The organism is Thiomonas sp. FB-6, assembly GCF_000377645.1.
Taxonomy (GTDB): domain Bacteria; phylum Pseudomonadota; class Gammaproteobacteria; order Burkholderiales; family Burkholderiaceae_C; genus Thiomonas_A.
This window is the reverse complement of sequence record NZ_KB898492.1, coordinates 1-49493: the sequence shown is the minus strand read 5'-3', so window position 1 is coordinate 49493 and position 49493 is coordinate 1. Positions and strand designations below refer to the sequence as shown.

At 71.6% G+C, this 49493-nt stretch carries 47 protein-coding genes and 1 pseudogene; 20 read left to right on the top strand and 28 right to left on the bottom strand.

What is annotated here, in order from left to right; all coding sequences use genetic code 11:
* The first annotated feature begins 374 nt into the window (after nt 1-374).
* The 3 genes from D466_RS24055 (at nt 375) to hflX (ending at nt 2987) form a co-directional block, all read left to right on the top strand.
* Entirely contained in the window at nt 375-647 is a 273-nt protein-coding gene (locus D466_RS24055; protein ID WP_156004334.1) for a hypothetical protein, read from the top strand.
* Nucleotides 648-1122: 475 nt separating this feature from the next.
* Nucleotides 1123-1536, top strand: a complete 414-nt coding sequence (locus D466_RS0114515) for a 4a-hydroxytetrahydrobiopterin dehydratase (protein WP_018914435.1) — start codon at nt 1123-1125, stop codon at nt 1534-1536.
* Between the two features lie 80 nt (nt 1537-1616).
* Nucleotides 1617-2987 carry a GTPase HflX gene (gene hflX, locus D466_RS0114510; protein WP_026285307.1) on the top strand — a complete coding sequence of 457 codons (1371 nt, stop codon included), beginning with the start codon at nt 1617-1619 and terminating at the stop codon, nt 2985-2987.
* Between the two features lie 40 nt (nt 2988-3027).
* Here hflX and D466_RS21880 read toward each other — a convergent pair whose 3' ends face one another.
* Nucleotides 3028-3909: a D-hexose-6-phosphate mutarotase gene (locus D466_RS21880; RefSeq protein WP_018914433.1), complete on the bottom strand. Its 882-nt coding sequence runs from the start codon at nt 3907-3909 to the stop codon at nt 3028-3030.
* 327 nt (nt 3910-4236) lie between these two features.
* Between D466_RS21880 and D466_RS0114500 the strand changes: the two genes are divergently transcribed.
* The 5 genes from D466_RS0114500 to D466_RS0114480 all read left to right on the top strand — a co-directional run bounded on the left by D466_RS0114500 (nt 4237) and on the right by D466_RS0114480 (nt 8508).
* Nucleotides 4237-5241 carry a peptidase U32 family protein gene (locus D466_RS0114500; protein WP_026285306.1) on the top strand — a complete coding sequence of 335 codons (1005 nt, stop codon included), beginning with the start codon at nt 4237-4239 and terminating at the stop codon, nt 5239-5241.
* 31 nt (nt 5242-5272) lie between these two features.
* A complete protein-coding gene (locus D466_RS0114495; protein WP_018914431.1) occupies nt 5273-6238 on the top strand; it encodes a U32 family peptidase in 966 nt (321 codons plus the stop codon).
* Between the two features lie 18 nt (nt 6239-6256).
* Nucleotides 6257-6751, top strand: a complete 495-nt coding sequence (locus D466_RS0114490; RefSeq protein ID WP_156004332.1) for an SCP2 domain-containing protein — start codon at nt 6257-6259, stop codon at nt 6749-6751.
* The gene (gene thiM, locus D466_RS0114485; RefSeq protein ID WP_018914429.1) at nt 6748-7590 is read left to right on the top strand and encodes a hydroxyethylthiazole kinase; all 843 of its coding nucleotides are present in this window, start codon (nt 6748-6750) and stop codon (nt 7588-7590) included. The genes D466_RS0114490 and thiM overlap by 4 nt, the downstream gene beginning before the upstream one ends.
* 129 nt (nt 7591-7719) lie before the next feature.
* On the top strand, nt 7720-8508 hold the full coding sequence (locus tag D466_RS0114480; protein ID WP_018914428.1) for an NAD(P)-dependent oxidoreductase: 789 nt from the start codon (nt 7720-7722) through the stop codon (nt 8506-8508).
* 10 nt (nt 8509-8518) lie between these two features.
* On the opposite strand, the gene D466_RS22910 is transcribed toward D466_RS0114480, so the two are convergent.
* Both D466_RS22910 and D466_RS0114470 read right to left on the bottom strand, forming a co-directional pair.
* On the bottom strand, nt 8519-9127 hold the full coding sequence (locus tag D466_RS22910) for a hypothetical protein (protein WP_196803489.1): 609 nt from the start codon (nt 9125-9127) through the stop codon (nt 8519-8521).
* A gap of 67 nt (nt 9128-9194) precedes the next feature.
* Nucleotides 9195-10097 (bottom strand): LysR family transcriptional regulator, encoded by a 903-nt coding sequence (locus D466_RS0114470; protein ID WP_018914426.1) that lies wholly within the window; start codon nt 10095-10097, stop codon nt 9195-9197.
* A 97-nt stretch (nt 10098-10194) separates the two neighbouring features.
* Here D466_RS0114470 and D466_RS0114465 point away from each other — a divergent pair, with 97 nt between their 5' ends.
* Complete coding sequence (locus D466_RS0114465) at nt 10195-11079, top strand: aldo/keto reductase family oxidoreductase (protein WP_018914425.1); 885 nt, start codon at nt 10195-10197, stop codon at nt 11077-11079.
* 9 nt (nt 11080-11088) lie between these two features.
* On the opposite strand, the gene D466_RS0114460 is transcribed toward D466_RS0114465, so the two are convergent.
* The 10 genes from D466_RS0114460 to D466_RS0114415 form a co-directional block, all read right to left on the bottom strand.
* On the bottom strand, nt 11089-11865 hold the full coding sequence (locus tag D466_RS0114460; protein ID WP_018914424.1) for an OmpW family protein: 777 nt from the start codon (nt 11863-11865) through the stop codon (nt 11089-11091).
* A gap of 48 nt (nt 11866-11913) precedes the next feature.
* Nucleotides 11914-13146 (bottom strand): SGNH/GDSL hydrolase family protein, encoded by a 1233-nt coding sequence (locus D466_RS0114455; RefSeq protein WP_018914423.1) that lies wholly within the window; start codon nt 13144-13146, stop codon nt 11914-11916.
* A 281-nt stretch (nt 13147-13427) separates the two neighbouring features.
* Nucleotides 13428-13718, bottom strand: coding sequence for a DUF1330 domain-containing protein (locus D466_RS0114450; protein WP_018914422.1), 291 nt, complete (start codon nt 13716-13718; stop codon nt 13428-13430).
* 83 nt (nt 13719-13801) lie between these two features.
* Entirely contained in the window at nt 13802-14563 is a 762-nt protein-coding gene (locus D466_RS0114445) for an SDR family oxidoreductase (RefSeq protein WP_018914421.1), read from the bottom strand.
* Nucleotides 14564-14588: 25 nt separating this feature from the next.
* Complete coding sequence (locus D466_RS0114440; RefSeq protein WP_018914420.1) at nt 14589-15149, bottom strand: DUF3833 domain-containing protein; 561 nt, start codon at nt 15147-15149, stop codon at nt 14589-14591.
* Nucleotides 15146-16498, bottom strand: a complete 1353-nt coding sequence (locus D466_RS0114435; protein ID WP_018914419.1) for an MFS transporter — start codon at nt 16496-16498, stop codon at nt 15146-15148. Before D466_RS0114435 ends, D466_RS0114440 begins: the two co-directional genes overlap by 4 nt.
* The gene (locus tag D466_RS0114430; RefSeq protein WP_018914418.1) at nt 16495-17064 is read right to left on the bottom strand and encodes a chalcone isomerase family protein; all 570 of its coding nucleotides are present in this window, start codon (nt 17062-17064) and stop codon (nt 16495-16497) included. The genes D466_RS0114435 and D466_RS0114430 overlap by 4 nt, the downstream gene beginning before the upstream one ends.
* 16 nt (nt 17065-17080) lie before the next feature.
* Nucleotides 17081-18274 carry a class I SAM-dependent methyltransferase gene (locus tag D466_RS0114425; RefSeq protein WP_018914417.1) on the bottom strand — a complete coding sequence of 398 codons (1194 nt, stop codon included), beginning with the start codon at nt 18272-18274 and terminating at the stop codon, nt 17081-17083.
* 77 nt (nt 18275-18351) lie between these two features.
* The gene (locus tag D466_RS0114420; protein WP_018914416.1) at nt 18352-19125 is read right to left on the bottom strand and encodes a DUF1365 domain-containing protein; all 774 of its coding nucleotides are present in this window, start codon (nt 19123-19125) and stop codon (nt 18352-18354) included.
* A 34-nt stretch (nt 19126-19159) separates the two neighbouring features.
* Nucleotides 19160-20536 carry an NAD(P)/FAD-dependent oxidoreductase gene (locus D466_RS0114415; protein WP_018914415.1) on the bottom strand — a complete coding sequence of 459 codons (1377 nt, stop codon included), beginning with the start codon at nt 20534-20536 and terminating at the stop codon, nt 19160-19162.
* 253 nt (nt 20537-20789) lie between these two features.
* On the opposite strand from D466_RS0114415, the gene D466_RS21870 reads away from it, so the two are divergent.
* Together D466_RS21870 and D466_RS21865 are read left to right on the top strand one after the other, a co-directional pair.
* Nucleotides 20790-21590, top strand: coding sequence for a hypothetical protein (locus D466_RS21870; RefSeq protein WP_018914414.1), 801 nt, complete (start codon nt 20790-20792; stop codon nt 21588-21590).
* 56 nt (nt 21591-21646) lie between these two features.
* Nucleotides 21647-23743 (top strand): bifunctional diguanylate cyclase/phosphodiesterase, encoded by a 2097-nt coding sequence (locus tag D466_RS21865; protein ID WP_018914413.1) that lies wholly within the window; start codon nt 21647-21649, stop codon nt 23741-23743.
* On the opposite strand, the gene D466_RS0114400 is transcribed toward D466_RS21865, so the two are convergent.
* Entirely contained in the window at nt 23740-24147 is a 408-nt protein-coding gene (locus D466_RS0114400; RefSeq protein WP_051083764.1) for a winged helix-turn-helix domain-containing protein, read from the bottom strand. The two genes, D466_RS21865 and D466_RS0114400, sit on opposite strands and share 4 nt — an antisense overlap.
* Nucleotides 24148-24284: 137 nt before the next feature.
* Between D466_RS0114400 and D466_RS0114395 the strand changes: the two genes are divergently transcribed.
* Nucleotides 24285-24560, top strand: coding sequence for a hypothetical protein (locus D466_RS0114395; RefSeq protein WP_018914411.1), 276 nt, complete (start codon nt 24285-24287; stop codon nt 24558-24560).
* Here the strand turns inward: D466_RS0114395 and guaD are convergent.
* Nucleotides 24542-25906, bottom strand: coding sequence for a guanine deaminase (gene guaD / locus D466_RS0114390; RefSeq protein ID WP_231385740.1), 1365 nt, complete (start codon nt 25904-25906; stop codon nt 24542-24544). The genes D466_RS0114395 and guaD overlap by 19 nt on opposite strands.
* Entirely contained in the window at nt 25903-27201 is a 1299-nt protein-coding gene (locus tag D466_RS0114385) for an NCS2 family permease (RefSeq protein WP_018914409.1), read from the bottom strand. Before D466_RS0114385 ends, guaD begins: the two co-directional genes overlap by 4 nt.
* Nucleotides 27202-27376: 175 nt before the next feature.
* On the opposite strand from D466_RS0114385, the gene D466_RS0114380 reads away from it, so the two are divergent.
* Nucleotides 27377-28057, top strand: a complete 681-nt coding sequence (locus D466_RS0114380) for a CoxG family protein (RefSeq protein ID WP_018914408.1) — start codon at nt 27377-27379, stop codon at nt 28055-28057.
* A 25-nt stretch (nt 28058-28082) separates the two neighbouring features.
* Nucleotides 28083-29084, top strand: a complete 1002-nt coding sequence (locus tag D466_RS0114375) for an XdhC family protein (RefSeq protein WP_018914407.1) — start codon at nt 28083-28085, stop codon at nt 29082-29084.
* Nucleotides 29085-29125: 41 nt separating this feature from the next.
* Here the strand turns inward: D466_RS0114375 and cobA are convergent, their stop codons facing one another.
* From cobA to ovoA, 9 genes are all read right to left on the bottom strand, one after another.
* Nucleotides 29126-29869, bottom strand: a complete 744-nt coding sequence (gene cobA / locus D466_RS0114370; protein ID WP_018914406.1) for a uroporphyrinogen-III C-methyltransferase — start codon at nt 29867-29869, stop codon at nt 29126-29128.
* Nucleotides 29869-31191: a GTP-binding protein gene (locus tag D466_RS0114365; RefSeq protein WP_018914405.1), complete on the bottom strand. Its 1323-nt coding sequence runs from the start codon at nt 31189-31191 to the stop codon at nt 29869-29871. The genes cobA and D466_RS0114365 overlap by 1 nt, the downstream gene beginning before the upstream one ends.
* Nucleotides 31191-32162 carry a sulfate adenylyltransferase subunit CysD gene (gene cysD, locus D466_RS0114360; RefSeq protein ID WP_369759430.1) on the bottom strand — a complete coding sequence of 324 codons (972 nt, stop codon included), beginning with the start codon at nt 32160-32162 and terminating at the stop codon, nt 31191-31193. Before cysD ends, D466_RS0114365 begins: the two co-directional genes overlap by 1 nt.
* Nucleotides 32163-32170: 8 nt before the next feature.
* Nucleotides 32171-32911 (bottom strand): phosphoadenylyl-sulfate reductase, encoded by a 741-nt coding sequence (locus D466_RS0114355; protein WP_051083765.1) that lies wholly within the window; start codon nt 32909-32911, stop codon nt 32171-32173.
* A 121-nt stretch (nt 32912-33032) separates the two neighbouring features.
* Nucleotides 33033-33548, bottom strand: coding sequence for a DUF934 domain-containing protein (locus D466_RS0114350; protein WP_018914402.1), 516 nt, complete (start codon nt 33546-33548; stop codon nt 33033-33035).
* On the bottom strand, nt 33545-35263 hold the full coding sequence (locus D466_RS0114345) for a nitrite/sulfite reductase (RefSeq protein WP_018914401.1): 1719 nt from the start codon (nt 35261-35263) through the stop codon (nt 33545-33547). The genes D466_RS0114350 and D466_RS0114345 overlap by 4 nt, the downstream gene beginning before the upstream one ends.
* A 116-nt stretch (nt 35264-35379) precedes the next feature.
* Entirely contained in the window at nt 35380-38589 is a 3210-nt protein-coding gene (locus D466_RS0114340; protein WP_018914400.1) for an EAL domain-containing protein, read from the bottom strand.
* Nucleotides 38590-38837: 248 nt separating this feature from the next.
* Nucleotides 38838-39575 carry a flagellar brake protein gene (locus D466_RS0114335; protein WP_018914399.1) on the bottom strand — a complete coding sequence of 246 codons (738 nt, stop codon included), beginning with the start codon at nt 39573-39575 and terminating at the stop codon, nt 38838-38840.
* 84 nt (nt 39576-39659) lie between these two features.
* Nucleotides 39660-41771: a 5-histidylcysteine sulfoxide synthase gene (gene ovoA / locus D466_RS0114330; protein WP_038166359.1), complete on the bottom strand. Its 2112-nt coding sequence runs from the start codon at nt 41769-41771 to the stop codon at nt 39660-39662.
* A gap of 164 nt (nt 41772-41935) precedes the next feature.
* Here ovoA and D466_RS0114325 point away from each other — a divergent pair, with 164 nt between their 5' ends.
* From D466_RS0114325 to D466_RS21860, 4 genes are all read left to right on the top strand, one after another.
* Nucleotides 41936-42640: a pirin family protein gene (locus D466_RS0114325; RefSeq protein WP_026285298.1), complete on the top strand. Its 705-nt coding sequence runs from the start codon at nt 41936-41938 to the stop codon at nt 42638-42640.
* Nucleotides 42641-42870: 230 nt separating this feature from the next.
* Nucleotides 42871-43449 (top strand): ferritin-like domain-containing protein, encoded by a 579-nt coding sequence (locus D466_RS0114320; protein ID WP_018914396.1) that lies wholly within the window; start codon nt 42871-42873, stop codon nt 43447-43449.
* A gap of 110 nt (nt 43450-43559) precedes the next feature.
* Nucleotides 43560-44114, top strand: coding sequence for a sigma-70 family RNA polymerase sigma factor (locus tag D466_RS0114315; protein WP_038166364.1), 555 nt, complete (start codon nt 43560-43562; stop codon nt 44112-44114).
* Entirely contained in the window at nt 44114-44854 is a 741-nt protein-coding gene (locus tag D466_RS21860) for an anti-sigma factor domain-containing protein (protein WP_196803488.1), read from the top strand. Before D466_RS0114315 ends, D466_RS21860 begins: the two co-directional genes overlap by 1 nt.
* 18 nt (nt 44855-44872) lie before the next feature.
* Here the strand turns inward: D466_RS21860 and D466_RS0114305 are convergent, their stop codons facing one another.
* Nucleotides 44873-45727, bottom strand: a complete 855-nt coding sequence (locus D466_RS0114305) for an EamA family transporter (protein WP_018914393.1) — start codon at nt 45725-45727, stop codon at nt 44873-44875.
* An 80-nt stretch (nt 45728-45807) separates the two neighbouring features.
* Nucleotides 45808-47979 (bottom strand): catalase/peroxidase HPI, encoded by a 2172-nt coding sequence (gene katG, locus D466_RS0114300; RefSeq protein WP_026285297.1) that lies wholly within the window; start codon nt 47977-47979, stop codon nt 45808-45810.
* Nucleotides 47980-48240: 261 nt separating this feature from the next.
* On the opposite strand from katG, the gene msrB reads away from it, so the two are divergent.
* Both msrB and msrA read left to right on the top strand, forming a co-directional pair.
* Nucleotides 48241-48687: a peptide-methionine (R)-S-oxide reductase MsrB gene (gene msrB, locus D466_RS0114295; RefSeq protein ID WP_018914391.1), complete on the top strand. Its 447-nt coding sequence runs from the start codon at nt 48241-48243 to the stop codon at nt 48685-48687.
* A complete protein-coding gene (gene msrA / locus D466_RS0114290) occupies nt 48687-49199 on the top strand; it encodes a peptide-methionine (S)-S-oxide reductase MsrA (RefSeq protein ID WP_018914390.1) in 513 nt (170 codons plus the stop codon). Before msrB ends, msrA begins: the two co-directional genes overlap by 1 nt.
* 81 nt (nt 49200-49280) lie before the next feature.
* Here msrA and D466_RS24490 read toward each other — a convergent pair.
* Nucleotides 49281-49493: pseudogene (locus D466_RS24490) on the bottom strand (group II intron reverse transcriptase/maturase); the annotation flags it as partial.

Below are 49493 nucleotides of genomic sequence, written 5' to 3'. Positions count from 1 at the left end.
CCCTCCACGTCGATCTCCATGAGGCGCTGGGCCATGAACTGCACCATCTGGCGCAGCACGTCGACATCGGCCCCCTTCTCAGCGAGCTCGGTCAATGCGATAGTGGCGTTGGTCATCGTGGTTTCCTTCAGACAAGGATTGGTGGGTCGCACCTCAACCTTATCCGGACTTCACGATGGCCACCCCCATCTCCAGGGACGACCGGCGCGCGGTGAGCTGCTCCGGGCTACGCCCTTCGCAGCTCACCGCACCAAAGACTTACACCACTCGGCGGGACATTACCAAAACAGCACGCCCCTGGCAATCGGACCGATCGCGAAAAGACCCGGAAGAGGTCGTGATCCGACCATGCACCGCATGCCCACCGGATCCACATGAATGCCGCCGCAGGGATGAATCTCGATCAATCGGCGGCTGCGAAGCGCCCGCAACACAGCGATGGAGTCTGTGCATGCACCCCAACCGGTGGCGTCCACAAGAATAGAGCCGTGAACTGTGCGATCCTGTTCCGTGCGCATCTGAAATTGACCATCCCGATGCACCGGGGGCTGATCCATCCGATGGAAATGAACGATGCCCTCACGCACTGCATCGTGGAGTTGCTCATAGAGTCCGATCGGGACTGGGTGGCGCCAAACGCTCCATAGCGTGCACCATACTCGGACGAAGCGCAGTTGATCATCCGCTGGCAACACCCGCCACAGCCGGTGCATGTACGGGCGCGTTGACAGGAGGAGGTCCTGCAGGGGAAGGTCCCCCGCCCGCCCGCGCTGCTACAGATAGCTCAGGAATGCCGCCCTTGCCTCATCTCTCAGGGATAACAACAGGCTGACAGCGGTTGCGCCCGCTCCGATGACTGCGATATCGTGAACCATGCGATGAATCCAATTCGACGAATTGCCGTTCGACTCTTGGCGGTTGAGTAAGTTCGCCGTCTCCAGGCCCTGTCGCTTCCCTTTCACATCCAACAAATGCTTGATTCGGGTCGGCGATCACAGCGGCTGCGCTTTCGTGCCGACGACAACCAGCCTTGCGGCAGCGCCATCTCTTGCGAGCGGACACGCCGACGCGGCAGAATTCGAGCCAAGATCCACTAGGACTCTCAACCCCCAGGAGAACGCAATGCCCGAGCGTTCCGCGAGCGCCCCGCGCGAACGGGTGTATGACGCGCAAGCCGTCGACGCACGGCTGCGGGCCGAGTTGCCGCGCTGGTCGCGCGACGGCGACGGCATCCAGCGCCGCTACCGCACCGCCGGCTGGAAGGCCAGCGTGCTGGCGGTGGGCGCCGTCGCGCACCTGGCCGAGGCGGCATGGCACCATCCGGAGCTCTCGGTGGGCTACGACCACCTGGTGGTGCGCCTGAGCACCCACAGCGCGGACGGCGTGACCGACAAGGACTTCGAGTTGGCCGCCAGAATCGAGCAGCTGCTGACCTGGCGCCCGCGCGGACAGCCGGGCAGCGCGCTCGAGGGCACGCCCGAGGATCCGCGCTTCGCCTACCTGCCGGCCGAGCAGCCGCCTGGGTCCGCGGGCTGAGGCCCGGCCGGCGCCCACGCGGGCGCGCCCGGGCGTAGCATGCGAGGCTTCGCCCGCAACACCCGGTACCCCCGCAGCCCATGCAGCCAGACTCCCAGGACAAACCCCTTGACGCCGTCGTGGCCGCAGTGCAGCTGCCGGACGTGAGCGACGGGGACTTCGAATCCTCGCTCGCGGAATTGCGGGAACTGGCCAAGACCCTGGGCTATCGGGTGGTGCAGACCTTCACCCAGAAACGGGCCAACTTCGACACCACGGCCTACCTGGGTACCGGCAAGCGCGAGGAAGTGCGTGAATACGTCGAAAGCCAGGCCGGCGCCGCGCGCGACGAACGGCCGGGGCATGCGACGAACCCGGAACTCGACGGCATCCAGGTGCTGCTGATCGACCACGAGATCTCGCCGTCCCAGGCGCGCAACCTGGAAAAGGCCGTGGGTTGCGAGGTGATGGACCGCACCATGGTGATCCTGGAGATCTTCCACCGCCACGCGCGCTCGCGCGCTGCGCGCGCGCAGGTGGAAATCGCGCGCCTGGGCTACATGGCGCCGCGCCTGCGGGAAGCGGCCAAGCTGGCCGGGCCGCAGGGGCGCCAGCGCAGCGGCACCGGAGGGCGCGGGGCCGGCGAATCCCACACCGAGCTGGACCGGCGCAAGATCCGCGACCGCATCGCCGAGCTGCAGATGGAAATCGACGCCATGGGCACCGAGCGCCAGACCCAGCGCGCGCGGCGCCAGCAGGGCCAGGGCGTGGCCAGCGTGGCGCTGGTGGGCTACACCAACGCGGGCAAGTCCACGCTGATGCGCGCGCTCACCGGCAGCGAGGTGCTGGTGGCCAACAAGCTGTTCGCCACCCTGGACACCACCGTGCGCGTGCTTCACCCGGAGAGCGTGCCGCGCGTGCTGGTCAGCGACACCGTGGGCTTCATCAAGAACCTTCCCCACGGTCTGGTGGAGTCCTTCAAGTCCACGCTGGACGAGGCGCTGGACGCCTCGCTGCTGCTGCACGTGATCGACGCCAGCGATCCCGGCTTCGACCGCCAGCGCCAGGTCACCGACGAGGTGCTGGCCGAGATCGGCGCGCAGGAGGTGCCGCGCATCCGCGTGTTCAACAAGTTCGATCAGGTAGGCGACGCGCAGCGCCAGCAGGAGGTCGAGGCTGAACTGCGCGCCAGCTTCCCCGGCTGCATCGTGATGAGCGCGCGCCGCGCCGACGACGTGGCGAAGCTCCACTCGGTCATCGTGAGCTTTTTCCAGAAGGACCTGGTGGAGGCCGAGTTGCTCGTGCCCTGGTCGGCCCAGCAATTGCGCCGCGAGATCTACGCCCACTGCGAGGTGCTGGAGGAGAGCGCGGACGAGGCCGGCGCCAGGTTCCGCGTGCGTGGCGAGGCCCCGACCATCCGCGGCCTGCGCGAGCGCGCGGCCTCCGAGCTGCCGCCGGCGCAGGCCTCCTGAAGCCCGGGCCGCGCCCGCACCGGCCCGGCGCGCGACCCGTTCAGGCGTCCAGCAGCTCGTAGCGGGTGCCGAGCACGTGCTCGGCGCCTGGCGCCAGCATCAGCTGGTCGCGTTCGACGTTGCCGGCTTCCACGCACAGCATGCGCCCCCAGCCGTCACCGCGCATGTCGCGCATGCCGGCGGCTGCGTCCTGCCAGGGGTTCCACACCACGGTGCTGGCCGAGCCCTGCTTGCTGACGCGGATGCTCCGGCGCAGCACGGGGTCCTCCACCACGCAGGCCGAGGTGGTGCCCACGAACATGCGGTCCACGGGCCCGTCGAAGTGCAACTCGCCGTGATGCACCCCGCCGCGCATGGCGTCGAGCTTGTCCACGAAGGCGGCTCCGTCCAGCCCCTGCAGGCGCACCCGGCGTACGTCGCCCACCTGCAGGTAGGCGTGCAGCGCCTCGCTCGTGCGCATCGGGCGCGCTTCCAGGTTGCGGGTGCGCAGCAGCAGCCGCAGGGATTCGCCGACCTCCACCCGCAACTCCAGCTCGGCGCGCCACGGCCGCAGGCCTGCGTCGGGCGCGGCCATGCGCAACTCCAGCGCCACGGCATCGCCCACGCGTTCGCTGGCGTGCAGGGTCCACGGCGTGATGCGGGCGTAGCCGTGGGACGGCGCCGAGGCATCGTCCGGGTGCGGCCCGAACCAGGGCCAACAGATGGGGATGCCCCCGCGCAGCGGCCGGCCCTGGCGATACTCGGCCGCTTCCGACACCCATAGCAGCGGCGCCGCGCTGCGCGCGCTGCGGTACTCCAGCAGCTGGGCTCCCTGCAGGCACAGCACCGCGCTGCCCGAGGCGGCGCCGACGTGCAGATAGTCCAGGTCTCCGGCCCCCCGCCGCACATGCACTCCCTCGCTGATCGGCACGGATGGCCGCATGACCCGGTCTCCTCGGAATGGAGCCTCCGATTCTCGCAGCATCGGCCGCCTGAGGCGGGGTCTGCTGTCCGCCCTCGGATCCGCGGTGCGGCGCGGCCGCGGGCCCTGCGCATCGGCGTGCCTGGGCCCTGCTTGACTCCGGTCAAGACGAGCATGCCGAACCGGCGCCGACAATGGCCCGATGCCCGAACAGCCGGGCGCGCTCGCAGCCGCATGTCCTCGGCCAAGGCGCGGCCCCGGCTCGCCCCTCACTTCCTGGCGATGTCCCACTCCCCACGCGTTGCGCCCACCTCCTCTGCCCTCTCCACGCCAACCGGGACCCCGCCCATGCGTGCTGCCCCCGAACTGGTCTGTCCTGCCGGCTCGCTGCGCGCCTTGCAGATGGCGCTGGAGGCCGGAGCCGACGCCGTGTACCTGGGCCTGCGCGATGCCACCAACGCCCGCAATTTCGCCGGCCTGAACTTCGACGATGCGCAGGTGCGGGCAGGCGTGGAGCAGGCCCACGCGCAGGGCGCGAAGGTGCTGATGGCGCTGAACACCTTCGCCGATGCGGGCGACGCCGGCCCGTGGCTGCGCGCGGTGGACCGCGCGGCGGAACTGGGCGCCGACGCGCTGATCGTCGCCGACACCGCGGTGCTGGCGCACGCCAGCCGCAACCATCCGGGCCTGCGGTTGCACCTGTCGGTACAGGCCTCGGCCACGACCCACGCGGCCATCGAGTTCTACCGCCGGCATTACGGAATCCAGCGCGCCGTGCTGCCGCGGGTGCTGACCCTGTCGCAGGTGGCCCACGTGATCCGCAACACCTCGGTGGACATCGAGGTGTTCGGCTTCGGCAGCCTGTGCGTGATGGTCGAGGGCCGCTGCGCGCTGTCCTCCTATGCGACCGGTTCGTCGCCCAACAACGCCGGCGTGTGCTCTCCGCCGGCGGCGGTGCGCTGGACGGAGCGCGACGGCACGGTGGAGGCACGGCTCAACGAGGTGCTGATCGACCGCTACGGCCCCACCGAGCCGCGCGGCTACCCGACCCTGTGCAAGGGCCGCTTCCTGGTCGAGGGCCAGCGCGACTACGCGCTGGAGGAGCCCACGAGCCTGAACACCCTGGACATCCTGCCGCGGCTCATCGAGGCCGGCGTGAAGGCGGTGAAAATCGAAGGCCGGCAGCGCAGCCCGGCCTACGTCGCCGAGGTCACGCGGGTGTGGCGCGCGGCGATCGACCTGGCCGCCTCCTCCGAGCCTTACGCGCCGCAGGCGGACTGGAGCGCGCGGCTGGCGCGCTGGGCCGAAGGCCAGCAACACACGCTGGGCGCCTACGACAGGCCCTGGCGCTGACACCATGCAGCTCGCACCTTCGCAGACCCCCATGACCATCGATTCCGGCGCGGCCGCGAGCCGCACCGAGTTCACCGTCGGCGCGCTGCCCTACTGGTGGCCACGCCCGGCCCTGCTGGCCTTCTACGCCGAGGTCGCCGACAGCGCCGCGCACTGCGTGGTGCTGGGCGAGACCGTGTGCTCCCGCCGCACCGAGATGAAGCCGGGCGACTGGCTCGCGCTGGCGCGCGAACTGCGCGACAGCGGCAAGGAGGTGGTGCTGGCCACGCTGCCCCTGCTGAGCAGCGAGGCCGAATGGCGCGCGGTGCGCGAACTCGCGGGGCAGGAGGAATTCCTGCTGGAAGCCGGCGATGCCTCGGCGCTGCAGGCGCTGGAGCAGGCCGGGGAGCAGCGCGGCCGCCTGCCGCGCTTTGTCATCGGCCCGCACCTGAACATCTACAACGGCGACGCGCTGCGCGAGCACGCCGCCCTGGGCGCCGTGCGCTGGGTGGCACCGGTCGAGCTCGCAGCGACCGCCATCGGTCGTGTCAACCCGCAGCATGCGCGGGTGCGCGGCCCCCACGGCGAGATCGCCACCGAGGCCTGGGGATTCGGGCGCCTGCCGTTGGCGCTGTCGGCGCGCTGCTTCACGGCCCGGCACCATCGCCTGCGCAAGGACGCCTGCGAGTTCCGCTGTCGCGACGACGCGGACGGCCTGCGCCTGGACAGCACCGAGGGCCAGGCCTTCCTGTGCATCAACGGCACGCAGATCCAGTCGGCGGGCCTGCACGCCGTGCTGGGCCCGTGGCCGGAACTGCACGCGGCCGGGGTCGGACGCCTGCGTCTGTCACCGTGCAGCCAGGGCTTTTTCGAGGTGCTGCGCAGCTTCGATGCCGTGTGCAATGACGGCGCCGATGCCGCCGATGCGCTACGCCACCTGCGCGGCCTGGATCTGCCGGGACCGCTGGTGGACGGCTACGCCAAGGGGGCCGCCGGCATGGCCTCCGCGATCGACTGAACTCCCCGGATGGGCTCCATGACGACCAGAACCCTGCATGAAACCTCGAGCAGCGAGCCCGCGCAGGGCTGGCTGGACGCCTGCGTGCTCGGGCTTGCACGGCTGGCCGCGGGCGCACCGCCCGGCCTGCGAGGCCTCGTGCGCTCGCTGCCGCTGCAGCCCCCGTCCGTCGTGCTGGCGCGGGTGCTCGACCGCGTGCTGCTGCCGCGCCTGGACCAGGCCACGCGCGCGGCGCTGAGCGGGCGCGTGGTGGAGCTGGAGGTGCGGGACCTCGGGCTGCGTGCGCGCCTGCTGCTGGACGCGCGGGGTTTCCGGCCGGCGCAGGGCGCTCCCGCACTGTGCATACGCGGCGCCGCGCAGGCGCTGTGGCGCCTGGTGCGCGGCCACGACGACGCCGACCGCCTGTTCTTCGAGCGGGCGCTGGTGATGGAGGGCGACACCGAGTTCGGGCTGCTGCTGAAAAACACCCTCGACGCCCTCGGGCCGCTGGGCGGCGCGGGGGGCCCGCGGTGAGCGGGCACGCCGCCGCCCCGGTCGGGGCCGCCGAACTCTGGCAGGACGCCTGCTCGGTGCGCGAGGCCATTCCCCTGGTGCACAACGTGACCAACCTGGTGGTCATGCAGTTCAGCGCGAACATGCTGCTGGCGCTCGGTGCCGCACCGGTCATGGCGCACGCCGAGGAGGAAGTCGAGGAGATGGCCGCGCTGGCCGGCGCGCTGGTGCTGAATATCGGCACCCTGTCCCCGCCCTGGGTGCGGGCGATGCGCCTGGCCGCGCGCGGCGCGCGCGCACACGGCAGGCCGGTGGTGCTGGACCCGGTGGGAGCCGGAGCCACCAGCTACCGCAACCGCGCGGTGGCCGAGTTGTTCGGCGACGCCTACCCCGACATCGTGCGCGGCAACGCCTCGGAAATCATGAGCGTGGCCGGACAGGCGCCGGGAACCCGCGGCGTCGACAGCGCGGCGGGCTCGGACGAGGCCCTGCCCGCGGCATGCAAGCTGGCCGGGCTGACGCGCGGCGTGGTGTGCATTTCCGGCGCGCGCGACCATGTCGTGGCCGCCGACGGCCGCCACGCCGTGCTCTCCAACGGCCACCCGTGGATGAGCCGGGTGACCGGCGTGGGCTGCTCGGCCAGCGCCCTGGTGGGCGCCTTCGCCGCGGTGCAGCCGGACCCGTGGCGAGCCACGCTGGCCGCCATGGCCTGGCTGGGCGTGGCCGGCGAATGCGCGGCCGAGCGCACCCTCGGGACGGGCGGGGGCCTGGGCAGTTTTCAGGTGGCCTTGCTGGATGCCGTGCACCTGCTCGACCGCGAGACCTTCGAGCAAAGGCTGCGGCTGACGCTGTCGGCCTGACGCTGTCGGCCTGACGGTGCCGGCCGGCTTCCGGCGCTCGGGGGCCGCCCTGGCGGGCCTTGGGGGCTTGCGGCGCCGCCGGGGCTAGGATGCCGCTCTGTCTGGAACCGCGAACCGGAGAGCGCGCCCATGGAACTCGAATGGAACGCACGCCTGGCCGTCACCGGCGCTGCCGGCGCACTGGGCACGGTGCTGCGCGCCGAGCTCGCGCGCGCGGGCATCGACACCCTCAGCCTCGACCTGCGCGAGCCCGCGCTGCTGCATGCGAACGAGACCTTCCTGCGCTGCGACCTCGCCGATGCGCAGGCCACGCTTCGAGCGCTGCAGGGGGTGGAGGCCGTGGTGCACCTGGGAGGAATTTCCACCACCGCGCCTTTCGGCGCGGTCCTGTCGGCCAACATCTGCGGCAGTTTCCACGTGTTCGAGGCCGCGCGCCTGCAGGGCATGCGCCGCGTGGTCTACGCGAGCTCGAACCACGTCACCGGCTACTACGCGGCCTCGGACAAGGTCCGCCCCGACATGCCGCACCGGCCGGACTCCTTCTACGGCCTGTCCAAGGCCTTCGGCGAGGACCTGGCCCAGTTGTATTGGGACAAGTACGGCGTCGAATCGGTGGGGCTGCGCATCGGCTCGTGCTTCGAGCGCCCCCGCGACCGGCGCATGCTGCGCACCTGGCTGAGCCACCGGGACTTCGTGCGCCTGGTCGGCTGCGCGCTGCGGGCGCCGCGGGTCGGCCACACCGTGGCCTACGGAGTCTCGGACAATCCCGGCAGCTACTGGGAGGCCGATCCCGCCGGGGTCCTCGGGTTCAAGCCGCTGGACTCCGCCACGGAGCACGCCGGCCCGCTCGCGGACGGCGAGCCGGAGCCGCCGCTGCAGGGAGGGCGTTTCGTCGACGTCGACGAAACCTCCCTTTAAGCCCAGGCACTCAGTCGCCGTAGCGGTGCCCCCGCTGCGGCCGCGGCTGCTCCGCCACGTACCTGCGGTAGGCGGCGATCCAGTCGTGGCTGATGTCGTACTGCGCCTGCGCCAGCGGGATGCGCCCGCCGCACACCAGGCGGTGCAGGCGGTTTTCCAGGCGGTCCTTGGCGTAGCTGCCCCAGCCGCCGATCACGTGGTGCGGCTCGGGCCACAGGTTGCGCGGCGAGTCGGGCGAGCCGCCGAGTTCCAGGCTGATCAGGTGATCCTCCTCGTAGTCGCGCAGGCGGTGGTCCGCGTAGGCGTAGGCGCGGATGCCCTCGCGCTTGAGCCGTTCGGTGTAACCCTCCGCCGGGCGGATGCCCCGTGTGAACCCGGCGACGCAGATGCTCGAGCGGATGTTGGCCTGGGTCACCCGCGGGTTCAGGGCGCCGGGCGTGAGCTCGGGGTTCGGCTCGGCACTCGCGGCGGGAAAGACGACCCCGTAGCGGCCCTGCGCGTCCGCCACTCCGCCGGCATCGCCCTCGCGGCGATGCGCCAGCGCTGGCGGTGCCGTCAGCGCGGCGAGCAGCATCGGGACGGCAATGGCACGGCGGGAAACAAGGATTCGGCCTGGCATGGGAAGGGCTCGCGGCTGCGGCAACTGGATTCGGGCCCCGCATGCTATCGGCAGCCCGGCGGCGACGCTACCAGCGCCGGGTCTTGACGAAGTCGACCAGGGCGCGCAGCGCGGGCGGCAGCTGGCGCTGGCCGGGGTAGTACAGGAAGGGGCCGGTGAAACTCGGCCACCAGGGCTGCAGCACCGGCTCGAGCTCGCCGCGCTCGAAATACGGGGCCAGCCAGTCCTCGAACAAATACACGATGCCCACGCCCGAAACCGCCGCGTCCACCGCCAGGTCGGTGGCGGCGCCGATGCCCACGAGCAACGGACCCTGCGGATCCAGGCGCAGCACCTCGCCGTCGCGCGCGAACTCCCAGGGTGGCATGGCGCCGCTGGAAAAGCGCCCGCGCAGGCAGGCGTGGCGCATCAGGTCGCGCGGATGCCGGGGGCGCCCGGCGCGCCGCAGATAGGCCGTCGAGGCCGCGGCCGCGAAACGCTGGCGGGCCGGGCCGATGGGCACGGCCACCATGTCCTGCTCCAGGCGCTCGTCGTAGCGGATGCCGGCGTCGCAGCCCTCGGCCAGGATGTCCACGAAACGATCCTCGGCGCGGATCTCCAGGCGGATCTGGGGATAGGCGGCGAGAAACTCCGGCAGCAGGCGCGGCAGCACCAGGCGCACCGCGGCCACCGGCACGTTGAGTCGCAGCGTGCCGGCAGGCCGGTCGCGCGAGGCGTGCGCCTGCTCCAGCGCGCTGCCGATCTGCTCCAGCGCGGGTGCGAGGCGGCCCAGCAGCTGCCGCCCCGCCTCGGTGGGCGCCACGCTGCGGGTGCTGCGGTTCAACAGCCGCACCCCCAGCTGGGCCTCGAGCCTGCGCACGGCCTCGCTCAGGCTGGAGGCGCTGGTGCCGCGCGCGCGGGCGGCGTCGCGGAACCCGCCGGCGCGTGCCACCGCGGCGAATGCGGAGAGATCGTCGAGTCGGGGCTCCATTGTTCGGCATTCCGTACAGGCCGTGCATCGTAGTACGGCTAGTCGAACAAGCAAATGGCTTCTAGAGTTTCTCCAGGCTCAACCTGGAACCCTCACCATGAACCCATCGACCCCGAATTCCGATTCCCTCCGTTACCGCCTGGGCAGCCGCGAGGTGCGCCGCATGGGCTACGGCGCCATGCAACTGGCCGGCCCGGCTGTCTACGGTCCGCCCGCGGACCCGCAAGCGGCGATCGCCCTGCTGCGCGAGGCGGTCGCGGCCGGCGTGGACCATATCGACACCAGCGACTTCTACGGCCCGCACGTCACCAACCAGCTGATCCGCGAAGCCTTGCATCCCTACGCGCAGTCGCTGACCCTGGTCACCAAGATCGGCGCGCGCCGCGGGCTCGGAGGCTCCTGGAATCCGGCCTTTTCCGCGGAGGAACTGCGCAGCGCGGTCCACGACAACCTGCGCAACCTCGGCGTGGAGCGCCTGGAGGTGGTCAACCTGCGCCTGATGTTCGACACGCACGACCCGGCCGAGGGGCCGATCGAGCAGCCGCTGGGAACCCTGGAGCAGCTTCGCCGCGAAGGCCTGGTGCGTCACATCGGCCTGAGCAACGCCACGCCCGCGCAGGTGCGCCTGGCCCGCTCCATGACCGATCTGGCCTGCGTGCAGAACCACTACAACCTGGCCCACCGAGACGACGATGCACTGATCGACGAGCTGGCCGGGGCCGGCATCGCCTACGTGCCCTATTTCCCGCTGGGGGGCTTCACGCCGCTGCAGTCGACGACCTTGTCGGAAGTCGCGGGGGAACTCGGCGCCACGCCGATGCAGGTGGCGCTGGCCTGGCTGTTGCAACGCTCGCCCAACATCCTGCTGATCCCAGGCACGGCCTCCGCCGCGCATCTGCGCGACAACCTGGCGGCCGAGAGCTTGCGCCTGGACGCCGCCAGCGTGCGCCGGCTGGACGCCATCGCGTCCGCCGGGGCCTGATCCGGAGGATCAGAAGCTGTAGCCCACCGCCAGGGTGTAGATCACCGGGTGGAAGTTGATGTCCGTGCTGGACTGCGAGGTCACGATGCGCGGGGAGACCGCCGCGGGCGAATAGGAGGTCACGGTCAGCGTGCTCTTGACGTCCGCGATGGCCACCGTGCCGACCAGCGACCAATGCTGGTCGATGTGGTAGCTCAGGCCCACGTGCGCGGCCGGGCCCCACGAGTCCGACAGGCTCAGCTCGGTCGGGCCCAGCGCGTTGGTCAGGGGCGTCAGCGCCTTGGTGTTGGCGAAGCGCGTGTAATTCAGGCCGAGGCCGACGAAGGGGTCCCAGCGCGAGCGGGTGCTCATCGGGTGCCAGTTCAGGAACACGGTCGGCGACAGCACGTCCGCGTCGGCGATGCGCGTGCCCGGGGGGATACCCAGCAACGCCCAGTTCGCGCCCTTGGCGTCGGTGTGCACGGTGGGCGGCGCGCCCAGCGCCAGTTCCACGCTCCAGCGGTCGCTGAAGTTGTGCACCAGGCCCAGGCCCAGCGTGGTGGCGTTGCCGATGTCCAGGTTCAGCCCGGGCGGCGTGTTCAGGCCGTGCAGGTCGCCCAGCGAGGCGTGGTTCTGCAGCGCGGCCACGCCGGCGTAGATGGTGTTGGTGCCGGCTCCGCCGAGGGTATCGGCATGGGCGCAGGCACCCCCGAAGGCCGCGGCGGCGGCGAGCAGCGAGGCGGCGGCGGTGCGCCGGCCCGGCAATGAACCGCGCGCGCCGGCGCGTTCAGAATGTTGGCGGATCATGCGGGGTGTCTCCAGGAAGATGGGAGCGCGAACGGGACCATGCGGGCCTCAGGACACCCAGCCGAAGCTTCGCAGCTCCGCCAGGGTGGCGTTGGCGATGACCTGGTATCCCGCCGGCGTCGGGTGCACGGCGTCGGCGAACAGCCAGCTTCCCAGGTTCGACGTGCTCGCGCCATAGGCCGTCGCGGGGGTGTTCACATTGCACAGCAGCGAGGTGTTGTTCACGTGGCTCAGGTCGCACCACGGCGTGGTCACGTTGGTGAAGCCGAAGCTCGCGGGGCTGGCGACCTCCTGGTTGAGCAGCGCGAAGCCGTCGATCATCTTCACCGGCTGGCCCTGCAGGTCGTTCAGCAGGCGCTGGTTGAACACCTGCACCAGGTTGGACAGCAGGTAACAGGCGGTCTGCGGGTTCTTGTTGTCGCAGGTGGTGCCGCCGGCCAGGCTCTGGCCGAAGGGGCTGAGCGAGGAGTCCGGCAAGGTGTAGACCACGACGTAGCGCCCGCCGTTGCCGAGGATGCTCTTGACCACGCCGGCCAGCTGGTCGGCGGCCACGGCCACCGTCGCCTGCGCCTGCGCCACCGCGGTGGACTGCGCCACGCCCTGGCTCTCGGCGGTCTGCACCCCGCTGAGCGCGGTGAAGATGTCGTTGTTGCCGGCCAGCACCGAGACCAGCTGCGAGCTGTTGAAGGAGCCGAACTCACCCAGGTAGTTCTGCAACTGCTGGGTCACCGGGTAGGTCAGCGCGCCGGTGCTGTGGCCGATGCCGTCAGAGTTGGCCACCATGGAGCCGCCCTGGGCGAAGTCGGTGCAGTTCTTCGGGCTGCCGGAGGGCGCCGTGTTGAAGGCGCAGGTGGCGCTCGACAGCGTGGTGGTGGTGCCGGTCGGGGTGAGGTAGGCGGTGACGCCGCTGGTGGTGTAGCCGACCACGTTGGGCGCGAGGCTCAGGCCCAGGTTTTGCGCCAGCACGCCGGTCCAGTTGCCGGTGCTCGCGCCGTTGACGGTGAACTGCCCGCCGGCCGAGTACGGCAGGGTGCCGAGGAAGGGTACCGAGGCGTAGACGCCGACCGCGGCCAGCGTGTAGGCGCCGTCGTCCGACAGGCTGTCGCCGAACACGACGAAATTGTTGAAGCCGCTGCTGGGCCCCGCGCTCGGCGCGGTGCTCGCCGCGTTGACGCTGGCCACCGTGGACAGCGTCGGTGCGCTCGGATTGCTGCCGCCGCCGCAACCGGCCATCAGCAGCGCGGCGCCTGCGGCAACCGCGAAGGTAAGTCCCCTGTTCATTGACATTTCTCCGTGGGAGAAGCAGTAGCGCCCGAAAAAAGAAACGATCGTTCGTTCCAATCCTGATCTGGATGCGACTCTACGCTTGGGGGCCGCGTTGCCATAAGTCGGGTTTTCCCGCGTGCGCGCGACCGTCCCCTTGGAGCGGGACCGCCAGCCTCGCGTACGCTGCGTGTGCCGTGTAGGCGCAGGGTATCAGCGCTCCCCGCCGCTGTGCCCTGCCTGCCGCGTATTTCCGACAGGCGGGTCCGGTCACCGGGCCTCGGGGGCCGGGGGCCGGCTCACACGCCCTCGACGATCACCACGGTGCGCCGCGCCGCGCGCCTGCTGATGCCCAGCACCTGCTGGTACTCCGGGGACTCGTAGAAGCCGCGCGCCTTGTCCATCGAGGGGAAGCGCACGACCACCAGGCGCGCCGGGCTCCACAGCTCGGACTCCTCGAGCACCATGTCGCCTCCGCGCACGATGTATTCGCCGCCATGCTGCTCGGCCAGGGCCTTGGCCTTGCGCTTGTATTCCTCGTAGGCCTCGGGGTCGGTCAACTGGGTATCGGCGATCAGGTAGGCGGGCATCGGGCGTCTCGTCAGCGGTCGGAGGGCGCGCCGTGCGCCGGCGCAACGGCGACTATAGGCCCGCCCGGCCCCCCAACCCGCACTCACATTCCCGTGAAACGCCGCACCGCGCGGAAGTACAGGCGGTCGGGCAGCAAGCGCAGCAGCCGCAGCCACAGCGTGAAGCGGCGGGGGAAGTGCAGCTCGAAGCGCCCCTGCTCCCAGCCGCGCAGCATGCGCGCGGCCGCCTGTTCGGGGCGCAGCAGCCCGGGCATCGCGAAGTCATTGCCCGACGTCAGGGGCGTTTCGACGAAGCCCGGATTGACCACGCTGACGCCAAGGCCCGCGGGACGCAGGTCCAGGTACAGGACCTGCGCCAGGTTGATCAGCGCGGCCTTGGTCGGCCCGTAGGCCAGGGCCTGCGGCAGGCCGCGCCAGCCGGCCACGCTGGACACCAGGCTCAGGTGCCCGCTGCCCTGCTCGAGCAGCAGCGGCAGCACCGCGTTCAGGAATCGCAGCGCGCCGCGGTAGTTGATCTCGTCGTGGGCCAGCGCCGCATCCAGGTCGAAGCGGGTGGCGCGCTGGGGGGCGTAGGTGCCGGCGCAATACACGACCAGGTCGAGGCCCCCGAATTGCGCGCGCAGCTGCCCGGCCGCGGCCTCCAGGGCCTGCGCGTCGCGCACGTCCAGCGGCAGCGCCCATGCGCCGCGCACCGCCGCCAGCCCGGCGGCGCTGCGGGCCGAGACGGCCACGCGCGCGCCGCGGGCGATCAGCTCGCGCGCCAGCGCCGCGCCGATGCCGCTGGAGGCGCCGACGATCCACACGCGCTGGGCGGCCCAGTCGCGAATCGCGGGGTTGCAGGCCATGGGTACTCCGGACAGGGCCAGGCCCTCAGGGCTTGTGAAAGGCGATGAAAATGCTGGCGACCCGTATGCCGAACTTGCTCATCTCGGTGCGGTTGAGCAGCACCTGTTCGTTCATCAGGTACATCCAGTCGTCCATGTGCATGTCGTAGGTGTGCGTGCCGACCGGAAGCGCCAGCGTGTATTGCCAGTGGAAGGCGTTGCCCTCGGCATAGCCTGCGGCCGTGCCCACCACGTCGCCGGCGCTTCCCTCGTAGCGCCGCTGCGGCCCCTCGCCGGGCAGGCGGCGCAGATGCCAGATCCGCTCGGAGCGGGTGCCGTCGCTGTACAGGAAATGCTCGGTCAGCGTGCCCTCGCCGCCCTTCCACTCGCCCACCATGTCGACGTGGAAGCGCTTGATGACCTTGCCCGAGCGGTTGAACACGACGCCGTCGGCGCTGAGCGGGCCGTTGAAATACTGCTCCAGCGCCAGTTCCGGTTTCTCGCTCCGATAGTCGGCCGGGGTGACGCTCGCGCAGCCGGCCAGCATGCCGGCGGCCAGCAGGGTGCCCGCGGCCAGGCGCAGGGGCTTGTACCAGGGAATCATCATGCCTCTCTCCTCGTCGAGTCCAACAGAAAACCGGGGTCGCTCGCGGCCGGACGCATCCACCCGCGCCACAGCATCCACCCCGACAGGATCTTCAGCGCGCAGGGCAGCAGCGCATAGGCCACCACCAGCGCCGGAAGCGCGCCCTGCGCGGGGGTGCCGGGGCGGTAGCCCATGGCGCCGAGCAGGGGCAGCGCGACGCCCGCGGCCAGCGCCAGCGTGAACTTGGCGGCCAGGTTCCACAGCCCGAAGTACGCGCCTTCGAGCCGGCCGCCGTGGCCGAGGCTGCGGATCAGTCCGGCCAGCAGCGCGGGAGGCACGATGAGGTCCGAGCCCAGCGCCAGGCCGCAGGCCGCGCACAGCACGGCGTAGGCCTCGCTCTGCCCGGGCCGCAGGGCGGCCGCCCAGGCAAAGCTGCAGACGGTGAGTGCGATGCCGAACAGCCAGGTCGGCGCCGCGCCGAAGCGCCGCACCCCGTGCAGCCACAGGGGCACGCCGGCGGCGGCGGCGGCGAAATACAACAACAGGTAGGCCCCGGCCCACTGCGGCGCCCCGATGCGGTCGCGCACGAAGAACAACACCAGCGTGGCCGGGATCGAGGCGGCCACGCCGCTGGTGACAAAGGTGGCGAGCAGGCCGCGGAAGGCCCGGTGGCGCAGCGGCTCGACGACGGCGCGCAGGCCGCCCGGGATGGAGGCGAATGCGGATGCTCGCGGCGCGAACAGGCGCGGCAGCTCGACGCCGCGCAGCAGCACCAGCGCCGCGCCCAGGCTCAGTGCGAAGCCCAGTGTGAACACGCTCGCGCCGCCCAGCTGGGTCGCCGCTGCCGCCGCCAGCACCCCTGCCAGCCCCAGGGACTCGCGCCAGGCGAACACACGCGTGCGGGCCGCCTCGCCCTGCCCCAGCGCGGCGCCCCAGGCCTGGTGGGCGACCGTGGCCGCCGTGCCGCCGGCCTGCGCCAGCCACAAGGCGGCGGCGAAGGCGGCGATGAAACCGGCCCCGCCGGCCGCGTAGGGCAACCAGGCCGGAAGCCTCATCAGCACGGCGAAGCCAGCCAGCGAAACCAGGCTGGCCGCGGCGATGAGGCCCCAGGCGCGGCGGCGCGCGAGCATGCGATCGGCCAGGCGGCCGAGGGCCGGATCCACCAGGGCGTCGGCCAGACGGGTGCCCAGCAGCAGCGCCCCGAGCAGACCCAGGGGCACGCGGTATTCGACCCCGTAATAGGCGGGCAGGAACACGTACAGCGGCAGCGCGACGAAGCTCAACGCGAACTGCAGCGCGCCATAGCGCGCCAGTTGCACGCCCGATGGCTCGCCCGATGGCTCGCCCGCATCGCGCGCCACGGCCTTCATCGCGAGCGCTCCACGCCGGCCAGCAAGGCCTGTCGCAGCGCCGGCTCGCTGCTGCGCGGCGACAGCCAGATGGCGAAGAAGGCCTCGGCGAAGTCCCGCCCGCCGATGCTGCCGATGGCGCGCCCGTTGAACACGAAGCGGGTGCGCGCGCCACCCGGCGCGTCGGGCAGGTACAGGCCCACCAGCGTGTCGCCGTCGCGCACGTCGGGGAACAGCGCGCGCATGCGCTCGCGCCAGGCCTGGCGCTGCGCCGCGCTGCCCAGGCCCAGGCGCGCGATCAGTTCGGCGGACTTGTCGGCGATGTCCGCGCCGCGCAGGCTGCGCGCATAGCGCAGCTCCAGCGCGAAGGCCTGCGCTCCAAGATGCGCCGGGTCCAGCCCCCGCGGACCCACCCACAACCAGGCGCGGTAGATGTCCAGCCCCCACCAGCGCAACTCCGCGCTGCCGCTCAGCCTCGCAGCGGCGAGCGCGCTGTCCACGCAGGCGGGAGGGCGCGGCACGGCCGCGTCGCCGCGGCAGGGCGCCAGCGCGCCGGCCAGCCAGGCGGCGCAGGCCCGCAGCGCCATGCGCCGCGCCGGCGCCTCAGGCCGGACGGCGCAACGTGAACTGGATGACGTCGATGCTGCCATCGGCGAAGCCGGCCTCGCAATAGGCCAGGTAGAAGTCCCACAACCGTTCGAAGCGGCGGTCGAAGCCCTGTTCGCGCACCGCCGCGAGCCGGCCCAGGAAACGCTCGCGCCACAGCGCCAGGGTGCTGGCGTAGTCGGCGCCGAAAGCGTGGCTGTGCAGCAGTTCCAGGCCCGCCTTGCGCGCCTGTTCGACGAAGGCGCCGCGGCTGGGGAGCATGCCGCCCGGGAACACGTAGCGCTGGATGAAATCGGTGCCGCGGCGGTAGGCGGGGAACAGCGCGTCGTCGATGACGATGGACTGGATGCAGGCGCGCCCGCCGGGACGCAGCAGGGAGAACACGCTGCGGAAATAGGCCGGCCAGTAGGCTTCCCCCACGGCCTCGAACATCTCGATGGAGGCCAGCGCGTCGAATCCGCCCTGCGGCGCCAGGCGCTGGGCGTCGCGGTAGTCGCACAGGTGCACGCGGGCGCGCTGCTCCAGTCCGGCCTCCTGCAGGCGTGCGCGCGCGAACTCCAGCTGCGCCTGGGACAGCGTGATGCCGTCGAGCTGCAGCCCGGCACGCGCCGCGGTCTCGGCGAAGCCGCCCCAGCCGCAGCCCAGCTCGACCACGCGCTGGCCGGGGCTGGCGTCCAGTTCGCCCAGCACGCGGTCGAGCTTGGCCTGCTGCGCCCGCTCCAGGCTCATGCCAGGCTGCGTGAACAGCGCCGACGAATAGTTCATGCCCGGATCCAGCCACAGGCGGTAGAAGTCGTTGCCGAGGTCGTAGTGGGCGTGGATGTTGTCGCGGCTGCCGCGCCGGGTGTTGCGCCGCAGCAGCAGGTGGCGCAGCCGCGCCAGCAGGGTGCCCAGCGGACTGCCGTGAAGCCCGCGCTCCAGCGCCGCGCGGTTGGCCAGCAGCAGGCCGAGCAGGGCCGGCAGGTCGCTGGTGCTCCACTGGCCGTGGAAATAGGCCTCCGCCAGGCCGATGTCGCCCCGCCGCAGCACGGCGCCGAACACCGACCAGTCCTGCACCTGCACCCAGGCCAGGGGCTGGTCGCGCTCGCCGCTGCCCAGGGAAAGCGTGCTGCGGTCGGGCAACTGGAGCTCCAGGCGTCCGTAGCGCAGTTTGCGCAACATGGCCAGCACGCTGCGCGCCGCCAGCGGCATGCGCGCAGGACCGGCTCGGTGAACAGGCGCGGCACCACGGGGCACGGCGCCGGCGGCAGGGGAGTCGGAGCGTGAATTCATCGGGTCAGGGGGTCTCGGGAGGCCTCGGGCCGGGAAAAGAAAGGCACGCGCTTGCGCCAGAGGCCCAACGCCTGCCAGTGGATGCGCGCGATGACCCCGAAGCTGTGCAGGGGGTGGGCGAGCAGCGCGCGCCGCGCGGAGCGCCTCGTCAGAGGCTGCAGCGCGCCGGCGACGCTGGTGCGCAGCAGCGGGCCCAGCGCGTCGTCGTGGTCCACGCGGGCCACCACGCGCTCGGCGCCGTCGCGCGTGCAACGCAGGAAGCGGAAGCGATAGCCGCCCTCGACGCGGCAGAAGGGCGAGACATGCAGGGCCTTGTCGGCGCGCAGTTCCTCACCCCAGGCCACGCCGCGGCCGGCGCCGGGCTTGAGCACGTAGCAGTGCCGGTCGCCGAAGGTGTTGTTCACCTCCGCCACCACGGCGGCCAGCGAGCCGTCGGCACGGTGGCAATACCAGAAGCTCACCGGCTTGAACACGTAGCCCAGCACGCGGGCGAAGGTCTGCAGCCAGATCTCGCCCTGCGCATCGTGCACGCCCTGCTCGCGCAGCAGGCGCTCGACCCAGGCCAGGCTATCGGCGCCGCCGTCGCCGTGGTCGGCATCGTGGAAGCTGAGCCAGCCCGCGCGGTTGCGCGCGATCGCCAGCGTGGCCTCGCCGCGCGCCAGCGCGCGCATCGGGAGCATGAGAAAGAACACCCGGTAGGCGAAGGCGTGGCGCGCCGGGCGCAGGCGCGCGTGGTGCACCACGCCGCGACCGATCAGCGCCGCGGGCATCGCCCCTCCCCGTCGCGGAGCCTGCGGCACGCGCTCACGCCGCCACCTCCACGCGATCGCCGAGCCGGCCCTGCGCGTGCGCGCGTCGCTGCTCCAGCCAGGCCTGCGCCGCCGCGCGCCCGGCACGCAGGCCGTCCTCGTGGAAACCATGGCCGCACCAGGCGCCGCAGAAGTAGCTGCGGCGTCGGCCCTGCAGTTGCGGCACCCGCGCCTGCGCCGCGATGGCGGGGGCGTCGAACACCGGGTGGGCGTAGTGCATTTCCTGCAGCACCTGCGCGGGATCGGGCTCGCGCAGCGGATTCAGCGAGACCAGCAGCGGCCGCGCGAAAGGCACGGGCTGCAGGCGGTTGATCAGGTAGTGCAGGCACACCGGCGCGGACCCGCCGTCGGCCGGCAGGCCCGGCGCATCCGGGGCCGCGGCGCTTTCGAAATTCCAGGCCGCCCAGGCCCGGTGCCGGCGTGGCAGCAGCGCCGCGTCGGTGTGCAGCAGCGCGCGGTTGGACTGGTAGCGCACGGCGCCGAGCACCTCGCGCTCGGTATCGTCCGCATCGGCCAGCAGCGCCAGCGCCTGGTCGCTGTGGCAGGCCAGCACGACGTGGTCGAACCATTCCGTGCCGCCGTCGGTCGCCACTTCCACGCCGACGTCGTGGCGCTTGACCATGCGTACCGGGCAATTCAGGCGCGCGTCGGGCAGGCGCTCCACGATGCGCTGCACGTAGCGCCTCGCGCCGCCGCGCACGGTGTACCACTGCGGCCGGTCCTCCACTTGCAGCAGCCCGTGGTTGTGGCAGAAGCGCACGATCGAGGCCAGCGGGAACTCCAGCATGCGCCGCGCCGGGCAGGACCAGATGCAGGCGAGCATGGGCAACAGGTAGTCCTGCGCGAAGGCCTCGCCGTACCCCCCCTGGCGCAGGAACTCGCCCACGCTGCGGTGCTCGCCAGCCAGGCCCGCCAGCACCAGCGCCGTGGCCTCGCGGTTGAAGCGCAGGATGTCGCGCAGCATGCCCCAGAAGCGCGGGCGCAGCAGGTTGGCGCGTTGCGCGAACACGGTGTCCAGGCTCGAGCCGCTCCATTCCAGGCGCCTGCCCGCGGCCAGCGGGCGCTGCACCGAAAAGGACATGTCGGACTTCGCCAGTTCCACGCCGAGTTCGGCGAACAGCCCGAGCAGGCCCGGGTAGGTGCGCTCGTTGAGCACCAGGAAGCCGGTGTCCACCGGGTAGCTGATGCCGTCCACCGTGGCGTCCACCGTGTGCACGTGGCCGCCGAAGTGGGTGCCCGCCTCGAACAGGCTCAGGCGCGCGTGCTCCTTCAGCGCCCAGGCGGCGGCCAGTCCGGCGATGCCGCTGCCGACGATGGCCACCCGGGGCGGCGGCTCGCCGTGGTCGCGGCGCGGGGGGGTCAGGCTCAACATGGTTGCGGTCGTGGAAGAGGTTTCGCGGGGTTCCTGCCTTAGCTACGCTGCGCGCGCCGCAACGGATTCAGGTTTCGGTACGGAGGTTCCGATCGGCGCCATTGTCGCATGTTTGTCCAAGACAGTTATGGACGTCCGCCATGATTCAGGCAAATCTACCAGCTTTGTCATGGACAGCATGCCGACTTGCGGCGCAGATGAATCGCGCGCCTCGCGCCGCCCGGCCCACGAAGGCCTAGACTGCGGGTTCACCATGAGCCTGCTGCTGTTCAAGATCGCCGTCACGCCGCTGCTGGTCCTGGGCGCGACCCTGCTGCAACGGCGCTTCGGGGGATCCATCGGCGGGCTGCTGACCGGGCTGCCGCTGACGTCGGCGCCGCTCTCGGTGTTCCTGGCCGTGCAGAACGGAGCGGACTTCGCATCCCACGCCGCCGTGGGCACGCTGCTGGGCCTGACCGGCACGGCCGGCTTCTGCGCCACCTATGCGCGGGCCGCGCGCGGGCGCCGCTGGGCGCCGGCGCTGATGCTGGCCAGCCTGGCCAGCGGCGCCTTGTTCGTGCTGCTGGCGCACCTGCCGCAACGACCCGTCATGGCCGCCGCGATGGTGTTCCCCGCGCTGGTGGCGCTGGCCCTGCTGGCAGGCCGGCAGGGCCCGATCCTGCAGACGGCGCACCCCTGGTGGGATCTGCCGGCGCGCATGGCCTTCGCGCTCGCCGTGGTGCTGGGCATCACCGCGGCCTCGCTGCACCTGGGCCCCACCTGGAGCGGCCTGCTGGCGGCGCTGCCCGTGCTGTCGGCGACCATGGGAGGCTTCACCCACCGGCAGGCCGGCCCCGAGGCGGCGCGCGCGCTGCTGCGGGGCATCATCGTCGGTTGCCTGGGGGCCGCCACCTTCAACCTGGTGGTGGCGCTGTGGCTGCAGCGTGGCGGCATGGCCGCCGCCTACGGCGTGGCCATGCTGGGCGCCCTGGGCGCCGCGGTGCTGGGCCACGTGGCCTTCGCCTCGGGCGGCGGGGCCGTCAACTTGCTGCGCGGGGTATCCCGGCGCGCTTGATTGCGGGTATCCTGGGCACAGCGCATCACCGCGCCACGGAACGGGAGCTTCGTGCCATGGACGTGCAACCACGAGGCCGCGCCTGTCTGTTCGAGGCCATCGTCGCATCGCATGACGACGCGATGGTCAGCCTCACGCCGGACGGCCTGGTCAGCAGCTGGAATCGCGCCGCGGAGCTTCTGTTCGGGCATTCGCCGGGGCAGGCGCTGGGGCAGCCGATCGACGCGCTGCTGGTGCAGCACAACCCGCCACCGCTGCTGGGCCGGGAGTCCGATGCCGCGCAGGCCCTGAGTTGCCCGGCGCTGCTGCGCGACGCGGCCGGCACGCTGATCTCGGCGCTGGTGACCCGGCGCCCGCTGCACGATCCCCGGATGGGCGCGGTGGGCACGCTGGTCACCGTGCATCCGCTGCGCCAGGCCCTGTCGCAGGCGCAGGGGCCGGGGACCAGGGTACAGCCGATCAACGTCTACGAGTCCCTGGTCGAGTCCACCGACGACGCCATCATCACCAAGACCCTGGGCGGCATCGTGCTGAGCTGGAACCCGGGCGCGCAGCGCATCTTCGGCTTCAGCGCGGCCGAGATGATCGGCGAGCCGATCACCAAGCTGATCCCGGTGGAGCGCGTGCACGAGGAGGAGACGATCCTGCAGCGCATCGCCGCCGGCGAGCGCGTGGAGCACTTCGAGACCGTGCGCGTGCACCGGGACGGCCATCTGGTGAACGTGTCGGTGACCATCTCGCCGCTGCGCGACGGGGCCGGGCGCATCGTCGGCGCCTCCAAGATCGCGCGCGACATCGGCGAGCGCATCCGGGCCGCGCAGACCATCTGGCGCCAGGCCAACCAGGACGCGCTGACCGGGCTTCCCAATCGCCATGCCTTCGGCCAGCGGCTGCGCCTGGACGTGCAGCGCGCGCAACGCGACCGCATCGCCTTCGCGCTGCTGTACGTGGATCTGGACCATTTCAAGGCGGTCAACGACTCGCTGGGGCACGAGGCCGGCGATGCCCTTCTGAGCTTGGTGTCCGAGCGCATGCGCTCGGTGCTGCGCGCCTCCGACGTGCTGGCCCGCCTGGGCGGCGACGAGTTCAGCGCGCTGCTGCCGGCCCCGGCCGATGCGCAAACGGCACGCCGGGTCGGCGCCAAGCTGCTCGATGCGCTGGCGGCCCCCTTCGAGATCCAGGGCCACGCGGTGCACATTTCCGCCAGCGTCGGCTTCTCGGTGTTTCCCCACGACGCGGCCGGCCCGGAGGATCTGTTGCGCTGCGCCGATCTGGCCATGTACGAGGCCAAGCACGGCGGCCGCAACCGCACCGTGGCCTACGAGACGCCGATGGATCAGCGCGCGCGCGGGCGCCTGGTGCTGGCCGGCGACCTGCGCCGCGCCTCGCAATTGGGCGAGATGTTCCTGCTGTACCAGCCGGTGGTGAGCATCGCCGACCGCACGCTGGCCAAGTTCGAGGCCCTGCTGCGCTGGAGGCACCCGGCCTTCGGCGTGGTGCCGCCGGCGCGCTTCATCGCGCTGGCCGAGGAAAGCGGGCTGATCGTGGAACTCGGCGAGTGGGTGTTCCGCAGCGCGGCGCAGCAGGCGCTGCGCTGGCGGGCGCCGGATGGCGGCGGGCCGCAGATCAGCTTCAACGTCTCGCCGGTGCAACTGGCCGCCGAGCTCGACCCCACGCAGGGCTGGGTCGACTACCTCGAACGCATCGGGCTGGCGCCGCAGCGCCTGGTGATGGAGGTGACGGAGACGGTGATCCTCGACGAATCCCCGCGCATCGCGCAGCGCCTGCGGGAGCTGCGCGCGCGGGGCCTGCAGATCGCGGTGGACGACTTCGGCACCGGCCATTCCAACCTCGCCTCGCTCAGCCGCGTGGAGGTGGACTACCTGAAGATCGACCAGTCGCTGGTGCGCAAGCTCCCCGGCGATACGCGCAAGCACGCGATCTGCGAGGCCATCGTCGCGATGTCGCATCGCCTGGGCATCGGCGTCATCGCCGAGGGCGTCGAGACGGAGGAGGAACTGGCCCGCGTGCGCGACATCGGCTGCGAATTCGCGCAGGGCTACCTGTATGCGCGCCCGCTGGACGTGCAAGCCGCCACCCAATGGGTGGTGGAGGACCGCGCGCGCCCGGCCCCCGCGGATCCGGGCTCCTAGCGCGTACCCAGCAGGGCGGTCAGCGCGTCGATGTCGCCGCGGCAGGCGCGCGCCGCGGTGTGCTCGATGCGCCGGTACAGGCGCACCAGTTCCAGCCCGGTCTCGGTCAGGCGGCTGCCGCCGCCCTGCGCGCCGCCATGCACCGACTCCACCACCGGGGCGCGCAGGCAGCGGTTGAGCTCGTCGAGCAGCATCCACGCGCGCCGGTAGGACATGTCCAGGCTGCGCGCGGCCGCGGTGATCGAGCCCGCGTCGCGCACCGCTTCCAGCAGTTCGATGCGCCCGGGCCCGACGGCGATGCGCGCGCCCTGGGTCAGGCGCAGCCGGAAGCGCGCCACGGGGGCCGGGTCCGCCGCGACCGGGGTCGCGGGGCTTGGGGATTCGCGGTCTGCGGGCTGGCTCATGCGCAAGGAAGGGTGCGAAGGCGGCCGCGCATGGCCGCGCAGCCCACAGCATAGGCCCGGCCGGCCGGGCGCCCGCGCGGCACGCTGCAGGGCCGGCCGTTCCCCCCCACAATGAGGGCCTCGCCCGGCCGCGAACGATGGCCCCCGCTCCCTTGCCGCCCACCTCGCCCGTCTCCCCTGCCGCTCCGGGATCCTCCGCCTCCCCCGAGCGCTCGGTCTGGCGCATCCCCGGCTTCACGCGTTTCTGGCTGGCGCGCGTGGCGCTCACCGGGGCCTACCAGATGCTCAGCATGGCCGTGCAGGCGATCGCGGCGGCGCTGCTGCTCGCCGCCGCGCAGGGCTGGGGGCTGCAGCCCGGGCGCGCGCTGATCCTGAGCCTGTCGGCGCTGGCGCGCTACGACGGCCTGTGCTGAACCCGCCGGCCGGCCACGTACACAGCGGCCACGTTGCGCTCGTCGGCCATGTGAAGCCAGGCGTACAGGCGTTCGTGCAGGCTGCGCGCGAGCCCCAGGCGGTGTTCCTGCAGTTCGCCGGCGGCCCAGCGCCAGGCCACCACGTCGGCCCAGGCACCGGGCTCGAAATGCCCGAGCTCCGGCTCGAGTTCCAGCGCCGCGGCGGCGCCGCGGGTGAGCGCGTACAAGGCGCGCCAGGCGCTCAGGCGCGTACCCTGCAGCGCCAGCACCTTGCAGGCCTCGGCCGCGCTGCGCAGCTGGCACAGGCTGGTGCCCGCCCCCACGTCGCTGGCCACGGCCACGCGCACGCCGGCGGCGTCGGCGCGCGCCCAGTCGAACAGGCCGCTGCCCAGGAACAGGTTGGACGACGGCGAGAAGGCCAGCGTGCTGCCGCGCTCGGCGAGCAGGGCGCGGTCGGCGTCGTCCAGCCAGATGCCGTGCGCCAGCACGCTGCGCCGGCCCAGCAGCCCGAAGCCGGCGTATACGTCCAGGTAGCTGCGGCTGGCCGGGTACAGCTCGCGCACCCAGCGCAGCTCGTCGCGGTTCTCCGCCACATGGGTCTGCAGGTAGGGCGCGCCGGCGCGGGGATGCTCGATGCGCAGCAGGCGCGCGCACATGCGCAGCTGCTCGTCGCTGCAGGCCGGCGCGAAGCGCGGGGTCAGCGCGTAGCGCAGGCGCTCGCGTCCGTGCCAGGATTCGATCAGCGCCACGCAGTCGCGCTCGGCCTGCGTCACCTCGTCGCGCAGGGCCTCGGGGACGTTGCGGTCCATCAGCACCTTGCCGCTGACCAGGCACATGCCCTGCTCCCGCGCGGCCTCGAACAGGGCGTCGACGCCGTGGCGATGCACGGTGGGGAAGACCATCGCGCTGGTGGTGCCGTGCGCCAGCAACTGGCGCACGAAGCGCCCGGCCCCGCGGCGGGCGTGTTCCGCATCCGCCCAGCGCGCCTCGGCCGGGTAGGTGAAGTCGTCCAGCCAGCGCAGCAGCCCGTCGCCCCAGGCGCCGATCACGTCGAGCTGCGGCGCGTGCACGTGCAGGTCGATGAAGCCGGGCAACAGCAGGTGCCCGCGCCAGTCCTCGCGGGGCCAGCTCGGGTCGGGAGGCGCATCCGCCGCTCGCAGCTCCACGACGCGCCCGCCCTCGGCCAACAGCCAGCCGTCGGGCTCGAAATGGACGCAAGGCGGCGCCTCGGCCGCCGCGCCGGGGTCGGCGCGCAGGTGAAGCACGTCGCCGCGCAAGGCGACGCGCTCACGCCCCGGCGCGGCCGCGGGCGCGATCGCAGGGGCGGAGGCTTCGCGCGGACTCAATCGGCAGGGAACAGCACGAAACGCAGCACGAACAGCGCCGCCACCACCCACAGCGCCGGGTGCACCTCGCGCGCGCGCCCGGTGAACAGCTTGAGCGCCGCATAGGCGATGAAGCCGAAGGCCAGGCCGTTGGCGATCGAGTAGGTGAAGGGCATGACCAGCGCGGCCAGCGCCGAGGGCACCGCCTCGGTGACGTCGCTCCAGTCGATTTCCAGCAGTTCGCGCATCATCAGCCCGGCCACGTACAGCAAGGCCGGCGCCGTGGCCCAGGGCGGCACCACGGCGGCCAGCGGGGCGAAGAACAGCGCGGCCAGGAACAGCACGCCCACGGTCAGCGCGGTCAGGCCCGTGCGCCCGCCCGCCTGCACGCCCGAGGCGCTCTCGATGTAGGCGGTGGTGCTACTGGTGCCCAGCAGCGAACCGGAGAAGATCGCCAGGCTGTCGGCGAACAGCGCCCTGCCCAGGCCTTCCTCGCGCCCGCCGTCGAGCAGGCCGGCCTTGCGCGCCAGCCCGGTCAGGGTGCCGGTGGCGTCGAAGATCTCCACCAGCACGAACACCAGGATGATGTGGAAAAAGCCCCCGCGCAGCGCCCCGGGGATGTCCAGCCTGAACAGGGTCGGGGAAATGCTCGGCGGGGCCGACACGATGCCCTGGAAGTGGGTCAGGCCCAGCAGCATGCTGGCCGCGGTCACGGCGAGGATGCCGATGAGGATCGCCCCGCGCAGCCGGAAGTAGTCCAGCACGGCGATCAGCAGGAATCCCAGCGCCGCCAGCAGCACCGGCAGGCTGTGCAGGTCGCCCAGCCCGACCTTGGTGGCCGGGTTGGCCACGACGATGCCCGCGCCCGACAGCGCGATGATGGCCAGGAACATGCCGATGCCGGCGGCGATGGCGCTGCGCAGGGACTTCGGGATGCCCTCCACCAGCCAGCGTCGCACCCCGGTGATGGTCAGCGCGACGAACACGCAGCCCGAGATGAACACCGCGCCCAGCGCCTGCTCCCAGGTGAAGCCCATGCCCTTGACCACGGTGAAGGCGAAGAAGGCGTTGAGCCCCATGCCCGGCGCCAGGCCGACGGGCCAGTTGGCGACGAAGGCCATGATGAAGGTGCCCAGCGCCGCCGCCAGGCAGGTCGCGACGAACACGGCGTTGTGGTCCATCCCCGTCGTGGACAGGATCGACGGGTTGACGAAGATGATGTACGACATGGTCAGGAAGGTCGTCACGCCGGCCATGACCTCGGTGCGCACGTCGGTTCCGTGCTCCCCCAGCTTGAACAGGGATTGCAGACTCATTCTTGTTCTCCTCCGGTTTCGCGGGCGATGAGTAGCCTAGCAGGCTGCGAAATCGACGGATCCGATGCACACTTGCTCCCGGGCAGGTAATCTTGGGCCCGTCATCGCGTGTTGTCCGCGCGCCGCGGGCCCTGCCGGCCCTCGACGGCGCCCACTTTCCGGTTCCGAAACGATCATGGAAGTCACCATCGACAAGCGTTACCCCCTGCAGGTGGACCCCGAGCGCGCATGGGGCCTGCTCAGCGACATCCGCGCGGTGGCCGGCTGCATGCCGGGTGCGCAGATCACCGAGCAGAACTCGGACACCAGCTACCAGGGTCTGATGAAGGTGAAGGTGGGCCCTGCGCAGGCCCAGTTCGGCGGCACCGTGGACGTGCTCGAACTCGACCCGGGCGCGCGCCGCCTGGCCCTGCGCGGCAAGGGGGCCGACAAGGGCGGCTCCTCCGCGTCCATGGAACTGCACGCGGTGCTCGAGCCCAGCGCCGACGCCCCGGGCCAATCGACACTGCACGGCCAGGCGCGGGTGGAGGTCACTGGCAAGTTCGCGCAGTTCGGCTCCCGCATGATGGTGCAGGTCTCGGAGCTGCTGCTGGGCCAGTTCGTCGCCAACTTCCAGAAGGCGGCGCAGCAACTGGCGGCGGCCTCGGAGGCCTCGGCGGCGGCGCCGGCATCCGCTGCAACCCCCGCAACTCCCGCGACCGCTGCCGCGGGCGCCGCGCCGCCCGGCGCCCCGCCCTCCGCGTCCGCGCCGGGCTCCGCACCGCGGGCCTCGGCCGGCGAGCTCAACGGCCTGGCCATCCTGTGGGCCCTGCTCAAGTCCTGGTTCGCCGGCCTGTTCGGCCGACGCGGCCGCTAGCGTCCCGCACGAGGGGGAGGCGACGATGAACAGCATCGACATCGAGGTGCTCCGCAGCGCGCTGGACTGGCTGGGCGCGGGCCGGCGGGTAGTGCTCGGCACGGTGGTGCGCACCTGGGGCTCGGCCCCGCGCCCTCCCGGCTCGCTGATGATCATCCGCGACGACGGGCAGGTCGCCGGCTCGCTGTCGGGCGGCTGCATCGAGGATGACCTGATCCGGCGCGTGGCCGCCGGCGAACTGGCGCTGCACCGGCCGGAGGCCACCGTCTACGGCAGCAACGCGGAGGAAGCCCAGCGCTTCGGCCTGCCCTGCGGCGGCAGCGTGCAGGTGGTGCTGGAGCCGCTGAACGACAGCACCTGGCCGGCCGAACTGCTGCGCCGCGTGGAGGCCGCCGAGCGCACCGAGCGCGTGGTCGAGCTGGACTCCGGAGCGGTGCGCCTGCAGCGCGCCAAGCACGGCGACCAGCTGTTCTACGACGGGCGCGAACTGCGTACCGTGCACGGGCCGCGGCAGCGGCTGCTGATCATCGGCGGCGGCCAGCTCTCGCGCTACCTGGCCTCGATGGCGGTGATGCTGGACTATCGCGTGACGGTGTGCGAGCCGAGGGTCGAGTACCACGAGGGCTGGGACGCGCTGCCGGGGGTGGAACTGTCCACGCGCATGCCCGACGACGAGGTGCTGGCCATGCGCCTGGACGAGGCCAGCGCGGTGGTGGCGCTGACCCACGACCCCAAGCTCGACGACCTGGCGCTGATGGAGGCGCTGCGCACGCCGGCTTTCTACGTCGGCGCGCTGGGCTCGCGGGTGAACAATGAAAGGCGCCGCGAGCGCCTGCTGGAGTTCGACGTCAGCCCCGAGCAGGCCGCGCGCCTGCGCGGGCCCGTGGGCCTGCGCCTGGGCGGGCTCACCCCGCCCGAGATCGCCGCCAGCATCGTGGCCGAGATGACCGCCATCCGCCGCGGGGCCGACGTCTCGCAGCCGCTGACGGACTGGAGCCTGTCGGCATCGATCTGCGCGGTGGGCTGAGCCGTCCGCGCCACGGCGGGGCCGCCGCCGGCGAAGCGCGCTCAGCTGGGCGCTGCGGCGCGGGCGCGTCGTGCTCCCGCGGTGCGCGAGGCCCCCAGCGGCTCGGCGCCCACGCCCACCACCACCACGCTGGGCCTGCCGGCGTGCAGCAGGGCCGCGCGCCCCAGTTCGGCCACCGTGTGGTCGCTTTGCAGCATGTCGGCGCACCCGGCCCGCGACACCACGCTGGCCGGCGTGCCGGCGGGCCAGCCCGCGGCCTGCAGTTCGCGCGCCAGCGCGCCCAGCCGGCAACCGGCCATGTAGTACACCTCGGTGTCGGCGCTGCGTCCTGCCTGTACCTTGCCCTCGCGGGTCATCGCGGTGCACAGCGCCACGCTGCGCCCCCTGCCGCGGCGGGTCAGCGGCCGCGCGGTATCGGCCGCGGCCGCCAGCGCCGCGCTGACCCCGGGCACGATCTCGAACTCGATGCCGGCGGCGTGCAGTGCCCGCAATTCCTCGTCCAGGCGGCCGAACACACTGGGGTCGCCGCCCTTGAGGCGCACCACCAGGCCGTACTCGCGCGCGCTGCGCACGAGCAGCGCGCAGATCACGTCCTGCGCGGTGCTGGCGCGGAAGCCGCGCTTGCCCACGTCGATCCAGCGCGCCTCGGGTGCCAGCTCGCGCAGCTCGGCACCGGCGAGCGCGTCGACCAGCACCACGTCGGCCTTCGCCAGCAGGCGCGCCGCGCGCAGCGTGAGCAGGTCGGCCGCGCCCGGCCCCGCCCCGATAAAGGCCACGCGTCCCATCAGGCGCGCGCCGGAGCGCCCACGAGCAGCGCGCCGCTGGTGCGGTGCGAATGCGGATCGACCAGGATCATGCCCCCGGCCACGCGGTTGTGCGCATAGTCGCTCAGCGGCAGCTCGGCCTGCGCCTGCACGCGCACCCTGCCGATCTCGTTGGCCTCCAGGCTGTGCGCCTGCACCTGCTCCAGGCTGTGGATGTCCAGGCGCCCGTGCACCTGCACGATGCGCGCGGCCACCCAGGCGTGGCCGTGGCGGATCCAGTACTTGCGCCCGACCACGGCCGGATCGCGATCCAGCCACGCCAGCGTGGCGTCGAACTCGCTGGCTGCCTCCTGGGGCTGTGCGGCATCGGTGAACCAGTCGCCGCGCGAGACGTCGACGTGGGCGTCCAGCACCAGCCCGGCCGAGGTTCCGGCCAGGCATTCCGCCACGCGTTCCCCCGCCTGCCAGAGCTCGCGCACCTGCGCCGTCTGCCCGCTGGAGTGCACGCGCACGCGCTGGCCCACACGCAGTTCCCCGCGCGCCAGGCGGCCCCAGAACACGCGTCGCGGGTGCCCCTCGGCGTCGTGCCCGCGAGCCACGTACTGCACCGGCAACAGCAGCGAGCCGTCGGCGGCGCCCTCGCCGGCCGGCAGGCCCTCGAGCAGGCGCAGCAGCGTCGGGCCGGTCCACCACGGCCAGTGCTCGCTGGGGGAGGCGACGTTGTCCGCGCGCAGCGCGGAAATCGGAATCACCCCGGCCGGCACGATGCCGGCGCCGTCGGCGAATTCCAGCAGGGATTCGCGCACGGCCTCGAACACGGCGCGCGCGTCGTCCACGGCGTCGAGCTTGTTCACCGCGAACACGATGGAGCGCACGCGCAGAAGATGCGCGAGCAGCGCATGCCGTCGGGTCTGCGGCAGCAGGCGCGGGCGCCCCCGCGCGAAGTCCAGCTTGGTCACGTCCACCAGCACCACCGCGCAATCGCTGCCGGCGGCCGCGGTGACCATGTTGCGGGTGTACTGCTCGTGCCCGGGGGCGTCGGCGATGATGAACTTGCGCCGCGGCGTGGCGAAGTAGCGATAGGCCACGTCGATGGTGATGCCCTGCTCGCGCTCGGCCTCCAGCCCGTCGGTGAGCTGTGCCAGCAGCGAGGCGTCGCTGCCGTGCCCGACCGCGGCGAGCTGGTCGGCCAGCAGCGCGCGGCTGTCCAGCAGCAGGCGCCCGATCAACGTGCTCTTGCCGTCGTCCACGCTGCCGGCGGTGAGAAAGCGCAGGGCTGGCAATTGCGCCGGGGCCTGCCCGATGCCGCCGGCCTGCGCCAGCATTTCGAGTTCGGCTCGCATCAGAAATAGCCCTCCTTCTTGCGCCGCTCCATCGCGGCCTGGCTGCTGCGGTCGTCCATGCGCGTGGCTCCGCGCTCGCTCAGCGTGACGGTCAGGGTCTCGGCCACCACCTCCGCGGCATCGGCCGCGCGGCTGGGCACCGGGCAGGTGCAGCTCATGTCGCCCACGGTGCGAAAACGCACCTCGGCCAGCTCGACCGCCTCGCCGGGGCGCGGCGGGGTCAGCTCGGTCACCGGCACCAGCAGGCCCGCGCGCGGCACCACCTCGCGATGGTGGCTGTAGTACAGCGAGGGCAGCGGGATGTTCTCGCGCGCGATGTACATCCACACGTCGAGCTCGGTCCAGTTGCTGATGGGGAAGGCGCGGAAATGCTCGCCGGGGCGCAGGCGCGTGTTGAACAGGGACCACAGTTCGGCCCGTTGTTCCTTGGGCTGCCACTGGCCGAAGGCGTCGCGATGGCTGAAGATGCGCTCCTTGGCGCGCGCCTTTTCCTCGTCGCGCCGCGCGCCGCCGACGAGGCAGTCGAAACGGTGCTGCTCGATGGCCTCGAGCAGCGTGACGCTCTGGTGGCCGTTGCGCGATTCCAGCGGATCGCGCAGGCGCACGCTGCCGCGGCGGATGGAGTCCTCCAGGTTGGCGACGATCAGCTCGTCGCCCTGGCGCGCCACCTCGCGGTCGCGGAACTCGATGACTTCGGGAAAGTTGTGTCCGGTGTCGACGTGCAGCAGCGGGAAGGGCAGGCGCCCGTCGAAACCGCCGTCGCCGCGGCGTTCGCGGAAGGCCTTGTGGGCCAGGCGCAGCACCACGCAGGAATCCTTGCCCCCGGAGAACAGCAGCGCCGGACGCTCGAAGGCCCCGGCCACTTCGCGCAGGATGAAGATGGCTTCTTCCTCCAGCGCATCCAGATGACGCCGGTCCACCGCGGGCAGCGCGCGCTGCGCCCGATGCACGGCCTGAACTTCTTGTTGCACGATAGCGTTCACGCTTTGGCTCCCACGACATGCCGGCCCTCGGGGTGCAGACCGCACTCCTTGGCTCCGTCCAGTTCCCACCACCAGCGGCCCGCCCGCTGGTCCTCTCCCACGGACACCGCGCGCGTACAGGGCGCGCAGCCGATGCTGGGATAGAAGCGGTCGTGCAGGGGGTTGTAGGGCACGCCGTGCTCGGCCACGTAATGCCAGACCTCGCCCAGGCTCCAGGAAGCCAGCGGGCTGAACTTCACGCGGCCGTCGGCGCCCACCTCACGCTCGACCACGCCTTCGCGCTGCGCCGACTGCTCGCGGCGCAGGCCGGTGATCCAGGCCCTGCGTCCGTCGAGCATGCGCCCCAGGGGCTCGAGCTTGCGCACCGCGCAGCAGGCCTTGCGCAGCTCCACGCTTCGGTACATCGCATCCGGGCCGTGGCGGCCGACGAAAGCCACCACCGCCTCCTGGCTGGGCTGCAGCACTTCCACGTCGATGCCGTAGTGGCGGCGCACGCGCGCGATCAGCTCCAGGGTCTCCAGGTGCAGCGCGCCGGTGTCCAGAGTGGCCACGCGGATGTCCAGGCCGTGGCGCTGGATCAGGTCGGTCAGCACCATGTCCTCCACCCCCAGGCTGCTGGCCTGCACCACCGCGCCCGCATGCTCCGCGGCCGCCTGGCGCAGCAGCTCGACGCTGCGCGCCAGGCGCTGCGGGTAGTGCGCGCCGGCGCTGGCGTGGCGCAGCGCCGCCGGCTGCACCGGGGCCGGGCGCGCGCCGAGGGGCTCGAAGGCCTCCACCGCGCTCACTGGACGACCCTCCTCGCTACGCTCGACTCCCCGAGGGAGTGGAGCGCCGCTTCGGAGCGGCCGTGCACGGCGCTCATGCGGCCTCCGCCAGCGCGGCCCAGGCCAGGCCTGCCGGCCGCTGCAGCGGCTGCCGAGCGTCGGCCTGGTAGTGACCGGGGAAGAATTCCAATGCGCGGCGCGCGGCCAGCGGGTCCTGGTCCTCGCGCAGTTGCGCGGAGTCGAAGCCGCTGCGCGCCAGCGGCAGCAGCATGTCCACCAGCACCTGGCCGGTGGCGCGCAGCTCGCCGGCGAAGCGGTAGCGCAGGCGCAGCAGCCGGGCCTGGGTATAGGCGCGTCCGTCGGTCCACTTGGGGAACTGCAGCGCGAGCAGGGCCAGCGCGGGCAGCTCAGCCTCCAGCGCCTCGACCTCGAAGTCGTTGGGCAGCACGAGGCCGACCCGCGAGCCGCGCGACAGCTGCTGGCGCTGCGAGCGCTCGAGGCCCAGCCAGTCCTGCAACGCCAGCAGCGCGTACGCGGGAGCCTGCCCGGCTTGCTGCGCAGCCGGATCGTGGGCGACCCAGGGGTCGCGCGAGGAATCGATGAATTTCATGCCGCCACCTTGCGTGCCGTGCTGCGCCGCACCGCATCCGCGGCCGCCGCGAAAGGCGCCGGGCCGAGCCGGCGCGCCGTGTCGATGAAACGTTCGCCCTGCTGGCGCTGTTCCCGGTAGACGTCCACCAGCGCTTCCACCGCGTCGGCCACCTCGTCGGCGGCGAAGGACGCGCCGATGATGCGCCCCGGCGCGGCGCTGCCGCCGCGCGTGGAGCCGTCGCCGCCGCCCACGGTGATCTGGTACCACTCGGAACCGTCCTTGTCCACGCCGAGGATTCCGATGTGGCCGCTGTGATGGTGCCCGCAGGAGTTGATGCACCCGCTGATGTTCAGGTCCAGGTCGCCGATGTCGAACATCTCGTCCAGGTCCTGGAAACGCTGGGCGATGTCCTCGGCAACCGGCAGCGAGCGCGCGTTGGCCAGCGCGCAGAAATCACCCCCGGGGCAGGCGATGATGTCGCCGAGCAGGCCGATGTTGGGGGTAGCCATGCCGGCCTCGCGCGCCTGTTCCCACAGCAGCGCGAGCTCGGACTCGCGCACCCACGGCAGCACCAGGTTCTGCTCGTGGCTCACGCGCAGCTCGCCGCGCCCGAAGCGCTCGGCCAGCGCCGCCGCCGCGCGCATCTGCTGCGCGGTGGCGTTGCCCGGCGCCTGCCCGGTTCGCTTGAGCGACAGCGTGACCACGCGGTGGTCGGCCAGCCGGTGCGCATGCACATTGCGCTCCAGCCAGCGCGCATAGGCCTGGATTGGCTGCGCGCGCCGCGCGGCCTCGGCCGCCTCCGCCGCCTGCTGGGCGCTCGGCAGCTGCTCGGGCGGCGCCTCGAAATGCGCGGCCATGGCCTGCACCTGGGCCTCGCTCACGAGCAGCGCCTCGGCACCCACGTCGCGCTCGACCATGGCGGCGAACTCGCGTTCCACCGCGTCCACGAAACGCTGTCCCTCGGAGCGCACCAGGATCTTGATGCGCGCCTTCCACAGATTGTCCCGGCGCCCGTACAGGTTGTAGACCCGCAGGATCGCCTCGGTGTAGAGCAGCATGTGGCGCACGGGCAGGAACTCGCGCACCACGCTGCCGATCAGGGGGGTGCGGCCCATGCCGCCGCCGGCCAGCACGCGCAGGCCGAGTTCGCCGGCCGCATCGCGCACCAGGTGCATGCCGATGTCGTACCAGCCCGAGGCCACGCGGTCCTCCCGCGCGCCGCCGACCGCGATCTTGAACTTGCGCGGCAGGAAGGCGAACTCGGGGTGCAGGGTGCTCCACTGGCGCAGGATCTCGCAATACGGGCGCGGATCGGCGATCTCGTCCGGCGCTACTCCGGCGAGCGCGTCGGTGGTGATGTTGCGCACGCAATTGCCGCTGGTCTGGATGCCGTGCATGTCCACCTCGGCCAGCAGGTCCATGACGTCGGCGCTGCGCGGCAGCTCGATCCAGTTGTACTGGACGTTCTGGCGCGTCGTGAAATGCGCGTAGCCGCGGTCGAAGCGCTCGGCGATGTCGGCCAGCGCGCGCAGCTGGCGCGTCGCCAGCGCGCCGTAGGGCACCGCCACGCGCAACATCGGCGCGTGGCGCTGGATGTACCAGCCGTTCTGCAGGCGCAGCGGCTTGAATTCCTCTTCGCTCAGCGAGCCTTCCAGATGCCTGTGCAACTGGTCTCGGAACTGAGCCGCGCGCGCATGCACGAAGGCGCGGTCGAATGCACTGTAGCGGTACATGGGGCGGGGGTTCGCACGTCGCCGCGGCGCGCGTGCAGGGTTCGACACAGCCTGCATGCTAGGCAGGCCCCCCCTCGATCCCAACTACCGTGTCGTGATACCGTTAGACGCGCCGGTTATAAGGCCGGTTCCGCCTCGCGGCGCCCCTCGGAGGCGCGGCGCGCCAGGAACCACTGCAGCGCCTGGCGCGGCGCCAGCGGGCGGGCGATGGCGTAGCCCTGGCCGGCGTCGGCGCCGAGCTCGGTGGCCAGGCGCACCAGTTCGGGAGTCTCCAGGCCCTCCACCACCACGGCCAGGCCGAGGCGGTGCATCAGTTCGGTGAGGCCGCCGACGATGGCCGCCACCGCCTGCGGATTGGAGGGCATGTCGCGCACCAGGCCGCGGTCGATCTTGACCAGGTCGAACTGCAGCTGGCGCAGGCGCAGCAGCGTGGAATGGCCTGCGCCCATGTCGTCCATGGCCATGCGCGTACCCAGGTCCTTCAGCGCCTGCACCGTGCGGTCGATGCTGGAGTCGCCGATCCACTGCTCGGTCTCCAGCAGCTCGAAGGTCAGGCGCGCGGGCTCGATGCCGTGCGCCACCAGCGCCCGCTCCACCACCGTGCACAGGTCGCGCTGGCGCAGCACGCTGGGAGGCAGGTTGATGGACGCGTCGAGCACCAGGCCCTCGCGTTCCCATTCGCCCAGCTGGCGCAGCACCTGGCCGAGGCCCTGGCTGAACAGCTGGCCCAGCTCCACGCTGCCGCAGGCGGGCAGGAATTCGTCGGGAGTGCGCAGGCGCTCGCCGTCGCTCAGGCGCGCCAGCGCCTCCACCTTGGTACAGCTGCCGTCGCACAGGTCGATGATGGGCTGGTACAGCATGCACACCTTCTGCGCGCCGATCAGTTCGCGCGAGCGCGCCATCGCCGCGCCGGACATCGGCACCGTCAGCGCGGCGGCCTCGAAACGGGCCCAGGCCTGGCGGAAGATCTGCATCACGGTGTCCAGCCACGGCCCCACCGCCTGGGGCCCGAACTGCCCCGGGTTGCGCGCGAACAGCGACACCACGGCCACCGGGCGGCCGTGTGCGTCCAGCACCGGAATGGCCGCGCTGCTGCGCACCCCGGCCGCCGCCGCGGCGGCGTGCCAGCGCGCCACCGTCGGATCCAGCGCATGCACCACGGTCATCTGCACCCGGCCCTGCATCCAGCAACGCGCCAGGGTGCCGTCGCCGCTGACCTCGGCCCCCACGTCCACCAGCGCCTGCAGGGCCTGGCTGTGGTACTCGAACACGAAGCGGCCGTCCTCGCGCGGACGCGCCAGCGCCACACCCGCGATGCCCGGAAGCCCCTCCAGCGCGCGCCCGACGTGGCCGACGAAGTCCGCCCACACGCCGAAGCGCTCCAGATCGCCCAGGGCCTGCGTGGCCCACTCGCGGTAGGCGCGCGTGACCTCGTCGGCTCCCAGGATGCGCTGCTGCAACTCCCGGCTCACCCGCTGCGCCAGCACGTCCAGCAACTGCAGGCGGCGCAGGCTGTGCATGGAAAGCTGGCCGATGCGCTCGGCCAGCTCGTGGTGCAGCCCGAACAGGGCGCGGGTCAGCGCGGCCGAAGCCACGCCCACCAGCGCGTGCCTGCGCCCGGCGCGCAGCGCCGTGTCGCCGCGTTCATGCTCGGCGGCGCCCGGCTCGAGCAGCGCGCGCAGTTGCGCGGTCTCGCGCTCGCGCAGCCTCGCGCGGGTGTCCCCGTCCAGCGCGTTCAGCGCGGCGGCTGTCTGCGCGTCCTCGTGCAGGCGCCCGAAATAGGCCTGCAGCAGCGCATCGTCCAGGCTCAGGCCCTGCGAGCGCGCCTCCGCCAGCAGCTGTCCGGCGGCCTCCCCGTAGGCCTGCGGGGTGCGCGCGGCCCCCAGCGCGGAAAGCTCCCCGCGCATGGGCTCGCCCCAGCGCAGCCACCAGTTGTCGCGCTCGGCCTTGCGCATCTTGCAGCTCAGCAGCGCGGCGTCGGCCTGGCGCAACAGCCCGTCCACGCTGGTCTCGTCGTCGGGGAACATGGCCAGGCCCAGGCTCATGCCCAGGCGCAGCGCCGACGAGCCGGTGCCGAACTCGGCCTGCATGGCCTGCTCGAAGGGCTGCAGGCGCCGCGCCAGTTGCTCCGGCCCCTCGACGTGGTTGAGCACCAGCACGAACTCGTCGCCGCCGATGCGCGCCAGCAGGTCGCGCGGACCCAGCGCCCCGCTCAGGCGCTGCGCCACCTGGCGCAGCACGGCGTCGCCCACCAGGTGGCCCCAGCGTTCGTTGACCCCGGCGAAATCGTCCAGGTCCAGCCAGCCCAGCGCCAGGCGCGCGCCTTCCTGCGCCACCTGTTCGAGTTCACGCTGCAGGAAATGGTCCAGCCCGTAGCGGTTGGGCAACTGCGTCAGCGCATCGTGGCGTGCCTGCCAGCGCAGGCGTTCCTGCGCCTGGCGGCGCTGCGTGATGTCCACCGCCGACCAGACCGAATCGAAATCCCCATGGTCGTGCTCGACCCGGCGGCCGGCGATCTCCCACCAGGCCGTCTCGCCGTCGAGCCGTCGCACGCAGAGCTCCGCGCGCGCCTGCCCGGAGTCTCGCAGCGGCCCTTCCAGTTGCTGGCGCCAGCGCTTGAAGTCGCCCGAGGCGGCGTAGAGCTCGTCCACGCCGCGCCCGACCAGCTCGCTCGCGTCGGCATGGCCGAGCATCTGGGCCAGCGTGGCGTTGGCGGCGCGGATGATGCGCCCCTGCAGCAGGGCCATGCCCACGAGTGCGTTGTCCAGCATGGCCGCGTGCACCGCCTGCTCGCGCTCGCCGCGCCGGCGCAGGCGCTCGAAGCCCAGCAGCGTGCCGGCCATGGTGGCCGCGAACTCCAGCAGTTCCAGTTCCTCGGCGGCCGCCGGCCCCGAGGCGGTGGCGGTCAGCGCGAAGGTGCCAATGAGTTCGCCCTCGTGCCAGACGGGATAGGAATGGCAGGAGCCCAGGTTGAAGCGCTGCGCCGAGGCGCGCAGGTCCTCCCAGCGCGTGTCGGAGGCGATGTCGTCGACCAGCACCGGCTCCTCCGCCAGCGCGGCGTTGCCGCAGGAGCCGCTGCCCTGCCCGGGGCGCAGCCCCTCGAGCTCGGCCAGCAGCGCCGGCGGCGCGCCAGGAGCCGCGTAGACGTACAGGCAGCGGTCCTCGCCCAGCACCATGATGCTGGCCACGCGCCCCGGCGCCTGGCTCTCGGCCAGCCGGCACAGGCGCTGCGCGAGCGCCGAAGGCGCATGCCCCGCCACCAGTTCGCGCAGGATGGAGGTGGCGAATTCAAGCCACTGGCGTTGTCGGGAGGGCTCGGAAGACATCGGCGGGCGCTGGAACACCTGGAATGCGGACCTTCGTGGATCTGCGGGCCCCGCGCTGCGGCGGCCGCTCCGCCGGAGCGCCGCCCTGCGCCCCTGCGCAAGGGGCCCGGTGGTCAAAGGACATGATTGTGCCGTGATTGTGCCGTGAATCGGCGCGCCGGCGGCCGGGGGAACACCCCGAAGGGGCCAAATTGCCCGCGGCTTATGACAATTTCCCCACAGGCCAGGTCGCTGCGGGGATGGACCCGTCAGGCCCGGCCGCTGAGCAGGTCGCGGTCGCGCTGCTGCACGTAGCGAACCACCGCCTGGTCGAAGGCGAAGCTCTTGTCGCAGAACTCCAGGCCCAGCGGCACCAGGCTCTTGCCGTTGGGCAGCTGCACGGGCTGGTCCACGTGCTGGATGCGCGCCGCCGTCTGCAGCGCGGTGCCCTTGAGCTGGAAGCGCAGCTCCTGCAGGAGTTCGCCGGCACGCAGCGGGAAATCTCCGCTCACCGGGGCGACCAGTACGCGCATGCCTCCGGCGCTCAGGTCATGGCAGCGGGCGTTGACCGCCGCCGCGCCCTGGCGCACCAGCACCACGGCGCTGACGTCGCCGCTGGCCACCGGAACCCGGAAATACTGGCGCCGCTGCAGGTAGTACACCCGCGGCGGCAGCGTCGCCTGCAAGGCCTGCGCCCCGTTCCAGGCCACGGGCTCGATGTCGTCCAGCTCGAAACCGACGAACACGCCTTCGTAGCGCGCTACCGCCAGCACCGGATCGCGCTGATCCCACTCCACCCCCTCCACCTGCGGCGGGATGTCGAACACCACGGTGCCGGCGTCCTCGTCCACATCCAGCAGGATGGACGGCATCTCGCGCGGCGCGCCGTCGGCGAACAGGTTCAGCCTCTCGTGATTGCGGCAGACCTCGTGCAGCACCGCCATGGCGCGCCGTCGCGCGGTCAGGCGGTGGCGTTCCGAGAACAGGTTTTCGAGCAGGTGCTTCATCCGGCGACGTGGGGGGCTGCGGCGGCCACAGTGTACGAATTCGCCGCCGCCGCCTCCCCCCGGCGCCGCCTCCCGCATGCCGCCTCAGCGGCGGCGCCAGACCGTGAGCTCGGAAACCGTGTGCTGGAACTTGCGCCGCGTCTCGCGAATCACGAAGGGCACTTGCAGCGGCTCGCCCACGCGCTCGAAATGCTCGCCCAGCATCTGCTCCAGCCCGTCCAGGGTGCTGAAGTTCTCGCCGTCCTTCTTGAAGCCTCCGATCCACTCCTCGCGCCGCGTGTGCTCCTCCAGCCATGTATACGGCGAGGTGATCACCAGCATGCCCCCGCTGACGATGCGCCGGTGCACCTCGCGCAGGAACAGCGCCGGGCTGTAGAGCCGGTCGATCAGGTTGGCCGCGAGCACGAGATCGAAGTCGCGAACCGTGGCCTTGAGGTTGCAGGCATCGCCCTGCACGAACTCCACCTTGCCGGCCAGGTCCTGCAGCGCGTACTCGCGCAGGCTGCGCTCGTGGTAGGACACCAGCTCGCCCTCGTCGGGAAGCTGGTAGCGGATGCGTCCCTGCTCGGCCAGCTGCGTGCCCACGCCGATGAAACGGGCCGAGAAGTCGATGCCCACGACATGCTCGAAATGCCGCGCCAGCGCGAAGCTGGCGCGCCCCGTCGCGCAGCCCAGGTCGAGGGCGCGGCGCATCGGCCGACCCTGCATCGCGCGCACCGCGATCTCGGCCAGCGCGCGCGGGAAGTTCGGCACGCCGAAGGGCTCGGCCCCCCAATGGAACTCGCAGTACTGCGAAACAAGCGCATCGGTCTCGTACATCGAGCCCTCCGGCGGCGCCGGGCGCTCGCCCACCACGTAGCGGAACCCGGCATGTTGGAAAAAGTGCCGGCGGAAGGCATAGCGCGACACCGGCAGCGCCTGGTTTCCGCAGGACACCCACGACCCGCCCTTGATCAGATTGTGGCGTTCATCGAAAGTGGGCGTGGTGAAGTCGTCGTAGATCGGATGCACCTGGAAACCCGGGAAGGGGTAGGTCGGCGTGTCCAGCCACTGCCACACATTGCCCACGGCGTCGAAGAACGGGCCATGGGCGAAGCGGTCCACCGGGCAGGAGGAGGCCCAGTGGTCGAGTTCGAAGTTCGCCGCAGCCGGGCGCGGCTGCGGCCCGTCGCCGATGCCGGCGGCGCGGCGCAGCGCGTGCCATTCGTCCTCGCTGGGCAGGCGCACCGGCAGTCCGTCGCGCCGTGCCTTCCAGTTGCAAAAGGCCTGCGCCTCGTGGAAATTGGTCTCCACCGGCCAGTTCCACGGCATGTCCACCACCTCGCACATCAGGCGCAGCTTCCAGTGCGCGCCCTCGCGCAGCCAGAAGCTCGGGTGCTCGGCCCGCGCGAAGGCCTTCCAGGCCGCGCCCTCCTCGCTCCACAGGGCATCGTCGGCGTAGCCCCCGGCCTGCACGAATCCCAGGAATTCCCGGTTGCTCACCAGATGGCGCGCGGCCTGGAAGGCAGCGGTATTCGCCACGTGCTCGCCGAATTCGTTGTCCCAGCCGTAATAGCCCGGGTCGGCGCGGTCGCGGCCCAGGCGCAAGCTGGCCGCGGCCACCGGCACCAGTTCATTGGCGGGCGGCTCGCCGCGCTCCGGACAGGGCTGCCAGTGCGGATGCGGACGCACGAACTCCAGGCGATGCTGGCGGATCAGCACCGAGGAGGTCTCCAGGTGGATGCGCTCGTGCTCGATGCCCATCAGGATCACCCACCAGGGGCTGTCCCAGGCGATCGGCGAGCTGATCGGCAACTCGCGGATCAGCCGGTCCACGGTCTGGCGCACGCGGTCGCGGTAGGCGCGCACCTGCGCCGCCGAGGGCCAGTCGTAATGCGCCTCGTCCAGGTCGTCCCAGCTCATCTCGTCCACGCCCACCGCGAACATCGACTCCAGGCGCGGATCGATGCGCTGCTGCAGCACGCCGGCGAGCACCAGCTTGTTGATGAAAAAAGTCGCCGTGTGGCCGAGATAGAAGATCAGCGGGTGGCGCAGCGCGATCGGCTTGACCGTGAAGGCCTGCTCCCCCTGCAACACCTCGAACAGGCTCTCGTAGCGGTCGAAGCTGGCGTGGAAGTCGGCCAGCACCCGCTCGCGCAGGCGCTGGGGATCGGGATCGGCTAGCGCGATGCTGCGCAACGCAACGGAATGACACATCGGGACGGGCCTCGTCTGCGGCCCCGCGGGGCCTTCTTGGGATTTCCGCATGGGATTTCGATTATTGTTCAGTTGACGCCGCCGCGTGCGCGGCGTCCGAAACGAGTACGTACGTTCCCGTATGCTGGATTCGTCGACAGAACATCACCGTCCCTGACACCATGCTGCAGCAGATTCGCAGGTCTGAACAACGAGGCCACGCCAACCACGGCTGGCTGGAATCCTTCCACAGCTTCAGTTTCGCGTCCTACTACGACCCGAACCACATCGAGTTCGGCCCGCTGCGGGTGATCAACGAGGACCGGGTACAGCCCGGCGCAGGTTTCGGCGAGCACGGGCACCGAGACATGGAGATCATCAGCTACGTGCTCGAAGGCGAACTCGCGCACCAGGACTCGCTGGGCAACGGATCCACGCTGCGCCCGGGCGACGTGCAGCGCATGAGCGCCGGCACCGGGGTGCAGCACAGCGAATTCAATCCCTCGCGCACCCAGGCCGTGCATTTCCTGCAGATCTGGATCCAGCCGCGGTCCACCGGCATCGCTCCGGGATACGAACAGAAACATTTCGCGCCGGACGCGCGGCGCGGACGCCTGTGCCGCATCGTCGACGGCCAGGGCCGCGATGGTGCGCTGCGCATGCACCAGGACGCCAGCCTGTACGCCGGGCTGTTCGACGGCGGCGAACACGCCGAGCTGAGCCTGGACCCGGCGCGCCGCGCCTACGTGCACCTGGTGCGCGGCTCGCTGCACGCCAACGCCGTCGAACTGCGCGCGGGCGACGCGCTGATGCTGCGCCACGCCGACACCCTGCAGCTGCGCCACGGCGAAGGCGCCGAAGTGCTGGTGTTCGACCTGCCGGAGCGCTGAGCCGACGCGCAGCGCGCTCAGGTCGATCGCGGCCGCGCCAGGCGCAAGGCGGCGCCCAGACGGGTGTCGAGCGTGGCGTCGGGCAGCGCGAATCCTCCCGCCGCGCAGCATGCGCCGGCCGCGTGACAGGCGTTTGAATCCGATTGCTCGTCCGCCGCGTAAGTCAGGACAAGGAGCGCGGCCCTCGGCGGCTCTCCTTGAACCTTCCCTACAACGCTCAGGAGCATCCCATGAACGCATCCGACGACCGCAACACCCCCGCCCTCGACCGCCGCGACTGGTTCAAGCGCGGAGGACTGTTCGTGGCCGGGCTGGGCGCCGCCTCGGCGCTGGCGCTGCCCACGCGCAGTTTCGCCGCCTCGATGTCCACGCAAAGCGACATCGACATGCTCAACGTGGCCCTCGGCCTGGAGTACCAGGCCATCGCCGCCTACCAGGTGGGCGCCGAGTCGGGGCTGCTGCAAAAGCCCGTGCTCGCCGTGGCCGTGGACTTCCAGGGCCAGCACAAGGCGCACGCGGGCATTCTCGAGGCCACCATCTCCAAGCTGGGTGGCGCCCCGGTGATGGCCAAGAAGCCCGCCGACTACGGCTTTCCCACCGACAAGCTGAAGAACCAGGCCGACGTGCTGCGCTTCGCCGCCGGCCTGGAAAAGGGCGCGGCCAGCGCCTACCTGGGCACGGTGCCGCAGTTCCACAACCGCGACCTGGCCAAGGCGGCCGCCAGCATCCTCGGCGACGAGACCATGCACTGGGCCATCCTGCTCAACGCGCTGGGCGAGAACCCGGTGCCGGCGGCTTTCATCGCCTGAACCCGCACGCGTCCGCGGCTAAGATGCGTGGCGCCACGGGCGATTCCGGCCGCCCGTGGCGCCCGCGCGCGGCGCCCCGCCGCGCGCGGCCGAGCACGACGCCGCACGGCATGCCCGACCTGGAAAAACTCCTGGCCTTCACCGCACTCGGCGACCGCGAGGCCTTCTCGCGCCTGTACGAGGCCACGCGCCGCCGAGCCTGGGCCATCTGCCTGCGCCTGCTGCGCGACGCCACCCAGGCCGAGGACGCCATGCAGGACGCCTACGTGAAAATCTGGCACCAGGCCGCCAGCTATCGCCCGGCGGCCGGCGCCGCCGAGGCCTGGCTGGCCGCGGTGGTGCGCAACACCTGCCGCGACCGCCTGCGCGCGCAACGCCGGGACCCGGCCGGCAGCCTCGAGGAACTGCCCGAGGCGGCCGAGTACGCCGACCCCGCGCCCAACCCGGAGCAGCGCCTGGAGGCCAGCCTTTCGCAAGGCCAGGTGCGCCGCTGCTTCGAGCAACTGCAGCCGCGCCAGCGCGAGTTGCTGACCGAGTCCTACGTGCTGGGCCTGAGCCATTCCGAAATCTCCGCGCGCTTCGACATGGCGCTGGGCACCGTGAAGACGGTGATCCGGCGCTCGGTGCTGGCACTGCGCGAATGCCTCGCGCGGGGAGCGGCCTGATGCGCCTCGAACGCCACCCCGAACTGCTCGAGCGCCTGGCCGCCGACTATCTCACCGGCGGCATGGGCGCGGCTGCGCGCCGGCGTTACCAGACCCTGCTGGCCGAGCGCCCGGAACTGGCCCTCGCGCACGAGCAATGGCGCGCTCGCCTGGACCAAGCGCTGCTGCCCGAACACACGCCCGAGGCGGTCTGGGCCGCCGTGCAGCGCCGCCTGGACGGCGCGCGGCCGCCGGCGGCTTCGGCGGCGCCGGGCACGAACGGCATCGTGGGCTGGGGCCTGCGCGCCTGGCGCGGCCTGGCGCTGGGACTGGGTGCCACCGCCGCCGTGTCGCTGGCGCTGCTGGTGGCCCTGCTGCTGCGCACGTCCGGGCCGGCGCCCGCGCCGGCCCAGCTGGTGGCGGTGCTCGACGGCCCCGCCGGCCACGCCGCGGTGCTGCAGGTGCGCGGCACCCGCGCCGCGCTGACCGCGGTGGGCGAGCAGGTGGCTCCCCCCGGCAAGTCCTTCGAGCTGTGGGTGCTGCCGCGCCAGGGCAAGCCCATCGCCGCCGGCGTGGTCAGCCTGAAGGGCACCGAACACATGCCGATGCCGCCGAAACTGGTGGAGGCGGCGGTGCAGGCCAAGGGCTTCGCCATCAGCGTCGAGCCGCTGGGCGGCTCGCCCACCGGCCAGCCCACCGGCCCCGTCACCTACGTCGGCCGGCAGCTGGCCAGCGCGCAGCCCGGGCAGGCCGCCGGCTGACGGCCCGCGCCGGCTGCCTCAGCCCGCCGCGCGGGTCAGCGCGGCGATGGCCAGGCCCGCCAGCACGATGCCCGCGCGATTGAGCCGGCTGGTCGGCTCGCGCAGCCACAACATGCCCACCAGCGCGCTCAGCCCCACCACGCCCAGGTTCATGCCCGCGAACACCACCGCGGGGTTGGCGCTCAGGCTCTGGTGCGCACGGATGTAGAGGTCGATGTTGGCGTAGTTGAGCAGCCCCAGCACGATGCCGCCGCCCAGGCTGCGCAGGTCCATGCGCGTGCCGCGGGCCAGGCGCAGCGCCTGCGCCACACCCATGCAGACGAAGGCCAGCACGAAACTGCTCTGCAGCGCGGTGCCGAAGTTGGCGCCGCGCAGCGCCAGCAGCTTGAGCAGCACGTCGACCAGCGCGTAGCCGAACCACACGGCGAGCAGCCAGAGCGCCGCGTCGCCGCGCAGCGCGCGCGCCGCCGGGCGCGCCAGCAGCGCCAGCATGGCGAGCAGCCCCAACGCGATGCCCAGCAACTGCCAGGCGTTCACCCGCTGCCCGAACAGGGTGAAGGCCGCCGCCAGCGACAACAGCAGCGACAGGCGCTGCGCGATGTCGGCGCGCACGATGCCCGCGCTTTGCACCGCGCGCCCCATGATCACGAACAGGCCCGGCAGCACCACGCCCAGCGCCAGGGCGATGCCCCAGGGCATGCGCGACAGGCTGGAGGCATCCAGCCTGGGATGCAGGAGCAGCAGGCACAGCATCGAGGCCGTGGCGTAGTTCCACAGCACCATCTGTCCCAGATCCAGGCGCCATGCGGGCGCCTGGCGCAGCCACAGCGAGACGGCGACGCTGAAACACACGGCAAGGGCAAGGAAATGCATGGAGTCTCCGGCGAAAGACTCCATGCTAGTGGCCGCGCGGCCACCTTCTGCGCGGCGCGGCCACCCTGGCCCTCGGGTGCTCAGGCGAGGTCGAAGCGGTCGGCGTTCATCACCTTGGTCCAGGCGCCGACGAAATCGCGCACGAACTTCTCGCGGTTGTCGTCCTGCGCATAGACCTCGGCGTAGGCGCGCAGCACCGAGTTCGAACCGAACACCAGGTCCACGCGCGTGGCCGTCCACTTCAGCGCACCGCTGCGGCGGTCGCGAATCTGGTACAGGCCGCCACCGCCCGGAGTCCAGGTGTTGGACATGTCCGTCAGGTTCACGAAAAAGTCGTTGCTCAGCACGCCCACGCGCCCGGTGAACACGCCATGCCCGACGCCGCCGTGGTTGGCCCCCAGCACCCGCAGCCCGCCGATCAGCACGGTCATCTCCGGCGCGCTCAGCCCCATCAGCTGGGCGCGGTCGAGCAGCAGTTCCTCGGCGCTGACCGCGTAGTCCTTCTTCAGCCAGTTGCGGAAGCCGTCGTGGATGGGCTCCAGCACCGCGAAGGACTCCACGTCGGTCATCTCCTGGGTGGCGTCGCCGCGGCCCGGCGCGAACGGCACGGTGATGTCGAAGCCGCCGGCCTGCGCCGCCTGCTCGATGCCCAGGTTGCCCGCCAGGACGATGAGGTCCGCCACGCTGGCTCCGCTCTGCGAGGCGATGCCCTCGAGCACCCCCAGCACGCGGGCCAGGCGCTCGGGCTCGTTGCCCTTCCAGTCCTTCTGCGGGGCCAGGCGGATGCGCGCGCCGTTGGCGCCGCCGCGCATGTCGGAGGCCCGGAAGGTACGCGCGCTGTCCCAGGCGGTGGCCACCATGTCGGCGATGCTCAGGCGGGCCTCGGCGATGCGCGCCTTCAGCGCGGCCGCGTCGTAGTCGCGGCGCCCGGCCGGCACCGGATCCTGCCAGATCAGGTCCTGCGCCGGCACGTCCGGCCCGAGGTAGCGCGCCTTCGGCCCCATGTCGCGGTGGGTGAGCTTGAACCAGGCGCGGGCGAACACCTCCGAGAAGTAGGCCGGATCACGCTGGAAACGCTCGGAGATCGCGCGGTAGGCCGGGTCCATCTTCATGGCCATGTCCGCATCGGTCATGATGGGCTTGCGGCGCATGGACGGATCCTCCGGGTCCACCGGCATGTCCTGCTCGCGGATGTCCACCGGCTCCCATTGCCAGGCCCCCGCCGGGCTCTTGTTCAGTTCCCAGTCATGGCCCAGCAACATGGCGAAATAGCCGTTGTCCCAGCGCGTCGGGTGGGTGGTCCACGCGCCCTCGATGCCGCTGGTGACGGCGTCGCGCCCGATGCCCCGGCCGCTCTTGTTCAGCCAGCCCAGGCCCTGGTCCTCGATCTCCGCGCCCTCGGGCGCCGGCCCCAGGCGCTTGGCGTCGCCGTTGCCGTGGGCCTTGCCCACCGTGTGGCCGCCGGCGGTCAGCGCCGCCGTTTCCTCGTCGTTCATCGCCATGCGGGCGAAGGTCTCGCGCACCTGGGCTGCCGTCTTCAGCGGATCGGGCTTGCCGTTGACCCCTTCGGGGTTCACGTAGATCAGGCCCATCTGCACCGCCGCCAGGGGGTTCTCCAGCGTGGACGGGTCGTCCACCGCGGCGTAGCGTCCGTCGCTGGGTGCCAGCCACTCGCGCTCGGCGCCCCAGTACACGTCCTTCTCCGGATGCCAGATGTCCTCGCGCCCGAAGCCGAAGCCGAAGGTCTTCAGACCCATCGATTCGTAGGCCACGGTACCCGCCAGCACGATCAGGTCGGCCCAGCTGATCTTGTTGCCGTACTTTTTCTTGATGGGCCACAGCAGGCGCCGCGCCTTGTCCAGGTTGCCGTTGTCGGGCCAGGAGTTCAACGGCGCGAAGCGCTGGTTGCCGGTTCCCGCGCCGCCGCGCCCGTCGGCCACCCGATAGGTGCCCGCGGCGTGCCAGGCCATGCGGATGAACAAGCCGCCGTAGTGCCCCCAATCGGCGGGCCACCAGGGCTGGCTGTCGGTCATCAGCGCATGCAGGTCCTTCTTGAGCCCGGCGAAGTCCAGGCCCTTCACCGCCTGGCGGTAGTCGAAGCCCGGATCCATCGGATCGGTCTTGCGGTCATGCTGGTGCAGGATATCCAGGTTCAGCGCCTTGGGCCACCAGTCCACGTTGGACATCCCGGTCTCGGTCGCCCCGCCGTGCATGACCGGGCACTTCCCTGAACTCGCCGTCTTCTGATCCATCGTCCTCTCCTACGGTCGTTGGGTTGTCGTGCAACTTTAATTTGGCGTCTTGCCAGATGCACAAGCTCTGAATGCGGCCGTCCGACCGTTGCATCGCAGATGCAAGAGCTTCGACAATAGCGTAGGACAATAGATGAACATGATCCATTGAATTGATTCAATGGGCCCGATAGCCGGCCCCCGACGATGGACGTCAGGAATTGCGCCAATGTCCGACCAAGCTGGGTCGGCGCATGATTCGTGCCGCGAAAGGAGCAAGCCATGAAGCATTACCCCGTCCGCCCCGAAGCCATCGCCGCGCTCGATCCGATGGCCAGGCGCGTGACCCAGCAGGCGGCGACCGAGCCGCCGGGCACGGGCGCCTACCTGCATCACCACGAGCCCGGCATCTACGTCGACATCGTGTCGGGCGAACCACTGTTCGCCTCGTCCGACAAGTTCGACAGCGGATGCGGATGGCCGAGTTTCAGCCGGCCGATCGAATCGGGACGCATCCAGGAGCAGCGGGACGCCAGCCACGGCATGATCCGCACCGAAGTGCGCTCGGCCGACGCCGACAGCCACCTCGGCCACGTGTTCGACGACGGCCCGCCCGAGCGCGGCGGACTGCGCTATTGCATCAACTCCGCGTCGCTGCGCTTCATCCCTCGCGCGGACATGGCCGCGCAAGGCTACGAGGACTATCTGCCGCTGGTGGAGGACCAATGATGGAACAGACCGCGATCCTGGCGGGTGGCTGCTTCTGGGGCATGCAGGAACTGCTGCGCCGCGTACCCGGTGTCGTGTCCACGCGCGTGGGCTATTGCGGGGGCGACACGGCCAACGCCACCTATCGGAACCACGGCCGCCACGCCGAGGCGGTCGAAGTGCGCTTCGATCCGGGGCGTGTGAGCTTTCGCGATCTGCTGAAGGTGTTCTTCCAGATCCACGACCCGACCACCCGCGACCGCCAGGGCAACGATGTCGGCAGTTCGTATCGCTCGGAGATCCTGTACCTCAGCCCGGAACAGCACGAAACCGCGCGGCAGCTCATCGCACGCATGGATGCCAGCGGCGTGTGGCCCGGCCGGATCGTGACCGAACTTCGTCCCGCGGGCGCGTTCTGGCCGGCCGAGCCCGAGCATCAGGACTACCTCGCGCGCAACCCGATGGGCTACACCTGCCACTACCCGCGCCCCGACTGGACGCTGCCGGAAGAGGACGCGGAGCCGCTGCGCTGAGGGCATGGGAATCGAGTAGGGTGAGGGGTCGCCCCCTCAGCCCTCTCACACCACCGGACGTGCGGTTCCGCATCCGGCGGTTCAAGCAGAACTCTGGAGCCGCTGATGGATATCCACCAGCGAGACCAGCCCCAAGTTGGCAAAGTATTTCGGCGGCAGCGCATGGCGCATGTGCAGAGCCCCGGCATTCCACCACGGCCCGCGCCCGTTGACGCTCGATTTCCGGGCGCGTTGCGCGTCCAGGCCGAGCGCGCGCAGGCGCGATTCCCGGGTGCGGGGTCGTTTCCACTGGCG

Excerpts from the sequence above, each read along its gene's own strand:
- D466_RS0114460 (WP_018914424.1), bottom strand. The coding sequence starts at position 11,865 with ATGATCCGCCAACATTCTGAACGCGCCGGCGCGCGCGGTTCATTGCCG.
- D466_RS22910 (WP_196803489.1), bottom strand. The coding sequence starts at position 9,127 with ATGCCAGGCCGAATCCTTGTTTCCCGCCGTGCCATTGCCGTCCCGATG.
- D466_RS24055 (WP_156004334.1), top strand. The coding sequence starts at position 375 with ATGAATGCCGCCGCAGGGATGAATCTCGATCAATCGGCGGCTGCGAAG.
- D466_RS21860 (WP_196803488.1), top strand. The coding sequence starts at position 44,114 with ATGCGCCTCGAACGCCACCCCGAACTGCTCGAGCGCCTGGCCGCCGAC.
- D466_RS0114305 (WP_018914393.1), bottom strand. The coding sequence starts at position 45,727 with ATGCATTTCCTTGCCCTTGCCGTGTGTTTCAGCGTCGCCGTCTCGCTG.
- D466_RS0114490 (WP_156004332.1), top strand. The coding sequence starts at position 6,257 with ATGACGACCAGAACCCTGCATGAAACCTCGAGCAGCGAGCCCGCGCAG.
- D466_RS0114500 (WP_026285306.1), top strand. The coding sequence starts at position 4,237 with ATGCGTGCTGCCCCCGAACTGGTCTGTCCTGCCGGCTCGCTGCGCGCC.
- D466_RS0114470 (WP_018914426.1), bottom strand. The coding sequence starts at position 10,097 with ATGGAGCCCCGACTCGACGATCTCTCCGCATTCGCCGCGGTGGCACGC.
- D466_RS0114375 (WP_018914407.1), top strand. The coding sequence starts at position 28,083 with ATGAACAGCATCGACATCGAGGTGCTCCGCAGCGCGCTGGACTGGCTG.
- ovoA (WP_038166359.1), bottom strand. The coding sequence starts at position 41,771 with ATGTGTCATTCCGTTGCGTTGCGCAGCATCGCGCTAGCCGATCCCGAT.
- D466_RS0114430 (WP_018914418.1), bottom strand. The coding sequence starts at position 17,064 with ATGGCGCTGCGGGCCTGCGCCGCCTGGCTGGCCGGCGCGCTGGCGCCC.
- msrA (WP_018914390.1), top strand. The coding sequence starts at position 48,687 with ATGGAACAGACCGCGATCCTGGCGGGTGGCTGCTTCTGGGGCATGCAG.
- D466_RS0114340 (WP_018914400.1), bottom strand. The coding sequence starts at position 38,589 with ATGTCTTCCGAGCCCTCCCGACAACGCCAGTGGCTTGAATTCGCCACC.
- D466_RS0114425 (WP_018914417.1), bottom strand. The coding sequence starts at position 18,274 with ATGCCGCTGGCGGCGCGCAGCGTGCTGGCCATGTTGCGCAAACTGCGC.
- D466_RS0114440 (WP_018914420.1), bottom strand. The coding sequence starts at position 15,149 with ATGATGATTCCCTGGTACAAGCCCCTGCGCCTGGCCGCGGGCACCCTG.
- katG (WP_026285297.1), bottom strand. The coding sequence starts at position 47,979 with ATGGATCAGAAGACGGCGAGTTCAGGGAAGTGCCCGGTCATGCACGGC.
- D466_RS0114465 (WP_018914425.1), top strand. The coding sequence starts at position 10,195 with ATGAACCCATCGACCCCGAATTCCGATTCCCTCCGTTACCGCCTGGGC.
- D466_RS0114515 (WP_018914435.1), top strand. The coding sequence starts at position 1,123 with ATGCCCGAGCGTTCCGCGAGCGCCCCGCGCGAACGGGTGTATGACGCG.
- D466_RS21870 (WP_018914414.1), top strand. The coding sequence starts at position 20,790 with ATGAGCCTGCTGCTGTTCAAGATCGCCGTCACGCCGCTGCTGGTCCTG.
- D466_RS0114435 (WP_018914419.1), bottom strand. The coding sequence starts at position 16,498 with ATGAAGGCCGTGGCGCGCGATGCGGGCGAGCCATCGGGCGAGCCATCG.
- D466_RS0114315 (WP_038166364.1), top strand. The coding sequence starts at position 43,560 with ATGCCCGACCTGGAAAAACTCCTGGCCTTCACCGCACTCGGCGACCGC.
- hflX (WP_026285307.1), top strand. The coding sequence starts at position 1,617 with ATGCAGCCAGACTCCCAGGACAAACCCCTTGACGCCGTCGTGGCCGCA.
- D466_RS0114320 (WP_018914396.1), top strand. The coding sequence starts at position 42,871 with ATGAACGCATCCGACGACCGCAACACCCCCGCCCTCGACCGCCGCGAC.
- D466_RS0114480 (WP_018914428.1), top strand. The coding sequence starts at position 7,720 with ATGGAACTCGAATGGAACGCACGCCTGGCCGTCACCGGCGCTGCCGGC.
- D466_RS0114400 (WP_051083764.1), bottom strand. The coding sequence starts at position 24,147 with ATGAGCCAGCCCGCAGACCGCGAATCCCCAAGCCCCGCGACCCCGGTC.
- D466_RS0114455 (WP_018914423.1), bottom strand. The coding sequence starts at position 13,146 with ATGAACAGGGGACTTACCTTCGCGGTTGCCGCAGGCGCCGCGCTGCTG.
- D466_RS0114380 (WP_018914408.1), top strand. The coding sequence starts at position 27,377 with ATGGAAGTCACCATCGACAAGCGTTACCCCCTGCAGGTGGACCCCGAG.
- D466_RS0114345 (WP_018914401.1), bottom strand. The coding sequence starts at position 35,263 with ATGTACCGCTACAGTGCATTCGACCGCGCCTTCGTGCATGCGCGCGCG.
- D466_RS0114445 (WP_018914421.1), bottom strand. The coding sequence starts at position 14,563 with ATGGCCTGCAACCCCGCGATTCGCGACTGGGCCGCCCAGCGCGTGTGG.
- D466_RS0114495 (WP_018914431.1), top strand. The coding sequence starts at position 5,273 with ATGACCATCGATTCCGGCGCGGCCGCGAGCCGCACCGAGTTCACCGTC.
- D466_RS0114415 (WP_018914415.1), bottom strand. The coding sequence starts at position 20,536 with ATGTTGAGCCTGACCCCCCCGCGCCGCGACCACGGCGAGCCGCCGCCC.
- D466_RS21865 (WP_018914413.1), top strand. The coding sequence starts at position 21,647 with ATGGACGTGCAACCACGAGGCCGCGCCTGTCTGTTCGAGGCCATCGTC.
- D466_RS0114450 (WP_018914422.1), bottom strand. The coding sequence starts at position 13,718 with ATGCCCGCCTACCTGATCGCCGATACCCAGTTGACCGACCCCGAGGCC.
- cobA (WP_018914406.1), bottom strand. The coding sequence starts at position 29,869 with ATGGGACGCGTGGCCTTTATCGGGGCGGGGCCGGGCGCGGCCGACCTG.
- D466_RS0114350 (WP_018914402.1), bottom strand. The coding sequence starts at position 33,548 with ATGAAATTCATCGATTCCTCGCGCGACCCCTGGGTCGCCCACGATCCG.
- D466_RS0114365 (WP_018914405.1), bottom strand. The coding sequence starts at position 31,191 with ATGCGAGCCGAACTCGAAATGCTGGCGCAGGCCGGCGGCATCGGGCAG.
- D466_RS21880 (WP_018914433.1), bottom strand. The coding sequence starts at position 3,909 with ATGCGGCCATCCGTGCCGATCAGCGAGGGAGTGCATGTGCGGCGGGGG.
- D466_RS0114335 (WP_018914399.1), bottom strand. The coding sequence starts at position 39,575 with ATGAAGCACCTGCTCGAAAACCTGTTCTCGGAACGCCACCGCCTGACC.
- D466_RS0114420 (WP_018914416.1), bottom strand. The coding sequence starts at position 19,125 with ATGCCCGCGGCGCTGATCGGTCGCGGCGTGGTGCACCACGCGCGCCTG.
- D466_RS0114395 (WP_018914411.1), top strand. The coding sequence starts at position 24,285 with ATGGCCCCCGCTCCCTTGCCGCCCACCTCGCCCGTCTCCCCTGCCGCT.
- D466_RS0114385 (WP_018914409.1), bottom strand. The coding sequence starts at position 27,201 with ATGAGTCTGCAATCCCTGTTCAAGCTGGGGGAGCACGGAACCGACGTG.
- msrB (WP_018914391.1), top strand. The coding sequence starts at position 48,241 with ATGAAGCATTACCCCGTCCGCCCCGAAGCCATCGCCGCGCTCGATCCG.